This is a genomic window from Serratia sp. Ser99 (assembly GCF_024519545.1).
Taxonomy (GTDB): domain Bacteria; phylum Pseudomonadota; class Gammaproteobacteria; order Enterobacterales; family Enterobacteriaceae; genus Serratia; species Serratia liquefaciens.
On record NZ_JALJRT010000007.1, the window covers coordinates 57672 to 115342 of the forward strand.

The window sequence follows — 57671 nt, forward strand, 5'->3', positions numbered from 1 at the left end:
CGGCACGCTGCTCAACCCGCAGCACCAAATTACGCCGGCGGTAAAGCAGGCAATCACCGAGGCGCGCCGCAAAGGGGTGCATGTGGTGCTGGCCACCGGGCGGCCTTACGTCGGCGTGCAAGACTATCTGCGTCAGTTGGACATTCAGGGACCTGGTGATTTTTGTATTACCTATAACGGTGCGCTGGTTTTGAAGGCGGTAGATGGTGCCTGCATTCTGCAGGAAACGCTGGGCTTTGAGGATTATCTCTACTTCGAGCAGATGGCGCGCGAACTCGGCGTTCACTATCAGGCATTTGATTTCGATACGTTGTATACACCGAACAAAGATATCGGCAAATACACCGTGCACGAATCGGAGATGACCGGCATTCCGCTCAAGTACCGCAGTGTGGAAGAGATGGATCCGGCGATCCGTTTCCCTAAGTTGATGATGGTCGACGAGCCTGAGCTGTTGGATCGTGCCATCGCCCGCATCCCGGCTGAAACGCGGGAGCGTTATACCATCCTGAAAAGCGCGCCGTATTTCCTGGAGATCCTGCATAAGAACGTGGATAAAGGGACCGGCGTGAAAATGCTGGCCGATCATCTCGGTATTGCACAGCAAAACGTGATGACGTTGGGCGATCAAGCCAACGACACCGCAATGATCGAGTATGCCGGCGTTGGCGTGGCCATGGGCAATGCCATTGAGGAACTGAAGGCGGTGGCGCAGTTTGTGACCACCACCAATACCGAAGACGGCGTGGCACGCGCCATCGAGAAATTTGTACTGAATGCCTAACGTTGTTTTGCATCAGGGGGCGCAGTTGCGCCCCTTAATTTCGTTATAACCGCGCTAAAATTCCCTTCACAATCTGCACATCCTGAATCGCCAACCCGGTCAGATCGGCCAGGGTGATTTGCTCCGGGTCGCTGCGCACCTTCTTTCCTTGCGCCAGAACGGTACCTAATTCGACGATGGGTATCGAAGCCAACAGTCCTTGCCGATAAGCCGTGGCGATTTCGCCGTATTCTGTACATTGAGACACAGAGTCTGCCAGCAACACATCCGCCCTGGCCACCAGACCGCTCTCCAGTTCCTGCTTGCCATGGGAATCGGCGCCTACCGCAGTGATGTGGGTACCGGGCCGAATATCCGTCGCCCGCAGAATCGGCTCTCGGCTGGGCGTGGTGGTGATAATCAACCGGCAGTGTGTCGCCAGTTCTGCCGCATCCTGGGTTGTATGCACCCGAAATCCTTCGGCCTCGGCACTGTGGCGGTAGGCTTGCAGCGCCGACTCGTTGCGGCCCCATACCCAGACTTCACGGCAGGCGGTCAGAGGTTTTAGCTGTTGCAACTGCAGCAGGGCCTGCATGCCGCAGCCGACGATACCTATGGCCGGGATCTCCGTCGGTGCGCACAGTTCGGCGACGATGCGCCCGGCCAGAGCGGTGCGTAATGCGGTTAACCAGCCTTCGTCCAGCAACAACGCCTGCGGTTCACCGGTTTGTGCTGAGAAAGCCATCATCAGCCCTTGATTGCTGGCCAACCCCTGCGCTGGATTACGGTAAAAACCGGAGGAAACCTTGAGGACAAATTGCTCGTCTCCTTCCAGCCATGCCGATTTAATACAGCAGTCGCCGGCTGCCTGCTCAAACAGAAAATGTTGTACCGGCGGTTGCTGTACCTGCCGTTTTGAATAGGCAATAAACCCTTCTTTTAGCAGTAACGTGGTGGCATCTGCGTCGAAAGATTCAAGTATCTGCCTTTTGTTAAGGATTTTCATCGGCGATCGCCTTGAGGTATTTCTCCAGCACGATGTTTTTTCCGCACAGGACGACGGCCACTTTTTTCCCCTGAAATTCCGGTGCCAGTTTGATGGCGGCGGCTAAGGCTACCCCGGCCGCCCCTTCGATAATCCAGCGATCGCTGACGGCAATTTGGCGCATAGCCTGCTTGATTTCAGTTTCACTGACCAAGACTTTTCGGTCGATCAGCTGCTGACACAGAGGGAAGGTAACAGCACCGGGCTCCACGCCCCCGGCAGTGCCGTCGGACAGGGTATCTTGCTCTTCCACCGGGAAAATGTGGCCAGCTTCCAATGCGCTGTACATGCTGGTGGCGTTTTCCGGCCAACAGGCAATTAGCTGCGTTTTCGGCGATAGTTGCTGCAAAACGCTGCCAATGCCCGAAATATAGCCGCCACCCCCCACCGAGACAAACACCGCATCCAAATCCGGCTGTTGTTCGACCAGCTCCATGCCGCAGGTCCCCTGACCGGCGATAACCTGCTCGTCATTATAGGGAGAGACGTAAACCTTCCCTTGTTCCTGCGCCGCCTTTTCCCCCGCCTGCTCGGCATTTAGCGCATCGCCCGCCACCAGCTCTACCTGGGCGCCCAGAGCGCGAATGGTGTCGAGTTTTATCGCCGCTGCCGTTTCCGGCGCATAAACCTTGACCTCAACGCCCATCAACTTTCCCGCCAGCGCCATCGCCTGGCCATGATTGCCGCTGGAGGCGGCGATCACTCCGCGTTGGCGTTGCTCTTCACTCAGTAGCCGCAGTTTATTACTGGCGCCGCGAAACTTAAAAGAGCCGGTAGGCTGCAGGTGGTCGCATTTCAGGAACAGTTCGCAACCCAAGCGTTGCGACAACAGTACGCTGCGTTCCAGTGGGGTGACGCGAACCTGTGGGCGCAATTGTTGGTGGGCGGAAACAATTGCATCGAATAAGTGGCTCATGACGGCTCCAGTAAAGAAGGTGATGTAGACTTTAGAATCCAGTTTGTACTTTTTAGTCTTTTATGTAAACCCCGAAGTTACACAACCAGAAGGCGTTTATCTTGTTGTCTGTTTTGTGATCTTGATTGTAGTACGATATTAATAATTAGTACTACAATCAGGCGTCGGTAGGTGAGTGAGTTATGAAGATTGTGCTGCAACCGCAGGACGCCAGCAGGCGCTACGGGTAAAGTGAATCCGTCACCACAGCATGGCGAACGCCACGGAGTCATTATGAATAAGCAGCAGATCGGGAAAACAGACCGAATCATTATTGAGATTGGCCGGCAGATCGTCGGCGGAAAGTATATGCCGGGTTCACCACTGCCGGCCGAGGCCGAGTTGTGCGAAGAGTTTCAGACCTCGCGCAACATTATCCGCGAAGTGCTCCGCGCGTTGATGGCAAAGCGTTTGGTCGAGGTTAAACGCTATCGCGGCGCCTTTGTCACCCTGCGCAATCAGTGGAATTACCTGGATACCGACGTACTGAACTGGGTGTTGGCCCAGGATTACGACCCACGGCTGATTGCTGCGATGAGCGAGGTTCGTAACCTGGTGGAGCCTTCTATAGCCCGCTGGGCAGCGGAACGGGCGACGTCCAGCGAACTGGCGGTGATTGAGTCGGCGCTGAACGACATGATGACCCATCACCAGGATCGTGAACGCTTCAATGAAGCTGATATCCGCTACCACGAAGCGGTGCTGGCGGCGGTGCATAACCCGGTATTGCAACAACTTAGCGTAGCGATTAGTTCGCTCCAGCGCGCGGTGTTTGAGCGTACCTATATGCCGGATGAGGGCAATATGCCGCGTACCCTGCGTGAGCATCGGGAATTGTATGACGCTATCCGTCATCAGGATCCAGATGCTGCCGAACAGGCGGCACTGGCAATGATTGCCAGCTCTACCAAAAGGTTAAAGGACATTACATGAGTGACAGCTTTATCGCGATTGACTGGGGTTCCACTAACTTGCGTGTCTGGCGCTACGAACAGGGTGTCTGTGTCGACAGCCTGCAGTCGGAGGCCGGTGTTACCCGCCTTGGCGACCGTTCGCCGCAGCAGGTTTTCAGTGAGCTGATGGCTCGCTGGGCGGAACCGCTGCCGGTGGTGATGGCGGGGATGATCGGCAGCAATGCCGGTTGGTTGCAGGCACCTTATCTGCAATGTCCAACCCGTCTGAACGATGTGGCGCAGCAGTTAACCGTGGTAGAGCAGGCTTTACCTTATTCCGCATGGATCATCCCGGGAATATGCGTCGAACGTGCAGATAATTGCAATGTCATGCGCGGTGAAGAAACCCAACTGATTGGCGCTTATGCGGAACGGCCCTCGGCGGTGTATGTGATGCCCGGCACCCACAGCAAATGGGTGCGGATGGAGGGGGATACTTTGGCCGATTTCCGCACGGTCATGACCGGTGAGTTGCATCATCTGCTGCTCCAGCATTCGCTGATTGGTGCAGGGCTGGGCAGGCAGCATCCTGATCCGCAGGCATTTGTGCGTGGGTTGGAGACCGGCATGCATGAAACTCATATTGTGCGCAGCCTGTTTGAAACCCGTGCCGCTCATGTGCTTGGAAAACTGGAAAAAAGCGCGGTCAGCGACTGGCTTTCGGGGTTGCTGATTGGCAACGAGGTCGCGCAGATGCAGCGTGAGTATCCGCTGCCGCCGGGAGCGGAGCTCACGGTAATCGGTAATCCGCAACTGGGTGAACGTTACGCTCAGGCGCTGAATATGGCCGGGATATGCCACCAGATACTGGACGGCGATCGGGCTTTTCAATCGGGGATAAGGAGCATTGTGCATGAGCTGGAATACTGAGTTGCCGTTGATCGCCATCTTGCGCGGTATTACGCCGCAGGATGTAGGCGAACACGTCCAGGCACTATTACGTGAAGGGTTCGACGCGATCGAAATACCGATGAACTCGCCGGACTGGCAGCAAAGCATTGGCGATATGGTAAAAAAATACGGCGATCGTGCGTTGATTGGCGCCGGCACCGTGCTGCAATCGACACAGGTCGATGAGTTGGCCAGGTTGGGGGGCAAACTGGTAGTGACGCCCAACACCCAGCCGACGGTGATCCGCCGGGCGGTTGAGCTCGGCATGACGGTCTGTGCCGGTTGCGCCACCGCCTCGGAAGCGTTCAACGCGCTGGAAGCCGGCGCCCAGGCGCTGAAGATTTTTCCGTCGGTGTCCTTTGGCCCAGATTACATAAAGGCATTGAAGGCAGTATTGCCACCGCAGGTGCCGGTGTTTGCCGTCGGCGGTATTACGCCGGAAAACCTGCATCAATATCTGGCCGCAGGCTGTGCGGGTGCCGGGTTGGGGGGCGATCTCTATCGCGCCGGTCAATCGGTTGAGCGCACGGCACAGCAGGCTGCTGCATTTGTTCGGGCCTATAAGGAAGCGACTCAATGAAAATAACCAAACTGACCACCTATCGGCTGCCGCCGCGCTGGATGTTCCTGAAAATTGAAACCGACGAGGGCATTGTCGGCTGGGGCGAGCCGGTTATTGAAGGGCGCGCGCGTAGTGTAGAAGCGGCGGTACATGAGCTGTCGGAATATGTGGTCGGCCAGGATCCGGCGCGGATAAACGATATCTGGCAAACGCTGTATCGCGGCGGTTTCTATCGTGGCGGGCCGATACTGATGAGCGCGATAGCCGGTATCGACCAGGCGTTGTGGGATATCAAGGGTAAGACGTTGGGTGTGCCGGTCTATCAGCTGCTGGGTGGTCTGGTGCGTGACAAAATCAAGGCCTATAGCTGGGTAGGTGGCGACCGTCCCTCCGATGTGATAGCGGGAATCAACAAGCTGACGGAAATCGGCTTCGATACCTTTAAGCTGAACGGCTGTGAAGAAATGGGCATTATCGACAGCGCGCGCAAGGTGGATGCTGCGGTGGCGGTGGTTGCGCAGATCCGCGAAGCTTTTGGCAACAGGATCGAGTTTGGCTTGGACTTCCATGGGCGTGTTGATGCACCGATGGCGAAAATCCTGATCAAAGAGCTGGAGCCTTATCGCCCGCTGTTTATAGAAGAGCCGGTGTTGGCGGAGCAGGCGGAATACTATCCACGACTGGCTGCGCAGACCCATATCCCGATTGCCGCCGGTGAACGTATGTACTCGCGTTTTGATTTTAAAAGGGTGTTGGCGGACGGTGGCCTGGCAATTATTCAGCCTGACCTGTCCCACGCCGGCGGCATTACCGAATGCTTTAAGATTGCTGCCATGGCGGAATCTTATGACGTCGCGTTGGCACCGCATTGCCCACTGGGGCCGATCGCGCTGGCCTCTTGTCTGCATGTGGATTTTGTAGCGCGCAACGCGGTGTTCCAGGAACAAAGCATGGGCATTCACTATAACCAGGGTGCCGAGTTGCTGGATTATGTTGTGAATAAAGAGGATTTCAAAATGACCGATGGTCATTTTTATCCACTGACCAAGCCGGGTCTTGGCGTAGAGATCAACGAAGAACTGGTGATCGAACGCAGTAAACAGGCGCCTGACTGGCGTAATCCGGTATGGCGTCACCCGGACGGTGCCATTGCCGAGTGGTAATTCTTTATTAAATAACACATTGTAAATTAACGCTGAAAAGATACCTCGATCAGGTCTCGCCTGTCATTGCTGTCAGGCGAGATGCACACCTGCAAAATAGAATGTGAGGGTAGGCGATGAATAACGATCTGTACTCCTCAATAATTAAAAAAATGAATATAAGAATCATACCTTTCATTATGATTCTTTACCTGGTTGCTTATATAGATCGCTCAAATATTTCCGTGGCTGCATTGCAGATGAATGCCGATTTGGCCATGACGGCGGAAATGTACGGCATTGCGGCCGGTATATTTTATATTTCTTATATTATTTTCGAGTTGCCGAGCAACGTCATATTAACCCGCGTGGGCGCCAAACTGTGGATCGCGCGCATTATGATCACCTGGGGGGTTGTCGCCGCCGGCATGAGCCTGGTGCAAACCGCGAATCAGCTGTATGCGATGCGTTTCTTGCTGGGTATTGCGGAGGCCGGGTTTACCCCTGGGATTATCTATTATCTCTCCTGCTGGTATCCCCGCAGCGATCGTGCACGTGCGATGTCATTGTTTTATATAGGTGCTGCATTGGCTTCGGTGATTGGGTTGCCGATATCCGGATCCATCCTCGGCATGCATGGTTTTTTCGGAATTGAAGGCTGGCGCTGGTTATTCCTGCTGGAAGGCATTCCGGCGATGGCACTGGGTATCATGGTGTATTTCTACCTTGACGATGCGCCGGAGAAAGCGCGCTGGCTGACGCCACAACAGCGTGCATGGTTAGCCGAAACCCTGACGAATGAATCTGGGCAGGCGACTCTGGGCCACCACCATGGCTGGAAGGCGGCGCTGAAAAGCCAACGCGTGTGGGCGTTGAGTTTACTGTGGTTGTTGCAGGCATTCGGCACCATAGGCATCACGCTGTTTTTACCTCTGATAGTTAAGGGCGTGGTGGCCGAGCAGAGCAATTTTATTGTTAGTCTGCTTTCCGCGGTCCCCTTCCTTTTCGCCTGTCTCTTTATGTATTTGAACGGAAGGCATTCCGATCTTACCAAGGAGCGCTCTTGGCACCTTGGGCTTCCACTGATGGTCGCCGGGGGATTGCTGCTATTGGCGATTTACAGCCATAACCTGATCCTGGCCTACGGTCTGCTGGTGCTGACCGTGGGTCTGAATTGGGCGATCACTCCCATATTCTGGGCCGTGACGACAGAAACGGTGGCGGGGGTTGCCGGTGCGGCATCGATCGCCTTGATTAATGCGGTGGCCAATATTGCCGGACTTATTTTTCCACCGGTGATGGGGCGAATTAAGGACGTAACCGACAGTTATACGGCAGCGCTGATTATTGTCGCTATAGCATTAATTATCGGCGGCGTGATGGGCATAAAACTGGGTAGGCAAAGAAAAAGTACAGTCTCGCCTGAGAATATAAAAACCATTAATCATCATTTGTAATTTCAGCTGGTGAGTTGCCCTACAGTTTCTTCTCACCATTATTAAAATCCGAAAAATAACGGAATAACAAGAATGGACACAACCTTGACCTCAACACCACGAAGTAAACGCCGCTACCTGACGCTATTAATGATATTTGTCACCGTAGTCATTTGTTATGTCGACCGCGCCAACCTGGCGGTAGCTTCGGCGCATATTCAACAGGAATTTGGCATCAGCAAGGCGCAGATGGGCTATATTTTCTCGGCTTTTGCCTGGACCTATACTCTGTGTCAGATCCCCGGCGGTTGGTTTCTGGATCGCGTCGGGTCAAAACTAACCTATTTTATTGCCATCATGGGTTGGTCGATTGCCACGCTGCTGCAGGGATTTGCTGGCGGTCTGGCATCCCTGATCGGTCTGCGCGCAGTGACCGGCTTATTTGAAGCGCCCGCGTTTCCCACCAATAACCGGATAGTCACCAGTTGGTTCCCCGAGCAGGAGCGTGCATCGGCGGTTGGGTTTTATACATCCGGTCAGTTTGTCGGGCTGGCGTTTCTGACGCCGCTGCTGATATGGGTGCAGGAAATTTTGAGCTGGCACTGGGTATTTATTATCACTGGCGGTATCGGCATCGTTTGGGCGCTGATATGGCAGCGGGTGTACCAATCACCGCGCAACAGCAAAGGGGTGAACGCTGCCGAACTGGCATATATTCAAGCCGGTGGCGGCATGGTCGACGGCGACGTTGCATCGGAAAAGAAAAGCCGCGTGGCGCTCACCGCCGCCGATTGGAAACTGGTGTTCCACCGCAAGTTGGTGGGGGTTTATATCGGCCAGTTTGCCATTACCTCTACGCTGTGGTTTTTCCTCACCTGGTTCCCTAACTACCTGACCCAGGAAAAGCATATCGCCGCACTGACCGCAGGCTTTATGACTACGGTGCCATTTCTGGCCGCATTTTGTGGCGTCTTGCTATCCGGCTTCGTGGCCGATCGTTTGCTACGCAGCGGCCGCTCTATCGGTTTTGCGCGGAAAACGCCGATTATCTGCGGATTGCTGCTTTCCACCTGCATCATGGGGGCAAATTACACCAATGATCCGCTGTGGATTATGGTGCTGATGGCACTGGCGTTCTTTGGCAACGGTTTCGCTTCCATCACCTGGTCGCTGGTGTCATCGCTGGCGCCTACCCGCTTGATTGGCCTGACCGGCGGGGTTTTCAACTTTGTCGGCGGGCTGGGTGGCATCACCGTACCACTGGTGGTGGGATATTTGGCGCAGGATTATGGTTTTGCTCCTTCGCTGATTTATATCTCCGTCGTGGCATTGATTGGTGCGCTGTCGTACCTGCTGTTGGTGGGTGATGTGAAACGCGTCGGGTGATCCGGTAAGATGGCGGCTCAGTGCCAGCATGCGCAGGGGAGCCGCCATGAGCCATCGGGAAAAACAGCTGACTTTTGACCCACGTGGGCATCAGTTAACCAATATTAATGTCTGGACGCCGGACAGCCAGTGGCTGGCTTACGACGTACGCCCGAACGGTGCCTTCTTCACCGGTCTGAGCATCGAGCGGGTGAATGTCGATACCGGCGTAGTCGAAGTCGTGTATCGCGCGCAACAGGGCGCCCACGTTGGGGTAGTGACCGTCAGCCCGGATGAACCCGCCCGCTATGCTTTCATTCATGGGCCTGAACACCCAGACAGCGTCTGGCATTACGATTTTCACCATCGCCGCGGGGTGATCGTCAGCGAACCCGACCGCGAACTGGCCATTACCCTTGATGCGATGGATATCACTCCCCCTTATACGCCGGGTGCACTGCGTGGCGGCACTCACGTACACGTGTTCAGCCCGGACGGCAGTCGCCTGAGCTTTACCTATAACGACCACGTCATGCACGAACTGGATCGGGCGCAGGACCTGCGTAACGTTGGCGTGGCCGTACCGTTACAGGGAGTGAACCCGCCGAAGCAGCATCCTCGTGAATATGACGGCAGCCATTACTGCGTGCTGGTGAGCGAGACTACTCCACAACCCCAACCCGGCAGCGATCAGATTAACCGCGCCTATGAAGAGGGCTGGGTCGGGCAAAGGGGCTATGTACGGCCCGATGGGCGTCAGCAGCGCTGGGCGTTGGCATTTATCGGCGACACTCTTTCTCATCACGGTGAAAAGTTGCCGGAAGTATTCATTGTGGATTTGCCGCAGGATGACGCTGATTACGCCAAGGCAGGTTCCCGGCCGCTGCAGGGGACCGCAAACAGCTTGCCTGCGCCACCGCGGGGCGTGCAACAACGGCGGTTGACCTTTACCGGCGAGCGTCGTTATCCAGGTGTGGTAACCGCCCCACGTCACTGGCTGCGCAGCTCGCCCGATGGCAGCATGATTGCCTGTTTAATGAAGGATGATGCGGGTGTGGTACAGCTGTGGACGGTTTCGCCAAACGGCGGTGAACCGCGGCAGGTCACTCGTGGTGAACAGGGGATCCAATCGGCGTTCAGTTGGCACCCACAGGGGGGGCGGATTGCGCTGGTGTGTGACAACAGCCTGATGCTGTGCGAGGTGGCCAGCGGCCGCATGCAGCGCCTGACTCAGCGGACGGCGCTACCCCCATCGGGCGATGCTATCGTATTTTCACCGGATGGAAACAAAGTGGCCTTTATGCGTGAGGTCGACGGATTCAGCCAGATTTTTGTGGTTGAAGCCTGATCGAGGGTGCGGGCGAGAAGCCCGCATCAGAATATTTTACTGGGGTGTGGTCGTAGCGGCATGGGCCGGATCGCCGCTGGCGGCCAGGTTCTGCTCTTCGCCGCGCAAAATACGCGCTTTAGGTGAGTCTGCGGTGCTGTCGCTGCCGGAGCGCATGTAGTCGTAAGGCAGTAATACGGTATCCATCACCGCCGAGAATGGCAGGTCCAACGCCACCAGCGGCATCATTGCCCAGCTGGTATTGTCGTCCTTCAGCATATCCACGCTGGCACGGGTGCCAGGATAGTAACCCTGATTAGGGCCGGTATGACTCATTACGCTGGAGCAGCCGTTGGTCGCTAACAGCATGCAACTGGTTGCTATGACTCTTATCGTTTTCATTTTCCATCCTGCAGGGTGCTGTTCCCCAAAATCTGCTGATCTATAACATCCTCTGGATGTTTTAAAAGGAGCAAGGACCCGCTCTGTGGCGGTTGTCTCACTTTATTGTAAGGGATAAAAAAACTTTCGCCGAACTGATTGTCATTTTTTTGATCGTGGGCGGTTGAAATGGTGAAAGCGACCCCCATTTTCTTATCAAGGCCAAATTAAGAATTTGCCGTAAGGGAATTCTGGCTATTTAGTCTGTCCATGATGGAAGGCTTAATTATTCAACCTCGCTGAAGTGCCTTAGGAGGCTGTTTTATGCGTAACTTTGATCTTTCACCGCTTTACCGTTCCGCTATTGGGTTTGACCGTTTGTTTAACGCGTTGGAGGCAGGTCAGAGCCAAAGCAATGGCGGTTATCCACCCTATAACGTTGAGCTGGTCGATGAAAATCATTACCGCATTGCGATCGCGGTGGCCGGATTTGCCGAACAGGAGCTGGAGATCACCACTCAGGATAATCTGCTGATAGTCCGAGGCGCTCATAATAACGATCCAGCGGAAAGAACCTACTTATATCAAGGTATTGCCGAGCGAAACTTTGAACGTAAATTCCAGTTGGCCGAGCATATCCAAATTAAAGGCGCCAAACTGGAAAACGGGTTGCTGTATATCGATATGGAACGCCTGGTACCGGAAACATTAAAACCGCGTCGTATAGAAATTAAATAATTCATATTTCATCGGCGAAACGTCTCGCTGGTGAAATGTTAATGCCTGCCGACAGGGGGCATACCTTAATTTACCCTATGAATTTCAAGCTACGGGTAAAATCTCGCTTCATAGAAGGAGTTTACATCATGCGTAATTACGATCTTTCACCTTTGCTTCGTCAGTGGATTGGTTTCGACAAACTGGCCAGTTCAATGGGCGGCCAGGAGCCACAGGGGTTCCCGCCTTACAACATTGAGAAAAGCGACGACAACCACTACCGCATTTCTCTGGCGTTAGCCGGGTTTAAACAAAGTGAACTGGATATTGAAGTAGAAGGCCCACGCCTGACCGTACGTGGCAAGCCGACGCCGCCAGAAAAACAGGTGGAATATCTGCATCAGGGGCTGGTGTTCAAAGACTTCAACCTGACCTTCACGCTGGCTGAACACCTGCAGGTCTCTGAGGCCAAGTTTGAAAACGGCCTGCTGCATATCGATCTGGTGCGTCATGTCCCAGAAGCTCTGCAGCCACAGCGTATCGCCATCGGCACCACGCCGGGGTTGGAATCAAAATAACGCTTTGAAAAATTCATAGTTTTACCTATGCATTTCAGGCCGCAGAGGTTCGTACGGCGGCCTGAAAGAGGAAAGGTATCGACGGGGGAAGTCCAAACGGGCTTCCCCCGTTGCATTATGTGGCTTAACCCACAGTCGCGTTTTCCTACCTATGCCAAAATCCCTGTTAATTGTGTGACTTTGACCGCAAACCGGTTGTTAAACTTCTGGCAAGGATGTGACCTATGAGCGAAATCGCCCTGACCGTCAGTATGTTGGCGTTGGTGGCCGTTCTCGGGCTGTGGATGGGTAACTGGAAGCTGTATGGGGTTGGGTTGGGGATTGGCGGGGTGCTGTTTGGCGGCATTATCGTCGGGCATTTCGCCCAGAGTTGGCAGCTCAGTCTGAATGGCGACATGCTGCACTTCATTCAGGAATTTGGCCTGATCCTGTTCGTTTACACCATAGGTATTCAGGTCGGGCCCGGTTTCTTCTCTTCTTTGCGGGTGTCCGGGTTGCGGCTCAACGGCTTCGCCATTTTGCTGGTGCTGGTGGGCGGGGTGGTCGCGGCGGTGGTTCACAAGCTGTTTGACGTCCCGCTGCCGATCATTCTTGGCGTGTTCTCCGGTGCCGTCACCAATACCCCCGCACTCGGCGCCGGGCAGCAAATTCTTACCGATTTGGGCTCAGATCCGGCAATGGTCGATCGCATGGGGATGGGCTATGCCATGGCCTATCCGTTCGGTATCTGCGGCATTCTGCTGGTAATGTGGCTGATACGCCTGTTTTTCCGCATCAATATCGAACGGGAGGCTCAGGCTTTTGAAAGCAGCCTGGGCAACCAGCGCGAGCTGCTGCAAACCATGAATATCGCGGTGCGTAACCCGAACCTGCAAGGGATGGCGATCAAGAATGTGCCGCTGCTGAACGGTGAGGATATTATCTGTTCACGCCTGAAACGCGGTGAGTTGCTGATGGTACCGGCGCCGCTCGAGAGGCTGGAGCTGGGCGACTATCTGCATCTGGTGGGCAAACGCGAAAGTCTGGAAAATGCGCGGTTGGTGATTGGCGAAGAGGTCGACGTCTCGCTGTCAACGCGGGGGACGGAACTGCAGGTGGTGAGGGCGGTGGTGACCAATGAGAAAGTCTTGGGCAGCAAAATCCGCGATCTGAACCTGAAGCAAAAGTACGACGTGGTGATCTCGCGCCTCAACCGCGCGGGGGTTGAACTGGTGGCAGGCAGCAATGTAACGCTGCAATTCGGCGACATCCTCAATCTGGTTGGCCGCCCGGAGTCCATCGAGGCGGTGGCGGCCATTGTCGGCAATGCCCAACAGAAGTTACAGCAGGTGCAAATGCTACCGGTGTTTATCGGTATCGGTTTGGGGGTACTGTTGGGATCTGTGCCGCTGTTTATTCCGGGTTTTCCTGCTGCGTTGCGCTTGGGCCTGGCCGGTGGGCCGCTGGTTGCGGCCTTGATACTCGGGCGTATCGGTAGCATTGGCAAGCTGTATTGGTTTATGCCGCCCAGCGCTAACCTGGCGTTGCGTGAACTGGGTATCGTGCTATTTCTGGCGGTGGTGGGGCTGAAGTCGGGCGGCAACTTTGTCGATACCCTGATTAATGGCGAAGGGTTGGCGTGGATTGGTTACGGTGCACTGATCACCGCAATTCCGTTGCTCAGCGTTGGCGTATTGGCGCGGATGGTGGGCAAGATGAATTATTTGACGCTGTCCGGCATGCTGGCAGGTTCAATGACCGATCCGCCGGCGCTGGCCTTTGCTAACGGCCTGCACCCGACCAGCGGCGCTGCCGCGCTGTCTTACGCCACGGTATATCCGTTGGCGATGTTCCTGCGCATCATGTCGCCGCAGCTGCTGGCGGTGCTGTTCTGGGCAATGTAAGGCTTTGGGGCGCTGTCTGAGCGCCCCTTATTCAAATCAGCCAGCTTCCTGGTGAGCACGCTCGATCTCTTCCGCCAGTATCGCCACGCCACGTTCAATTTTCTCCGGATCCGGCACGTAGTTCATCCGCATGCACTGATGAGTATGTGGCCATTCATGCTCCAGCCCCGGGAAGAAGTAGTGGCCTGGCACCATCAGCACGCCGCGCTTTTTCAGGCGCTGATACAGCAGCTCGGTGGTGATCGGCAGATCCTTGAACCATAACCACAGGAAAATCGCCCCTTCCGGTTTATGGATCAGGCAGCGTTCCGGCGACAGATAGCGGCGGATAATGCCGATAGTCTGCTCGACGCGCTGCTTGTAGAACGGACGGATCACCTCGTTTGACAGTCGCAACAGGTCGCCACGTTCGATCATTTCCGTTGCCATGGCCGGCCCCATGCTGCCTGGCGACAAGCTGATAATGCCGTTCATGTTGGTCAGGGCGCCGATGGTTTTCTCATCGGCGATCACGATGCCGCAGCGCGAGCCGGGCAGGCCAAGCTTCGACAGGCTCATGCACAGGATAATGTTCGGGTTCCACAGCGGCGTAGCGTCGCTGAAGATAATGCCGGGGAAGGGCACGCCGTAAGCGTTATCGATCACCAGCGGGATATTGCGCTGCTGCGCCAGCCGATCGAGTTTCATCAGCTCTTCGTCGGTGATCACGTTACCGGTCGGGTTGGTTGGGCGCGACACGCAGATCATGCCGATATCGTCGCCAATATTCAGATGTTCGAAGTCAACGTGATACTTGAACTGACCTTCCGGCAGCAGCTCAATGTTGGGCTTGGCCGAAACAAACAGCCCCTCGTCCAACCCGGCATCGGCATAGCCGATATATTCCGGCGCCAACGGAAACAGCACGCGGCGACGGCTGCCGTCGGCATAGCGCCCGGCAAACAGGTTAAACAAGTAGAAAAATGCGCTCTGGCTGCCATTTGTCAGTGCAATGTTCTGTGGCGAGATCTGCCAGCCCAGCTCATCGCGCAGCAAATTAGCCAGCGCTTTCAGCAGGGCGTCTTTGCCCTGCGGGCCGTCATAGTTACACAGCGCCTCGGTCAGTTTGCCCTGATCGAGCATGTCCTGGCACAGTTGTTTGAAGTAGCTTTCCATCTCTGGAATTTGCGCCGGATTACCGCCGCCGAGCATGATGGCACCGGGGGTGCGCAGGCCTTCGTTCAGGTCATCCATTAAACGGGTAATGCCCGCGTAACGGGTAAATTTGTCGCCGAAAAGTGAAAAAGTCATAGGTGCAACTGTATTGTTTTTAGCAGGTAATACCCCACCATACCGCCAGACAATTTCCGGTGCAATGCGGTTCATAAAACAACCACCGGGAGTAAACTTCACCCGATGGTTTTTTAGCAGCATATCTCTCTGAATTATTGTGACCGATCGCCGACCCAGGCCACCATCACTTTATCGTCGCCGAGCCGACGGCTGAAAGCATAGTAGTGTGCCGTTTGCTGCGACTGCTGTGTGCCGGCACCGATCGCCGGGTGACGAGCGCGGAATTGACCCAGCCGCTGCCAGTGTGCCAACAGAGGAGCTTTGCTACCCTGCAACTCGGCCCAGTTCATATCGGAACGGGTACCCTGCAACGGATCTGAGCCGGTAGGGCCTAGATCACGGCCACTTTCATCGCCGTAGTAAATCTGCACCGCACCGGGTGCCAACAGCAACAGATCGGCAGCGCGCTGCTGCAGCGTTAGCGACCCTTTAGCATCGCTGGCAAAGAACAGCCGGGTATCGTGCGAGGAGATGTAGCTCAACACGTTGAAATCCTGCAGCTTATCAGCCATCTGTCGGTAGGTGGCATCGATGTTGGAGAAGCAAGCCAAGGCCTGGGAAGCCTGATCCTGGAAGTCAAAATTGATCATCGCGTCGAAGCCGTTCTGGTAATAGTCGCTTTTCATCACGCCATGGCCCCAGGCTTCGCCGGTCATCCAGAAAGGAGCATCATCCAGCGCCTGTTGTGGATGGGCGGTTTTCCACTCTGCCAGAGCTGCGGTGGCGCGCTGTTTCAATAGCGCCAGCGTTGGTTTTTCTACGTGCTTGGCGGTGTCGACGCGAAAACCGTCAATGCCATAGTCACGTACCCACTGGCTAAGCCAGGTGGTCAGGTAGTCGCGTGTGGTGGCGCCGGGAATCTCCCGCGCGGCGGTATCGGGTTTATGGCGGTAAAACAGGGGCAGACCACTGGCTCCGGGCGCTTCAGTTTTGATGTCCGGAAGGAAAGCCAGCGACATGGTGAGATCGTTATAGCCGGGTGGATCGTAGTCACCGATATCGGTACGGATCCAGTTTTTGCCCCACCATGAACTCCAGCCCGCTTTATCGCTGAAGTTGATGTAATCGTTGAAGCTGTGCCAGTTTTGACCTGGGCCTGGTCGCCAGTCACCCCAATGTTTACCCAACGTTTTTTCGATTTCTTCCTCCTTCAGATACAGCGAACCGAATTGGAAGGTCTGCATATCTGCCAGCGTGGCGTAGCCGACGTGATTCACTACCACGTCAAACAGAATGCGGATACCGCGTTGGTGCGCCTGATCGACCAGCGTGCGCAGGTCTTGCTCGCTGCCCATATTGGCATCGAGTCGGGTCCAGTCCAGCGCGTAATAGCCGTGGTAAGCGTAATGCGGAAAGTCTCCTTTGGTGCCGCCGCCGACCCAACCGTGGATTTGCTCCAGCGGCGAACTGATCCACAGCGCATTGACGCCAAGCTGTTGCAAATAATCCAGTTTGTTCGTCAGGCCAGCCAGATCGCCGCCGTGGAAGGTGCCGATCTCCTGCATGCCGTCGCTGCGGCGTCCGTAGCTGTGGTCGTTGGCCGGGTTGCCGTTCTCAAAGCGATCGGTAAGGGCAAAATACACCGTGGCGTTGTGCCAATTGAAGGGCGCCGGTTTTTCGCTACCGGCAGATTCCAACAACAGCAATCCACCGCTACCGGCGGCGGGTTGCAGGGTGATTTTGCCCTGGCTGACCTTTGCCGTTTGGCCTGAATAGAAATCGCGTACCAATTCGCCTTCGTCAAAGGTTGCCGCGACGTCAAGGGTGACCGGTTTACCGTCCCAGCGTTGGCAGGTGTGCGTGGCGGCGGCAGTGGCGATTTCCGCTGCGGTTTTCAGACTGAGTTGTAACGTCGGCGTGCCGCTGCGCGTGTCGATGCGCACCTGGTATTCCCCGGTGCGGAACAGCCGCCAGTTAACCGGCGGGTTATCGCCGCAGGGTTGCAGTGACAACGTCTGGTTCAGTTTGACCGGCGTAGTTGGCTGCCAGCATTGCTGGTCTTGGTAAATTTTCAGCGGCAGTTCGCCTTTGGGCAGCGTGGCGTGGCTGGTGAACAAGCCGTCGGCGGAGGTACCGTCAAAGGCTGGGAAGCTTTGCAGCGTCCAGCTTGCCATTGCCGCAGGCGACAGCAGCATCAGCAGGGGAAGGGTCAGGCGTTTCATGGCTCTCCTTACGCGTGGCAGGAAGCGTTTTTATCGTAGGGTAACGCCCAGTGTGACGAACGATGAAAAAATAGCCTCATCCCGGCGCGAGATTTTCAGGGAGGAGAAGGCAGGGGGAGGTGAAGGGCAAGAGATAGGGCGGGAAAACTCCCGCCCATGAAAGTTACTTCTTCAGCAGCTGCGGGTTAACGCAGTTTTCTGTGACCTTGCCGGTCAGCGCGGCGATCAGGTTGTCCACGGCGCAGGCGGCCATGCCATAACGGGTCTCATGGGTCGCAGAACCGATATGCGGCAGCGCTACTACGTTCGGCAACGTCAACAGCGGTGAAGATACCGGCAGCGGTTCCTTTTCGAACACGTCCAGCCCGGCGGCATGAATAGTGCCGTTTTTCAGCGCCTCAACCAGTGCCGCTTCATCCACCACCGGACCACGGCCGGCGTTGATCAGAATACCGCTCTTTTTCATCTTCGCCAGTTGGTCACGGCTGATCATATGGAAAGTTTCGTCGGTCAGCGGCAGCGTAATGCAGATGAAATCGGATTCGGCCAACAGGGTATCCAGGTCACAGCGGCGGGCATTAAAACGCTGCTCTGCTTCTTCATGAGTGCGACGGGCGTTATACAGCACCGGCATGCCGAAGCCGAAATGAGCGCGTTGCGCCAGCGCCAGACCAATACGACCCATGCCGAGGATGCCGATAGTTTTGTGGTGCACGTCAACGCCAAACCAGTCTGCCCCGATGCTGCCTTGCCATTCGCCGGCCTTCACTCGATCGGCCACTTCTACCACGCGACGAGCTGTCGCCAAAACCAGGCTCATGATGGTGTCGGCGACGGTTTCAGTCAGCACGGTTGGGGTGTGCATCAGCAGCACGTTATGGGCATTAAGCGCGTCAACGTCGAAATTATCGTAACCGACGGAAATGGTTGAAGCCGCGCGCAGTTTGGGTGCCTGCTGCAAGAAAGCCTCATCAATTTTGCCGCCGGAACCGATGATCCCTTCTGCCTGTTGCAGCGCCTGGCGTAACTCATCGCGGTTTTCCGGGTTTAGCCCGTTGAAGGCATGCACGGTGAAGTGCTGTTCCAGTCGTTCACGCAGATCGGTGGGAATGCTTTTGTATAACACGATAGAAGGCTTCATCACTTACTCCAGCAATACCCTTCGTCTTTCAGACTGCAGCGTTGTTAACTGCTCGAACTTCCCCCAGTGACTTACTTAAGTCATAGCCTGGGGGAAGTTCGTTTGTCGCCTGGCTGCAGCCTGAAATCCATTGGGTATATTCAACAGAAAATAAATTATAACGAGACTAAGCCAGTTGTGGGTGAGCCTCGTTGCGAGCAGGCTTGACGATCAGCGTCACCACCACGGCCACCAGCAGCGCAATGGCCATAAACATATACGAAGCTGCCGGGCTGCCGGTTGCGCCGTTGAGGTAACCGACGAACCAGGAACCGAAGAAGGAACCCAGCGCGCCCATGCTGTTGATCAATGCCATGGCACCGCCGGCGACGTTTTTCGGCAGCATCTCGGGAATGATGGCGAAGAACGGCCCGTAAGGGGCGTACATTGCCGCACCGGCAATCACCAGCAGGGCATAAGAGATCCAGAAATGGTTGGCGCCTACGGCATAAGAACCAAAGAACGCCAGCGCGCCAATCAGCAGCAGTGGCCAGACGAACAGCTTACGGTTTTGCATTTTGTCCGAAGCCCAGGACACCAGGATCATGGCGATGGTCGCTGCCAGGTAAGGTACCGCCGACAGCCAGCCAGCCTCCACCATGCCCATTTCCATGCCGCTGCGCAGGATAGAAGGCAACCACAGCACGAAGCCATACACGCCAATGCTCCAGGCGAAGTACTGGACGCAAAGCAGGATCACGTTGCGTGAGCGGAAGGCTTCGCTGTAGTTACGCACCGCTTTGATGCCCTTCTGCTCTTCTTCCAACTGCTGCTGCAGGGCTAGCTTTTCTTCATCGCTCAACCATTTGGCCTGCGCCGGTTTGTCTTTGACCAGCACCCACCAACAGAAGGCCCAGATCACCGCCGGAATGCCTTCAAAGATGAACATTTCACGCCAGCCGTAGGCATGGATCAGGTAGCCGGAAACCACCGACATCCACAGCACGGTGACGGGGTTACCGAGGATCAGGAAGGTATTGGCACGCGAACGTTCGGACTTGGTGAACCAGTTGCTGATGTAAATCAGCATTGCCGGCATCACCGCGGCTTCCACCACGCCGAGGATAAAACGGATGGCCGCCAGCATCGGGATATTGCTGACCATGCCGGTCAGCGAGGCGCAGGCGCCCCACAGGATCAGGCACCAGAAAATCAGTTTTTTAACGCTGCGGCGTTCGGCATAGATCGCCCCCGGGATTTGGAAAAAGAAATAGCCGAGGAAAAACAGCGCGCCCAGCAGCGATGACATGCCTTTGGTGATGCCCAGATCGTCATTGATGCCAGCCGCCGAGGCAAAGCTGAAGTTGGCTCGGTCGAGATAGGCCAGGCTGTAGGTGATAAACACGATGGGCATGATGTACCACCAGCGTTTAGCCGCGATAGTCGCTTTGGTCATGTTCAGATTCCTTCAGTGGTGTCGTGGTGCTCTCCCGGCGGATCTGGTTGTAGGGCCAGAGACATCAGCCGTTCGGAGAAGGCTATTAACTGATATTGTTTTGTTATATTTATTCAGCCAGTGCCGCGCGGGTCGGCAACCCTTCGCTGTCACCGATGGCCTGAATGGCCAGCGAGCCGATTTTATTGCCGCGTTGCACCGCCTGTTTCAGCGTTTTGCCTTCCAGCAGGGCGCTGATGGTCCCGACGGCAAAGCCGTCTCCTGCACCTACGGTATCCACCACATTGCTGACTTTGATTGCGGCTACCGCCGCCTGATCGCCCGCTGCGGTTTTAAACCAGGCGCCGTCCGGGCCGGTTTTAATGATCACCGCCTGTACGCCGCGCTCCAGATAAAAATCGGCAATCCCTTCCGGTGTCGACTGGCCGGTAAGAATTTGCCCTTCTTTCAGCCCCGGCAGCACCCAGTCGGCGGCAAACGCCAGCTTGTTCAGCTGCTCGATCATCACCTGCTGGCTGGACCACAACACCGGGCGCAGATTGGGGTCAAATGAAATGGTTTTGCCCATCGCCCGCATCTCGCGTGCCGCGTGGTTGCACAGCGCCAGCGATTGACCGGACAGCGCTGCCGCCACGCCGCTCAGGTGCAGGTGGCGTGCGGAACCAAAGTAATCGCGGTTGAAGTCGTCGACCGACAGGTGGCTGGCCGCCGAGCCTTTGCGGAAATACTCCACACTGGGATCGGTACCATCGGAGGTTTTAGATTTGATCTGAAAACCGGTCGGATAATTAGCATCCACCGTCACTTGCTGGGCGTTGATGCCTTCTTTTTTCAACTGCTGCAGGGTGAAGCGGCCGAAAGTGTCGTTGCCGACGCGGCTGACCCAGCCGACGTTCAGCCCCAGACGAGCCAGGCCGATTGCGACGTTCAGCTCGGCGCCGGCAATGCGTTTGGTGAAGTTGTCCACTTCCGCCAGATCGCCGGTTTGGGTTGCCACGAACATCGCCATGGCTTCACCCAGAGTGACGACGTCCAGTTGCGCGCGATGCGCGGTAGTCAGCGTTGTCATGATGTTTACTCCGCACGCAAAAGGTTAACGTAGTAGCGGGTCACGTCTTCCAGACTGTCACCTTGCAGTGGGAATTCAATGCCGCGTGGTGCGTCCAGCGGCAGGCGAGTCAGCAGATCGCGCCATTTGCCATCGCTGTCATCCAGCGCCACGGCACGCCAGCCTTTCAGGCTATGAGTTGCGGCTTTAACGTGAACGTAGCTGACGTGGCGGGCCAGGCGATCGGCGGCGGCGAAGGCGTCTTGCCCCACCCAGTGCCAGTTGGCCATGTCGAACGTCATGCTGACCGGCAGACGGTTATCTTCTGCGGCGTGGAAAAAGGCGTTGAGCAGCGACAAAATCCCGCAGTCAGGCGTTTGATCGTTCTCGACCACCAGGCTGACCGGATGTTGCTCCAGTGCCACTTTCAGTTCGGTAAAGTCGAAGCCCGGCTGGTAATGTCCAAGCGAGAGTTTCAACTGACGCGCGTTCAGCGTTTGGGCTTCCGCCAGCAGTGCCGGCAGGTTCGGGTTGAGCGTATGTTGTGGAGTGAACAGAGCCTCAGGCGCAGAGTAAACGGCAAACAGCTGCTGTTGTTCGATGGCCTGAGCCAGTGCCGGCAGGTTTTCCAGCTCCTGGGCAGAAAACAGTTCGCGGCGGATCTCTACACCGTCGGCGCCGGCATCGGCAATGATCGGCAATAATGCGGTCTGGCCGCCGAGCTGTTGGACGGTATCGGTGCCGTAGGCACCGGTCACCACGATAATTTCTCTTGTCATTTTTTGCTCCTGAGGTGGCGTTATCCCACCGCTGCTGTTAACCACACGTTAAATGGTACCGGTTCCAGGCGAAAGCGACAGAGTGTAAAAATATGATCGCAATCACGAACATGAGCAAAAAATAGTCTGAGGAGGATGTGGCTGGGGCGCCGTATGTCGCGCCCTGAGCAGGAAAGAAGGGGATTATCGGGTGGTGGAGCCGCGCACGATCAGTTCACCAGGGAACATCTGCTCGCTGATGGGGGTATCCAGACCCTGAATGCGTTGCACCAGTTGTTCTAGCGCGGCGTGGCCCATCTGATAGGTCGGCTGTTTCAGCGTGGTGATGCCCACGCCGGCCAGTTCGGCCCATTCCAGTTCGTCAAAGCCCAGCAGGCCGATATCGCTGCCCCATTGGATACCCAGTCGACGCATGGCGCGCGCTACCTGCAGGGTCAGGGCACCGTTGGCGGAAATCACCGCTTTGCGCATGCCGCGATGGCGAGTATTGAAGTCGCCGAGCACCCCTTCCAGCAGCTTGACGTCGTTCAGCGGAACTTCGGCCTGTTCGGCCAACAGACCGGCATGTTGCGCCATGGTTTGGTTAAACGCGTGCAGCCGCTCCAGGCGGGTATTGACCGTGCCAATGGGCTCGCTGAGAAACAAAATGGCTTCGAAACCCTGTTGCAGCAGGTGTTCCGTGGCGGTCGTCGCGGCCTCGTGGTTGTTGAGGCCCACCACATCGCAGGCGAAATCATGAATTTTTCGGTCGATCAGTACCATCGGCAGCATGGATTGTTGCAGCGTCGATAACGCCTCTTCGCGCATACCGACGGCGTTGACCACAATGCCCTCTACCCGGTAGCTGCTGAGCAGTTGCAGGTAGTGCTGTTCCTGATTGACTTCGTTGTTGGTGTTACACACCAGCAGGGTAAAGCCGTGCTGACGGCAGGCGGCTTCGATGCCGCGCATCACGTCCACCGAATAGGGGTTGGTTATATCGGCGATGATCAGGCCAATCAGCCGCGTCTGTCCCCCTTTCAGGCTCCGCGCCATCTGGCTTGGACGGTAGTCGAGCTGGAGGATAGCCTGCTCGATGCGCTGTTTGAGATCGTCAGAAAGCAGGTGCTGCTCACCATTCAAGTAGCGCGATACGCTGGTTTTACCGGTCTTGGCGGTTTTCGCCACATCGCTGATGGTGGCCCGCCCCGAGGCGCGTATTGCCTTAACACTGCTCACAACCGATCTCCCCTGAGGTTAATTGCCAAGGAGACTATCACACAGAATGTATAGCCGGGAATGTTGAATGGGATAAGGGAAGAGGATCGACAGGATAAAAATGGCGGGGCATTGTGCCCCGCTCGGGATTATTGCAGCGGGCTGAGGGTGATCTCGACGCGACGGTTTTGCGCCTTGCCTTCTGCCGTGCTGTTGGAGGCGATCGGATTATCCGGACCTGCCCCGGTGGTGCGAATGCGGTTAGCCGCCACGCCCTGGGTGATTAACGCGCTGCCAACGCCGTCGGCACGCTGCTGCGACAGGGTCATGTTCAGTGAACGGGAGCCGGTGCTGTCGGTGTAGCCGACCACGTTAACCGCCGTTTTCGGGTATTCCTTCAGTACCATGGCAACGCCGGTCAGGGTGTTGGCACCCGCCGGTTTCAGGGTGGCGCTGCTGCTGTCAAAGGTGACATTGTTCGGCATGTTCAGCACGATATTGTCGCCCTGACGGGTAACGCTGACGCCGGTGCCTTTCATTTTGTCGCGCAGCTTGGCTTCCTGCACGTCCATGTAATAGCCGGCGCCACCGCCCAATGCTGCACCTGCCGCTGCGCCGATCAGTGCGCCTTTGCCGCGGTCTTTTTTCGACGAGGACAGCACGCCAACGCCGGCACCCAGCGCGGCGCCCAGGCCTGCGCCAATACCGGATTTACCGGCTTCGGATTCCCCGGTGTACGGGTTGGTGGTACAGGCTGACAGCGTGAGCGCCACGCTCACCGCGCCGGCAATAATCGCAATGCGTTTTTTCATCTTTTTTCCTTTGTGGCATCAGAATCTGGGTGCGCCAATCCAATTTGGGGGCGCTAAAAAACCGTTGTCGGCATGCCAAGACGTGCCGAGGCGCTACTATGACGCGGATACTTTCCGGCAGTTCCGGAAAAAAACGTGACAAAATATAAGCGGATAACGGGCTTGAGCCTGTTATCCGGCAAAAAGCGAGGGAATACCATGCAGCGGATTCTGAATTGAACGCATCCCGGTGCGGGATGCGCCTTTTTTAGCCGGAAGTGACAAGATTTAAACTGCGGACGGCCAGTTCATGATTAAGGTATAGGCCTGCGTTTCTTCGTTAAACAGACGCTGCGTCACCTGAAACCCCAGCTTGTGGTAGAACGCGCAGGCGCGCAGGTTTTGCTCATACACCTCCAGGCTTAGCTGGGGATAGCGCTGTTGTACGTGCGCCATCAGCGCCTGTCCTACGCCATGGCCGTGAAAGGCCTGTTCAACGAACAGTGCGCCAATAAAGCGTTGATCCAACACGCTGATAAACCCGACGATTTCCCCTTGATGCCAATAGGCCCAGCTTTGCGCTCGCGGCAGATAGTTTTCCCGCACCAGCGTCGCGCTTTCTTGCCAGTAGCTTTCCTTGACGAACGGGTGCGCAGCAATGGTGCTGGGCAACCACAAGGCCATTAACCGCTCCATATCTGCCGGGTGGCAGGGGCGGATCACTGCGGCTTTGGGTAGCAGAGGCATCCTGTGAGATGATCGTTCACCAGCCCGCTGGCCTGCATAAAGGCGTAGCAGGTGGTGGATCCGATAAATTTGAAGCCGCGTTTTTTCAGTGCCTTGGACATCGCGTCCGAGCGTTCGGTTTTCGCCGGCACCTGGTTCAGTTGCTGCCAACTGTTGAGCTGCGGTTCGCCGTCGACAAATGACCAGATAAAAGTGACAAAATCTTCCCCGGCCGCTTCCATGGCCAGATAGGCTTTGGCATTGGCGATGATGGCTTCAATTTTGCCCCGGTGGCGGATAATGCCGCTGTCTTGCAACAGCGCGGCTATCTCTTGTTCATCGATAGCGGCCACGCGCAGCGGATCAAAATTGTGGAAGGCGCGCCGGTAATTCTCACGCTTTTTCAGCACGGTGATCCAGGACAGCCCGGCCTGCTGGCCTTCAAGGCATAGCATTTCAAACAGCTCGCGCGCATCGGTGGTTGGTGCGCCCCATTCCTTGTCGTGATACTCGAGATATAACGGATCCGCCGTCACCCAACCGCAACGTTCATTGGCCATACTGACTGTCCTTGTGCTGTGTTTATTTACAGTAATCATTACCTGAAGTGGTGAACTTGGCAAGCCCCTGATTGTTTTATCATCAGTCGGCTTGACGTGGGGGAAAAGCCAGCAATATTTACTAGATGGCCGGCAGGTAAAAAGGCCAATGATAAAAACGTATTTTCCTTCATTTGCTGGCTCTCAGGAGTCTATTCATGCCTCTTAAAATAACCTGTCTGCCCCGCCCGGCGGTGCTTGCAGTGGCGATATTATGCAGTATGACGACCCCGGTGCTGGCTTATGACCAACTCTACGTCTTCGGCGACAGTCTGAGCGATACCGGTAACAATGGCCGCTTTACCTATGACAGCAATAAACATCTGTTATACGACGAAGTACTGGCGCAACGCATCGGCGCGGCGTTAGTGGCTTCGGACGATGGCGGCAATAACTACGCCGCCGGCGGGGGCGTGGCGGTGCCGGCGCTCAACCCGGCGGACAATACGCAGGATCAGGTGCAGAGCTACCTCGGTCAGGTCAATGGACGGGCTGACGGCGATGGCCTGTATATACACTGGATTGGCGGCAACGACCTGGCGGCGGCGGCATTAAACCCGACGACCGCGCCGGGCGTAGCCTACAACAGCGCAGCGGCGGCGGCCGCGCAGGTTCATTCATTGCTGAATGCCGGTGCCGGTACGGTGATCGTGCCGACGGTGCCGAATATTGGTTCCACGCCGCAGTTGATGGAGCTGATCATCCAGCAGGCGTTGACGCCGGTGCAAAACGCAGCGGTTCAGGCAGCCTACGCCACCCTGAATTCGCTGACCACGCCGGATAACGCTTCACGTGCCGAGGCTATCCATCAGGCCCTGACGGCGGCAGCGGCGCAGGGCAGCGCGATCCCCCAGGTGCAGCAGGCGATTGCCGCACAGCTGATAGCCGCTTATGACAGCCTTAGCGCGCAGGCGGCACAACTGACCGATTTCTATAACCAAAGCGAAGACCACCTGCTGGCGCAGGGGAGCGGGAACATCGTCCGGGTTGACGTGAACAAACTGTTTGGCGAGGCGATTGCCAACCCGGCGCAGTTTGGCTTCACCAATACCGCAGGCATGGCCTGTCCGCCGGGCGTCTCCTCTGCGGTGTGCCGTTCTACCATGCCGGGTTTTGATAGCAGCCAGGCCTACCTGTTCGCCGACCATTTCCACCCCAGCCCGCAGGCGCATCTGTTGATTGCCGATTACATTCAGGCGGTGCTCGACGGTCCTGCGCAGGTGGTGGCGCTGAATCAGGCGACGGCGGCCATGGCGCGTGACAGCCGTGCTACCCTCGACAGCCGTTTTCAACAGCTGCGCAGTGGCGAAAACCCGCAAGGATCGCTGGGCGTGTTCGGAGGCTATGCCGGGCAGCACTATGACTATTCTTCCAATCTGGCGGCGGGCGACGGCAATGCCACTACTCATAATCTGACGGTAGGGGTGGATTACCAGTTGACCGACGGCTGGCTGATCGGCGCGCTGATTTCCGGCTCCAATGACGATCAGCAGCCCTCCAGCCGCTACGACTACAAAGCGCGTGGCCTGCTATTTTCCGCTTTTACTGCCCTTGACCTGTTTGAAAACGGTTGGGTGAATGCCGATCTGCACTATGCGACGATGAATTACGATGATATTCGCCGCAGCATGCAGCTTGGGGCGTTAACCCGTACCGAAACCGGCAGCACCGACGGCAAGCAGTGGGGGGCGCGGATCACCGCCGGTTACGATTTCCCCGTCACCTCTTACCTGACCACCGGACCGATGGCACAGTTTGCCTGGGATTACAGCAACGTCTCCGGTTACAGCGAAGACGGCAATGACAGCACCGCCATGCGCTTTAACGATCAAACCTACCATTCGCAGATCGGTGCGTTAGGTTGGCGGTTGGACAGCAAGTTCGGCCTGTTTAATCCCTATGCCGAGGTGAGCTATCAGCATCAGTTTGGTGATGACGTTTACCGTGCCGGCGGTGGCCTGAAGTCCACGCAGACTTCGTTCACTCGCGACAGCGCCAGCCAGGATAAAAACTGGGTGGATGTGACGCTGGGGGCGAATATGCCGTTGACCGATCAGGTGGCGGCTTTCGCCACCGTTTCTCAGACCGGCGGCCTGAGCAGTGGCGAACAGTTTATGTATAACGTCGGGGTCAGCGCCCGTTTTTGAGTGCCGATGCCCGATCGCTTAGGGGGCCGTTTGCTGCATACCTGGGCGGTTGGGCAGCGTGATATCTGCCATAATCTTTTTTTCCGGCTGTAGCAGCGTCATGCACAGCATGCTGCAGAAAGACACCACGGCGGTGGCGAAGAACATGGCGCCATAGCCGTGATGCTGTGCCAGCCAACCACTCAGCATCGGCGCGGTGATCGAGGCAATATTGGCGATCGCCAGCGTCATGCCGCTGTAAGCCCCCACCGAAGCTTTCGGCGTGACGTCTATCACCACCGACCAATACACGTTATTGACCAGCGCATTCAGCGCATTGCCCAGCGTCATCAACAAAATGATTTCGGTCGGCGTGCTCATAAAGGGGATCAAGACGAAGCAGGTGGCGGTCAGCAACAAGGTGACTGCCGCAAACAGGTTGCGTGCCAGCCGCAGGTTGCCAAAGCGTTTCAACAGCGCATCGGCGATGCGGCCGCCGAGCAGCACGGTGAAGCAGGCACCGCTCCACGGGATCATCGCCACGTACCACAGCGAATGCAGATCGTAGTTAAAAGTATCCTGCAGGTATTTTGGGCCCCAGGTCACCAGTACAAAGGTGACGTAAAGGAATGAGAAGTAACCCAGCGCGTTAAATACCAGCGTGCGGTTGGTGAAAAACGCCCACCATGGCAGAGGTGCTTGTGCGTTATCGGCTTCCTGATCGGCGCTGATGATGGCCAATTCGGCGGCGTTGACTTCAGGATGCTCCTGCGGCGTGTCGGTGAAGAAACGGGCAAACAGCAAAATGGCGATCAGCGAAAACAGGCCCAGCAGCATGAACATGCTGCGCCAGTCATCGGTCAATAGCAGTAACCCCACGGCCAGCGGCGCGGTCAGCAGCGAACCCACCTGGGTGCTCAGTAACCCGATACCCAGCGAAAAGCCACGTTCTTTGCGCGGCGCCCAGTTGGCGATGGTTTTATTCATCAGCGCGTAGGCCGGACCTTCGGCAAAGCCGAACATGATCCGCAGTGCGGCAAACCCCATAATGGCGGAACCGCCGAACAGCGCCACGCCCAGTTCGCCGGCCCAGGCGGTCGCAATCTCCAGCAGCGACCACAGCGCCCCGGCGATCAGCCAGACTTTTTTGGTGCCGATACGGTCGGCCAGAAAACCGCCGCACAGCGAACCGAACAAATAGCCAAAGCCAAAATAGCCCAGCACGGCGCCCAGCTGCGCCTTGTTGAAGTTGAATTCATGGGAGATATCGTTGGCGGCGAAGGACAGTGCGCCGCGATCGACGTAGTTGATCAGTGCAATGAAGAACACCATGGCGAAAATGCGGTAACGATAGCGGCTGTCGGTTAAGGCGGTTGTCATCAGCGAATCTCCTGAAAGGGGGATATCAGGACGCTAGCAAGGTTGGTGCCAGCCTGAGTGACGCCTTCTGGCCGGGGAATTGGGGAGATTATGACGCTGAAACGGCGCTACAGAGGGGCATTTGCCCCGTTTTAGTGCGCGAAAAGACCGCGCTTCTTTGATGATTCACACTTGTTGCGGGATTCTGGCTGTATATCTTACGGTCAACGGGTATACTGGCCCATCCCATTTAAATCCACTTGTATCGCGTGCGAATTCAACATGCAAAAGTTTGATACCAAGACCTTTCAGGGCCTGATCCTGACACTGCAGGACTATTGGGCGCGCCAAGGCTGCACCATCGTTCAACCACTGGACATGGAAGTCGGCGCGGGAACCTCTCACCCGATGACGTGCCTGCGCGCGCTGGGGCCGGAGCCAATGGCTACCGCCTACGTGCAGCCGTCCCGCCGTCCGACTGACGGCCGCTACGGTGAAAACCCGAACCGTTTGCAACACTACTATCAGTTCCAGGTGGTGATTAAGCCATCGCCGGACAACATTCAGGAACTGTACCTGGGCTCGCTGAAAGAGCTGGGTCTGGATCCGACCATTCACGACATCCGCTTCGTGGAAGATAACTGGGAAAACCCGACGCTCGGCGCCTGGGGCCTGGGCTGGGAAGTTTGGCTCAACGGCATGGAAGTGACGCAGTTCACTTACTTCCAGCAGGTTGGCGGCCTGGAGTGCAAACCGGTCACCGGCGAGATCACCTACGGTCTGGAACGTCTGGCGATGTATATCCAGGGCGTGGACAGCGTATACGATCTGGTGTGGAGCAACGGCCCGCTGGGTGTGACCACCTATGGCGACGTGTTCCACCAGAACGAAGTGGAGCAGTCCACTTATAACTTCGAATACGCCGACGTGGACTTCCTGTTCTCCTGCTTTGAGCAGTACGAGAAAGAAGCCCAATCGCTGCTGGCGCTGGAGAAACCGCTGCCGCTGCCGGCTTACGAACGTATTCTGAAGGCCGGCCACACCTTCAACCTGCTGGATGCGCGCAAGGCGATCTCGGTGACCGAGCGTCAGCGTTATATTCTGCGTATCCGCACGCTGACCAAAGCCGTTGCCGAGGCCTACTATGCTTCCCGCGAAGCGCTGGGCTTCCCAATGTGCAAAAAGAACGAGAACTAAGAGGCAGCCATGACTCAACAGACTTTCCTGGTGGAAATCGGCACGGAAGAGCTGCCGCCGAAGGCTCTTCGTTCACTGGCAGAATCCTTTGCCGCGAATTTTACCGCCGAGCTCGACAGTGCCAATCTCGAACATGGCGAAGTGAGCTGGTTTGCCGCACCGCGCCGTCTGGCGCTGAAAGTGGCCGACTTGCGCGCTGCGCAGGCCGATCGCGAAGTCGAAAAGCGCGGCCCGGCCATTGCCCAGGCGTTTGACGCCGAAGGCAAGCCAAGCAAAGCGGCCGAAGGTTGGGCACGCGGTTGTGGCATCACCGTCGATCAGGCTGAACGCCTGGTGACCGATAAAGGTGAATGGCTGCTGTATCGCGCCCATGTTAAAGGCCAGCCTGCGCAAGCGCTGCTGGCGGGCATGGTCAGCAATTCGTTGGCCAAGCTGCCGATCCCGAAACTGATGCGTTGGGGTAATTCTGACGTGCAGTTCGTGCGTCCGGTACACACCGTGACCCTGTTGCTGGGTGAAGAACTGATCCCGGGCACCGTGTTGGGCATCGATTCTGGCCGCACTATTCGCGGTCACCGCTTTATGGGTGAAGCCGAACTCACCCTCGACAACGCTGACCAATATCCGCAGATCCTGCTGGAACGCGGTAAAGTGGTGGCCGATTATGAAACCCGCAAGGCGCTGATCAAGCGCGATGCGGAGCTGGCAGCGCAGCAGCTTGGCGGCAAGGCCGATCTGAGCGAAAGCCTGTTGGAAGAAGTGGCCTCGCTGGTGGAATGGCCGGTGGTACTGACGGCCAAATTCGAAGAGAAATTCCTGGCGGTGCCGGCGGAAGCGCTGGTCTACACCATGAAGGGCGATCAGAAGTATTTCCCGGTGTATGACGCCGCGGGCAACCTGATGCCGAATTTTATCTTCGTAGCCAATATCGAATCCAAAGATCCGCAGCAAATCATCTCCGGTAACGAGAAGGTGGTGCGCCCGCGTCTGGCCGATGCCGAGTTCTTCTTCAATACCGACCGTAAAAAACGCCTGGAAGACAATCTGCCGCGTCTGGAAACCGTGCTGTTCCAACAGCAATTGGGAACCTTGCGCGACAAGACCGATCGCATCCAGGCGCTGGCGGGCTGGGTTGCCGGCCAAATTGGTGCCGACGTTAACCACGCCACCCGCGCGGGCCTGCTGTCGAAGTGCGATCTGATGACCAATATGGTCTTCGAATTCACCGACACTCAGGGCGTGATGGGCATGCACTATGCGCGTCATGACGGCGAAGCGGAAGACGTTGCCGTTGCGCTGAACGAGCAGTATCAGCCGCGTTTTGCCGGCGATGCGCTGCCGGAATCGCTGGTGGCCTGTTCGCTGGCGATCGCCGACAAGATGGACACCCTGGCCGGTATCTTCGGCATTGGGCAACATCCGAAAGGTGATAAAGACCCGTTCGCACTGCGCCGTGCCGCGCTGGGCGTGCTGCGCATCATCGTTGAGAAAAACCTGCCGCTGGATCTGCAGACCCTGACCGAAGAGGCCGTGCGCCTGTACGGCAGCAAGCTGACCAACGCCAAGGTCGTCGACGAAGTTGTCGAATTCATGCTGGGCCGTTTCCGCGCCTGGTATCAGGAAGAAGGTCACGCCGTCGACACCATTCAAGCGGTGCTGGCACGTCGTCCGACCAAGCCTGCGGACTTCGACGCACGCGTTAAGGCGGTCACTCACTTCCGTACGCTGGAAGCGGCTACGACGCTGGCGGCGGCCAACAAGCGCGTCTCCAACATCCTGGCCAAATCTACCGATACGCTGAACGATCGCGTTCACGCTTCGGTGTTGAAAGAGGCGGCTGAGATCCAACTGGCGACCCACCTGGTGGTGCTGCGCGATAAGCTGGAGCCTTTCTTTGCTGAAGGCCGCTACCAGGATGCGCTGGTGGAATTGGCGGAGCTGCGTGAGCCGGTCGATGCGTTCTTCGACAACGTGATGGTGATGGCCGATGACGAAGCGGTGCGTGTAAACCGTCTGACGTTGCTGAGCAAGCTGCGTGAGCTGTTCCTGCAGGTCGCGGATATCTCCGTACTGCAATAAGCGGTTCTGTCGTGAAAAGGCGCCTTAGGGCGCCTTTTTTATTGCCGTCGGTGCAGCGAAACACCTTGAGCGGTTAGTCGGTATTTTTGCAGGCGACTGTTGGGTTTTTCGGGCAGGGTCATTTCAATTAGCCGCGCGTTTAGCGCAGGACGTAAATAACGCTCACTGAAAGATTTTCGATCCTGCAGTTGCAGCGCATGCTGAATTTCCTCGCGTGACATCTCGCCTTTAAGTATCGCCAATAGTTCGGCGACTTGGGGGGTGACTTGGGGGGTGACTTGGGGGGTAAGGCTATGTTCTAGCGCTCGCAAGATCATGCCCAGCATAAATTCGACAAAGGGAGCGCAGTCACTCTGTTGGTTACTGGTGTTCAGCGCCTGGTAATAACCGGACTGATTGTCATGTACCAGGCTTTCAACCGGCACGTTGGCAAACAAGGGCTCCCAACGTGACAGGATCAGCGTTTGCCACAGTCTGCCCATTCGTCCGTTACCATCGGCGAAAGGGTGGATAAACTCAAATTCGTAATGAAATACACAGCTTGCGATCAGCGGCGGTAGGTCGGTCTCTTTTAACCAGAGCAGCAGTTGCCGAATTAACTGGCAAACCCTTTCCGCAGGTGGCGCCATATGAATGACGGTTTTACCGTTCATCACCCCGACACCGCCATGGCGGTAATGTCCGGCATCTGGCAATAGGCCAGCCATTAGCAGCCGGTGTGCAGCGAGTAAATCCTCCTCCTGCATGGGACGCCAGTTGTTCAAATTTCCATAGCAACGAATAGCATTAAGCGCCTCCTGAATATCGCGAGGTGGCGCAATGATACGTTTACCTTCGATGATGGCGGTGATCTGCTCTTCACTTAAAGTATTGCCTTCGATAGCCAAAGAGCCCTGAATGGTACGGATGCGGTTGATGCGGCGTAGCCGTAAGGCATGTTCTTGCTCAGCCTGCATTTTTAAACGCGCAAGCCGATCGCCAACATCGGTTACCAGATGCAGCATGCGTGAGCTGATGGTCAACGGTGGCTGATAGGATGACATGCGCAGCTTGGCCCGGTGATAAATGATACAAAAGTGTATCATGCCCCTGAGTCGGTACAGTAGCCCCTTGCCAGCGCGTATAGCACCTTGCATGTTGGCCTTTCGCCCAAGAATAACCACCAAAAGGTGAATCGCGTATCGGATCGCATTCAGTTGATCTATTCTTATAGGCGCAAGGAGTGCAGCAAAAGGGACGGAGTCCGATGAAAAAGCAGGTTTATAACAGGAGTTATGTCACATGGCGGTAGGGATCAAGAGCAGAGTTTTCGCGCGTTGGTTGGCCCCGGTATTGGCATTGTTGGTGGTCATGCAATTGACTGCCTGCGGCGATAAAGAGCCGGAACAACGCAAGGCGTTTATTGATTACATCCAGAATACGGTGATGCGCAGCGGCGCGAAAATCCCGACGCTGAGCGAAGATCAGAAACAGAAGTTCGGCAACTATGCCGGTGATTACGCCATCCTGGTCGGTTTTTCTCAGCAACTGTCCAAATCACTGGATGCCAGCCTGACGCCGGCGTTGGATCAGATTAACCAGATCCGCACCGCACAGGACTACATGAGCAAGCGCGATACGCTGCAACAGTCCGTTGGGGCGCTGAACCTGCTGGGGCAGCAAATCCAGTCAGCCAAGTCGCAGGCGGATACTGCCCGGACAGCGCTGAAGCAACCTGACGATCTGAAAGCCGTATATAACCAGGCGTACGACAAGATTGTTACCGGGCCGGCCAATGCGCTGATGCCGGTGATTCCGACCACGGCCAGCTTCGTTCAGGATCTGGTTCAGGTGGGGGATTTTCTGCGTGCCCAGGGCAATCAGGTGGCCTTTAATAATAACGGCGTGCAGTTCCGTACTTCCCAGCAGGCAACGCAGTACAACACCATGATGTCGAATCTGGTAGCCAAGCAGCAGGATTTACTTAACGCACAGAAAATCGTCTCCAGCGTTACTCAGTAATCTCCAAACGCAGAAGCCGGCAGTCCGGCTTCTGCCATTCCCTTCTGACTTTCCAACGGCTTGCTCACTTCTTGCACCACGCATCTGTACTACACTTCAATTAATCATCTATTTCCGACATGTAGTTTTCTTTCATTCATCGCACCGCTATTTCCCGACGGGATGAATGCTCACAGGGAAGACCTTCTTCAAGCCAGGATTCGGTAGCCACTGAAAATAGATTGTGATCACCATCACAATTTAAAAACAAACGCGCATCAATTAAATGTGACCAGAATCACATTTAATTGGGTTTTAGGCGAATTTTGTTCTCGTTGTGGCTTTTTTACACTGAGTAACTGTGATCAATATCACTATAAGTGCCCCGATAATGGGGGTGTTGGTGTGATGCTTGTCACAAAAATTCCGTGAAGTTCGCACGGTAAAAACTGCGTGATAGAGTCCATTTCGCATACAGCAACAACACGGCTGGATCGTAACAACAATAATCACGCGCTCTTATTGTCAGCGCGTAACAATAGGGGTGTGTTTTATGTTTTCACCAGACATCAAAGTCAAAGTTCAAAACTTTGGCCGCTTCTTAAGCAACATGGTGATGCCTAACATTGGCGCCTTTATCGCCTGGGGTATCATCACCGCGTTATTCATTCCTACCGGTTGGCTGCCGAACGAAACCTTAGCCAAACTGGTTGGCCCAATGATCACTTACCTGCTGCCGCTGCTGATCGGTTTTACCGGTGGCCGTCTGGTGGGAGGCGATCGCGGTGGGGTGGTGGGCGCTATCACCACCATGGGCGTGATTGTCGGGGCAGATATGCCGATGTTCCTCGGCGCCATGATTGCCGGTCCGCTGGGCGGCTGGGCGATCAAGCATTTTGACCGCTGGGTAGACGGCAAAATCAAAAGCGGTTTTGAGATGTTGGTGAACAACTTCTCCGCCGGCATTATCGGTATGCTGCTGGCTATTCTGGCATTTTTGGCCATTGGCCCGCTGGTTGAAGGGTTGTCACATATCCTGGCGACCGGCGTGAACATCATGGTGACCAATAACCTGCTGCCGCTGGCGTCAATCTTCGTGGAGCCGGCGAAAATCCTGTTCCTGAACAACGCCATCAACCACGGTATCTTCTCGCCGTTGGGCATTCAGCAGGCGACCGAAACCGGTAAATCCATCTTCTTCCTGATTGAAGCCAACCCAGGCCCGGGTATGGGCGTACTGATGGCCTACATGTTCTTTGGCCGCGGCAGTGCCAAGCAGTCTGCCGGCGGTGCCGCGATCATCCACTTCTTCGGTGGTATCCACGAAATTTACTTCCCGTACGTGCTGATGAATCCACGCCTGCTGCTGGCGGTGATCCTGGGCGGTATGACCGGCGTGTTCACACTGACCCTGCTGAACGGCGGTCTGGTGTCTCCGGCATCTCCGGGTTCGATTCTGGCGGTATTGGCGATGACCCCTAAGGGCGCTTACTTCGCCAACCTGGCGGCGATCGCCGCAGCGTTCGTGGTGTCCTTTGTGGTTGCCGGGTTCCTGCTGAAAACTTCGAAAGCCAAAGAAGAGGATGACCTGGAAGAGGCCACTCGCCGCGTACAGGCGATGAAATCCCAGTCTAAAGGCGGTGCTGCGGCTCATGCAGCGGTGGATGGTGACCTGACCACGGTGCGTAAAATCATCGTTGCCTGCGATGCGGGCATGGGTTCCAGCGCCATGGGGGCCGGGGTACTGCGCAAAAAAGTGGCGGACGCCGGGCTGAAAAATATCTCCGTGACCAACAGTGCCATCAACAACCTGCCGGATGATGTGGATCTGGTGATCACTCACCGTGACCTGACTGAGCGCGCGATGCGTCATGCGCCGCAGGCACAGCACATCTCGCTGACCAATTTCCTCGACAGCAAGCTGTACAACGATCTGACCGAGCGCCTGGTGGCGGCCAATAAAACCACCGATAACCAGCAGAAAGTCATCAGCACGCTGGACGACAGCTTTGAGGCCACCGAGCAAAACCTGTTCAAACTGAGCGAAAGCAACGTGTTCCTTAATCTGCAGGCCAGCGACAAGGAGCAGGCGATCCGCTTCGCCGGCGAGCAGTTGGTCAAAGGCGGTTACGTTGAGCCGGAATACGTCGCGGCGATGCTGGAGCGTGAAAAACTCACCTCAACCTACCTGGGCGAGTCAATCGCCGTGCCGCACGGCACCATCGAAGCCAAAGACCGGGTGTTGCGCACCGGCGTGGTGTTCTGCCAGTACCCGCAAGGCGTGCGCTTTGGCGATGAAGAGGACGAGGTGGCACGACTGGTTATCGGTATCGCCGCACGCAACAACGAACATATCCAGGTGATCACCAGCCTGACCAATGCTCTGGACGACGACGGCGTCATCGAGCGGCTGGCGAATACCACCAGCGTACAGGAAGTGCTGGACCTGCTTAGCGGCAAGAAAGCCGGATAACAGAATCATTTTAAGGGGTGCAGCTTGCTGCACCCTTCGACATTAGAAAGGTAGGAATATGAAAGCATTACATTTCGGTGCGGGAAATATTGGGCGTGGTTTTATCGGCAAGCTGCTGGCGGACGCGCAGGCCGAACTGACTTTTGCCGATGTTAACCAAACGGTGTTGGATCTGTTGAACAGCCGTAAAAGCTACCAGGTTCACGTGGTCGGCGAACAGGAGCGGGTCGAGCCGGTCAACAACGTCAGTGCAGTGAACAGCGGCAGTGAAGAGGCGGTAGCGCTGATCGCCGAAGCGGATATCGTGACGACCGCCGTGGGCCCGCAGATCCTGGGTAAAATTGCCGGTACTATTGCCAAAGGGCTGATCAAGCGTCATCAAGAGGGCAACAACCAACCGCTGAACATCATTGCCTGCGAAAACATGGTGCGCGGCACCAGCCAGTTAAAACAACATGTGTTCGATGCGTTGCCGCAGGACGAGCAGGCGTGGGTCGAGCAGCATGTCGGCTTTGTTGACTCGGCGGTTGACCGCATTGTGCCGCCGGCGGAAGCGGGCAGCAGCGATCCGCTGGAAGTGACGGTGGAAACCTTCAGCGAGTGGATTGTCGACCAGACCCAGTTCAAGGGCCAGCCACCGGCGATCGCTGGCATGGAGCTGACCGATAACCTGATGGCGTTTGTCGAACGCAAACTGTTCACGCTCAATACCGGTCATGCCATCACCGCTTATCTTGGCCAGCAGGCCGGTCTGCAGACCATTCGCGATGCCATTCTGGACCCGGCGATCCGCCGCGTGGTGAAAGGGGCGATGGAAGAAAGCGGAGCGGTGTTGATCAAACGTTATGGCTTTGACGCCGCCAAGCATGCCGCTTATATCGACAAAATCCTCAGTCGCTTTGAGAACCCGTATCTGCACGACGACGTTGAGCGTGTGGGGCGCCAACCGCTGCGCAAGCTGAGCGCGGGCGATCGTCTGATCAAACCCCTGTTGGGCACTTTGGAATACGGCCTGCCGCACGCGAACCTGATTCAGGGCATCGCCGCCGCCATGAGCTACCGCAGCGAGCAGGATCCGCAGGCTAAAGAGCTGGTGGAACTGCTGGCTGAACTGGGGCCAAAAGCGGCGCTGGCGCAAATTTCCGGCCTGCCGGCGGAAAGCGAGGTTGTAGAACAGGCCATTGCTGTGTATAACGCCATGCAGCGCCAATAGGCTATTTTACTTGCCATTTTACGGTTGGGCAGTGCTCGAATTCCTCACGTACTACGTGTACGCTCCGGATTCTGCGCGCTGTCCGCCCGCAAACTGGCTGCGACAATAACGCCTATGGTATTAAATTAGTGGCCGATACAGCATACCCCTCCCACGCCATTCGAAAAGCGACGATGGAAGAAGCACAGGCATTTGAAAATAAGGTTCTGGAAAGGCTGAACGCAGGCAAGACGGTGCGCAGTTTCCTGATAGCGGCGGTAGAGCTGCTGGCGGAAGCGCTCAACGTACTGGTGGTGCAGGTGTTTCGCAAGGACGATTATGCGGTGAAGTATGCCGTCGAACCGCTATTGTCCGGTGCCGGTCCGCTGGGGGAGTTGTCGGTGCGCCTGAAGCTGATGTACGGGCTGGGAGTGATCTCCCGCCACGAATACGAAGATGCCGAGTTGCTGATGGCGATGCGCGAAGAGTTGAATCACGACGGGACAGAATACCGCTTTGTCGATGATGAAATCCTCGGGCCGTTCGGCGAGTTGCACTGCGTGACCGCGTTGCCGCCGGTGCCGACTTTCCTGCAGCCCGGCGAAGCGGAAGAGTCGCTGATCGCCATGCAGCGCCAGCGCTATCAACAGGTGTTGCGTTCCACTATGGTGCTTTCCGTCACCGATCTGATAGCCGGTATCGGCGCCAAACAACCGTCCCGGCTCTCTCCTCTCGGCCGCAGTTAGGCAAAGGCCGCGCGCCACTCGTCGAACAGCAGCCACAGTGCCGTGGCTGCCATCAATCCCGCCATCACGCCGTTAAACAACCGCAGTTTCCAGGTCACTCGCAGCGCATCACGCAGGCGATCGCCCAATATCGCCCAGACCAAGACGCAGGGAATGTTCAGCGCGGTAAAGGCAGCGATAATCATCAACGTATGACTGAGGCTGGCGCCTTCCCGCGGGGTGAACAGAATGGCGACGTTAATGGCCATCAGCCAGGCTTTGGGATTGACCGCCTGGAACAACGCCCCGTTGATTAAGCGCATTGGCTGCGCCTGCTGTTTGCCGTCCGGCGATGCCGCTTTGAACAGCTTCCAGGATAGCCACAGCAGATAGGTACAACCGATCACCGCCAGCGGAAAACGGATCATACCGGCCCAGCTCAAAATCAACGCCAGCAGGGTGGTGGTCAGGGCCAGCTGCACGGCGCAGCCGACGCTGATGCCAAAAACCATCGGCAGAGTGCGGCGCAGGCCAAAATTGACGCCGGATGACGCCAGCAGCAGGTTGTTGGGGCCTGGGGTGATCGACATGACGGTGACATAACTGATAAAAGCGGAGTCCAGCATAATGGGTTCCTCACAGGGCTGGGGGAGCAAGGGAACCAGCATAAAACCTGCCGATGGATGGTGACAGAACCAAAAACCAGTTATTGTTATGGATACAGTTATACCAATATTAAACTGTACCCATTGCCTGGAGACAAACTGTGACCCTGCTCGATGAAATGCCGGAAACGCGCTACCAACAGCTGGCGGATACGCTGGCGGAAGCCATTCGCCGCGGTACGCTGCTGCCCGGCAGCCGTTTACCCTCGGTGCGTCGCTGCGCGCAAACCCACAGCGTCAGCATCAATACCGTGGTCGCGGCTTACCGCACGCTGGAAGATCGCGGATTGATAGAGGCGCGGCCACAGTCGGGGTTTTATGTGTGCAACACTCTGCCGGCGTTGAAAGCCGCTTTGCCGACCAGCAGCCGAATAGAGCCACCGGCGGACGATGTGCTGGCCTTGATCGACACCGTGTTTGCCGCCCAGCAGAACCCGGCATTCACCAACCTTTCGCTGGCCTGCCCACAGACCTCGGATTTTTACCCCGGTGGGAAATTGGGGCGGATGCTTTCATCGCAGCTGCGTCGCCAGCCGAACCTGATCGGTCAGTACGCGCTGCCGCCCGGTAGCCTGCGGCTGCGTCAGCAGATCACGCGTCGTTCGATGACGCTGGGTATGCTGCTGGAACCGGGCGATATCACGCTGACGCACGGCTGCATGGAAGCATTGCAACTGGCGCTGCGGGTAACCACCAAACCGGGCGACTGTATCGGGCTGGAGTCGCCGACCTATTTTTACCTGCTGCCGCTGCTGGCCAGTCTGGGGCTGAAAGCGCTGGAAATCCCCACCGATCCGCAACACGGGCTGTCATTGGACGCGCTGGAACTGTTGCTGAACGAGAAACGACTGAACGCGGTGATCGCCATGCCGACGGTGCAAAATCCGTTGGGTTGCACCATGCCGCTGGCGGCGAAAAAACGCCTGGCGCGGCTGATGAACGATCATCAGGTGCCGCTAATTGAGGACGGGTTGTACGCGGAGATCCAGTTCGGTGGCGCACTCTCCCCGGCGGTGAAATCATTCGACCGCGACGGTTGGGTGCTGTTTTGTTCCAGCTTTACCAAGACGTTGGCGCCGGATTTTCGCATCGGTTGGATCAGCGGCGGACGTTTCAACGATGCGTTGCGCAAGCTGAAGGCGGTGTCGTCAATGTCCGAGTCACAGTTGCTGTCGGAAACTCTGGCGATGTTCCTGGAAACCGGTGGCTACGATCACCATCTGCGTAACCTGCGCAAGCGCTATGCCGCCCAGGTGGATGAGGCGCGAGGGTTGATTGCACGTCACTTTCCACGCGGCACGCGAGCCACGCAACCGGCGGGGGGATTTGTGTTCTGGGTGGAGTTTCCGGACGGGGTCGACAGCGTAGCGCTGTTCCACCAGCTGTTGGAGGAGCAGATCTGCCTGACGCCTGGCACGCTGTATTCTCCCAGCGGCCGCTATCGTAATGCGTTGCGGCTCTCCTGTTGTTATCCGTTTAATGCGCGCTACAGCCAGGCGCTGGCACGCGTGGGGGCTAAAGCCTGCGAGATGAGTGGCTTGCCGCCGGGCATTGCGCAAGACGGGTAACGACGCGCGCATTTTGCTACAATGTGGGCATCATTGATTAGCGTGCCGACAGGCACAACAGGCCAGAAACCATGAAAGAGATAGAAAAGGCAGAGATTAAGCGCCTTAGCGACCTGCTGGACGCACTGAACCACAAAGACACCCTGGTGATCCAACAGGGCAATCCCGATCTGATTGCCCAGCACACCAAAGAAAAAGAGAAGCTGGCGGCAGAAATCGAGCGCCTGAAAGGCGTACGTGTTGAAAAGCTGAGCGCAGAAGCGCAAAAGCTGAGCCAACTGCCGTTCAGCCGTGAAATCACCAAGAAAGAACAGGCGGATATGGGCTCGTTGAAGAAAAACGTGCGCGGCCTGATCGTGGTGCACCCAATGACCGCTCTGGGCCGTGAAATGGGCCTGAAAGTGGTCACCGGCTACGCCAGAAAAGCTTTCTGATCGCCAGGGGCGCCGTTGATGGCGCCCCGTTTTCATAGCTTGGTGGTGAAATACGCCTTGGTCTGATAGGGCACGGTCAGGTTTTCTTTGCCCTGCAATTCCTCTTCTTCTGCCACCAGTTGGCGGATCTCATCGATCACTTCTTCCTGCTGCTGGGGCGGCAAGGCAGCGATAAAGCTGGTGGAACGCACCCGGTTATAAATCACATCTTCTGCCGCACCCTGGTGGGCGAGCATAAATACCTGCTCCTGCAGCGCATCCAGCCCTTTGAACGGGAAAAGTTTACGCCATTCTCCGGTGTAAAAACGCGGGGCGTCGCCTTCGTGACGGTCGACAATCTGGTTCAGCTTACGCACCCAACTTACGCGCGCATCGCGCATGTTCCACACCAGGCCAAGCTTGCCGCCGGGTTTGAGAATACGCTTTATCTCGGCCAACGCCTGCGGCGTGGCGAACCAGTGGAAGGACTGTGCGCAGACCACGGCGTCCACTGATTCATCCGGCAGCGGGATCGACTCCGCGGTGCCCGCCAATGTTTTCACCTGCGGCAGCGCAATCGACAGCTTTTCCAACATCTGCGCCACCGGTTCAACGGCGATCACCTGAGCGCCGGTTTCCAGCAGGCGGGGCGTGAATTTGCCGGTGCCGGCCCCGAGATCGATCACCGTCATACCGGCATGCAGGCCGAGGGTGTCGCGCAGCCAAGCGGCAACTTCCGGTGGGTAATCCGGTCGCCCTTTAACGTAGCGATCGGAATTGGCCTGATAGCCAGCGGCTGCGGCATGGTGGATCGAATGAGATGGGGAGGTCATAACTTTGCTCCTGCCTGAAAGAGGTTGCCGGTTGGGTTGCATCACAGTATAGGTCGGTAAAAAGGCTTAACGCAGTATTCTGCGCCACGTTTTACCTTCGCGGCCGCTGTTTCTCAGCGGCCCAGCAAGCGGCGATTAAAGTCTTCAATACGGTGTTCACTGATACGCGTCAGCATGGTTTTACTCCAGCTGGCGGACAGCCCGGCCACCGCCAGCAGGCGGCGATATTGCTCTTCATCAAACGGCATATGCCAGGCGATGCCAATCGCCTCGGCGACCGAGATATCGCTGCTGCGTGTTACCAGTTCCAACGGGCGCTCGCCGCTGACTTTACCGGCGGAGATCACGCGGTACAGCCAGCCGCAGCGGCCGCTTTGTTGCATCAGCACCGAGATGTCGTCGATATCAAAATGGTAGTTGAGCTTGAAGCAGGGAGAGCGCGGTTGGGTGACCTGGATCAGCGCGTCGCCCCAACGGAAGATGTCGCCCATAAACACGTTGTGTTCGGTCAGCCCCAGGGTGGAAATATTTTCGCCAAAGGCCGGCGCGCTGAACTGTTCCGCCTGCGTCGGGAACTGTTCGCGCCAGTGTTGGTAATGTTCTCGGGGATAGTGACACAGCGCGCGGTCCGGCCCGCCGTGATAGCTTTTCTCCGCCTGCTCATCGCCTTCCAGGCCGAGGGGCGTCAGCTTGATGATTCCGTCCACCAGGCGCTTGGCGATGCCGCTTGGCCGCCCGCCCTCGTAGGGTTGAACGGTACCGATATAGACCTCAGGGTGATGCATATGCGCCTCCATGTCTCGCTTCGAAGGTTCAGCATAGCCTGAGTTAGCCGGGGGGAACAATAACCGCCCGAAAGGTTCGGGCGGGTAAACGTTAAAAGGTGGTCCAGTTATCTTCCGCTTCGGCGCTGGCTGCGGGCTTTTTCATCGCTGGTGCCTTGACCACCGTCCCTTTCACGGCGGCCGGTGCAGAAAGTTCCGCCAAACGGAATACCGAGACGCTTTGCAGTAGCATTTCCGCCTGTTCTTCCAGCGAGTCGGCTGCTGCGGCAGACTCCTCCACCAACGCGGCGTTCTGCTGAGTGGTGTGATCCATTTCCACAATCGCCTGGCCAATTTGGGCAATACCGCGGGTCTGCTCGTCGGAGGCGGCGGCGATCTCCGCCATGATGTCGCGCACATGGGTGACCGACAGGACGATCTGCTCCATGGTGTTGCCGGTGTTTTCCACCAAAGTGGTGCCGGTCTGTACCCGGCTGACCGACTCGGTAATCAACCCTTCGATCTCCTTTGCCGCCTGGGCGCTGCGCTGCGCCAGGTTGCGTACTTCGCTGGCCACCACCGAGAAGCCTCGGCCCTGTTCACCGGCACGCGCTGCTTCCACTGCCGCGTTGAGCGCCAAGATATTAGTCTGGAAGGCAATACCGTTGATCAGGGTGGTAATTTCGGCGATTCGCTGCGAACTGCTGGAAATGTCGCGCATGGTGCTGACGACGCTTTCCACCAGTTTGCCCCCTTGCTGGGCGGTTTGTGAGGCGTCCGTGGCCAGCTGATTGGCGTGATGGGCGTTTTCGGCGTTCTGTTTCACCGTGGCGGTGAGCTGTTCCATGCTGGCGGCGGTTTCTTCCACCGCGGCGGCCTGTTGCTCGGTACGGGAGGACAAATCGGTATTGCCTGCGGCAATCTCCGCAGCGGCGGTGGACACCTGGCTGACGCCCATCTGGATTTTCTCAATCATGTCGCGCAGGTTCTGGCTCATCGCCGCCACGGCATTCAGCAATTGCCCCAGTTCATCGCGACGGGTGCTGGTCTGCGCCTGCCGCAGATCGCCACTGGCAATGCGTTCCGCCAGCGCCAGCGTACTTTGCAGCGGTCGGGTGATTTGCAGCGTGATGCGCCAGGCGATCAGCAGCCCGGCAATGATGGCAACCAGCGTGGTGATGCCCATTTGCAGCTGCGCGGCGTTGATATCGTTATGGGTTTGCGTCAGTTCATCCTGCATAAAGGCGTTGACCAGCGTACCGACTTCCTGCGCGCTGTTGCCCAACTGCTGGCTGATGTTTTGCTCCTGCTGATAAGCCGGCAGGTAGGCCTGGATACGGTTCTTGTAATCATCAAGCGCGGTCAGCAGCGGTTGGAGCAGAGGACGCTGAGCGTCGTTGAGCCGCCGGCTGAGCGCGTTGGCCGCGCTACGGGCATCATCTATCGCCGCGACCAGCGGGGCTTCGGACTCGCTGCTCAGGCTCAACAGCAGGCCGCGCGCGCCGTAGCGCACCAGGGTCAGTTTTTGGTTCAACTGAATGAAGGCCAGCTGCAGGTCGCCATTGGTAAGCTGACGCTCTACCTGATTCAGGCTGTCTTGCACTTCCGACATGTTCCAGCTTTGGCGCACGGCATCCTTTGCCGCTACCGCCTTCTCGAAAGCGTTTTGCTGCTGCTGGTAGTGACCGATCAGCTCCATCAAACGCTGCAGGTCTTTGCGGCTTTGGGGATCCCAGTCCAGGTCCTGACCCTGGTTAATCATCTTCACCGCGTTCTCGATGCTGGTGCGGTTATTTTTCAGGTATTCAGGCTTATAGGTTTGGCCGAACAGCGCGCGGTTGTATTTGGCTTGATTGATCTCGTCATTCAGCTTGTTACTGAAGTCGATGCGATCGGCGCGGGACTCGATGGTATGCAGATACTGTGCGCCGGTTCCGGCGATAATGGCCGTCAGTAACAGCATCAGGCCAAAACCGAGACCGAGCTTTTTACCCACGGTGAGATGAACGAACTTTCCTGCCAGTGTTTGCAATGCCGCCATAATGATTTTCCTTTCCGGGCGAACGTCAATTGAACAAATCATCGGCAAAGGGCGGTTAAACTTTAGCGGATTTTAGGCAAAAAAATGCCCGCATTACGCGGGCATCTTCAGTACCGGGAGCGAATTACTTCTTCGCAGCGAAGCGTGCTGCCGCTTCATCCCAGTTAACCACGTTCCAGAATGCCTTGATGTAATCTGGACGTTTGTTTTGATATTTCAGGTAGTAAGCGTGTTCCCACACGTCCAGGCCCACGATTGGGAAACCTGAAGCGCCGGCAACGGCTTCGCCCATCAGTGGGCTGTCTTGGTTAGCGGTAGATACCACGGCCAGTTTGTCGCCTTTCAGCACCAGCCAGGCCCAACCAGAACCGAAGCGGGTCGCTGCGGCTTTCTCGAACTCTTCCTGGAATTTCTCTACGCTGCCGAAATCACGCTCGATAGCGGCTTTCAGATCCCCACCCAGCGTGGTGCCGGTTTTCAGGCCTTTCCAGAACAGGCTGTGGTTAGCGTGACCGCCGGCGTTGTTACGCATGAAGGTGCGCTTGTCAGCAGGCATTTTATCCAGATCCTGGATCAGTTCTTCAACGCTGTATTGCGCCAGCTCTGGGTAGGCTTCCAGTACGGTGTTGGCGTTGTTAACGTAGGTCTGGTGATGTTTGGTGTGATGGATTTCCATCGTCTGCTTGTCGAAATGCGGTTCCAGTGCGTCGTAGGCGTACGGCAGGGATGGCAGTGAATAACTCATAATCATCATCTCCAGTGGTGTATGGGCGGCGCAATGTTGTGAGCACCGCGTAAGCAGTCGGATCATTATAGTTATTTAAATGATATTGAAAATGATTATCAATGCCCTACTTACAGTGTGGGTTTAATCTGTTCAACCAGGCGCTGCGGGTGGGTAAACACCGTGGCGCGGCCGGGTTTGCTGAAGCCGACCAGCGTCAGATTACTGCGCTCGGCGATTTCAACGGCCAGCGAGGTTGCCGCAGACACCACGAACAAAATCTCCACGCCACACATCGCGGCCTTCTGCACCATTTCATAACTGGCACGGCTGGAAGTTAATACTGCTCCCTGAGACCAGCCCTGTTTGGCGCGTACGCCAAGCAGCTTGTCCAGGGCGACATGACGGCCCACGTCTTCGCATCCGCCAAGTACTTCACCCTGTGGAGATAACCAGGCGGCGGCATGGGTACAACCGGTCAGTTGCCCAACTTCCTGTACTTCTCGCAGCTGTTTCAATGCGGAGTCGAGATTATCCAGGGAAAAAGTCTGGGTGAACGGCAGTGCAGGCAGCGGACGGAAAATGTCTGCCAGCTGTTCAATACCGCATACGCCGCAGCCGGTGCGGCCTGCCATGGCGCGACGGCGCTCCTTCAAACCGGCAAACCGACGGCTGGAGAGCTCTATTTGCACCTCCAGTCCGTTACAGGTTTGGTTAATCTCTATACTGTAGATATCGCGTGGCGATTCGATGATGCCTTCCGACAGGGAAAAGCCCAGGGCGAACGCCTCAAGATCTTTGGGCGTGCACATCATCACCACGTGAGAGATGCCGTTATAGACCAGCGCGACCGGAACCTCTTCCGCCAGCCAATCCGGCTGTGCGGTGGCGAGTTGCCCGCGTTGATAAACCTGAGCCTGGGTCACCCCTGTGAGCGAGGTCTCATTTATGTGTTGGTCTGAGTTTATATTGTTCACTTAACTGGCACCTGTTTGTAACAACCACATACACGCTGTGGTAATATTGCCACCGCAAAAACAACAGTAATTTTAGCGCTTCCCGCTTCGAGGGGGAAAGCGCCATTTGAAACAATGTGACAATCGAGAGTGAAAGGAGACCCCCATGCAGGTCAGCAGAAGGCAGTTCTTTAAGATCTGCGCTGGCGGTATGGCAGGAACGACGGTAGCTGCGCTGGGCTTTGCCCCGGAAGTGGCGTTGGCGGAAACCCGGCAGTACAAACTGCTGCGCGCGCGCGAAACCCGTAATACCTGTACGTATTGTTCCGTCGGCTGTGGGCTGTTGATGTACAGCCTTGGTGATGGCGCCAAAAACGCCAAAGAAAGCATTTTCCACATTGAAGGGGATCCGGATCACCCGGTCAACCGCGGTGCGCTTTGCCCGAAAGGCGCCGGCCTGGTCGACTTCATCCACAGCGAAAGCCGCCTCAAGTTCCCGGAATACCGGGCGCCAGGTTCGGACAAATGGCAACGCATCAGCTGGGACGACGCCTTCACCCGCATCGCCAAGCTGATGAAAGAAGATCGTGACGCCAATTTCATTAAAACCAACGAACAGGGCGTTACCGTCAACCGTTGGCTGAGCACCGGCATGCTGTGCGCCTCTGCCGCCAGCAACGAAACCGGTTATTTGTCGCAAAAATTTAGTCGCGCTCTCGGCATGCTTGCCGTAGACAACCAGGCGCGTGTCTGACACGGACCAACGGTAGCAAGTCTTGCTCCAACATTTGGTCGCGGTGCGATGACCAACCACTGGGTTGATATCAAGAACGCGAATCTGATTATCGTCATGGGCGGTAATGCGGCGGAAGCGCATCCGGTGGGGTTCCGCTGGGCGATGGAAGCCAAAATTCACAATAAAGCCAAGCTGATCGTTATCGATCCGCGCTTTACCCGTACTGCATCGGTAGCGGATTTCTATACGCCAATCCGTTCCGGGACCGACATTGCTTTCCTGTCGGGCGTGTTGCTGTACCTGATGACCAACAACAAAATTAACCGCGAATACGTTGAGGCCTACACCAACGCCAGCCTGCTGGTGCGGGAAGACTTTGCCTTCGACGACGGCCTGTTCAGCGGCTATGACGCGGAAAACCGCAAATACGACAAAACCACCTGGAACTACCAGTTCGACGAGAACGGCTTCGCCAAGCGCGACGTCACGCTGCAAGATCCACGCTGCGTATGGAACCTGCTCAAGGAACACGTCAGCCGTTATACGCCAGAGGTGGTGACCAACATCTGCGGCACGCCGAAGGAAGACTTCCTCCAGGTGTGTGAATACATCGCCGAAACCTGCGTGGCGGATAAAACCGCATCGTTCCTGTACGCCCTGGGCTGGACTCAGCACTCGGTTGGCGCACAGAACATTCGTACCATGGCGATGATCCAGCTGCTGCTCGGCAACATGGGCATGGCGGGCGGCGGCGTTAACGCGCTGCGCGGCCACTCCAATATTCAGGGCCTGACCGATCTGGGTCTGCTGTCGCAGAGCCTGCCGGGCTACATGACGTTGCCGTCGGATAAGCAACCGGATCTCGAGACTTACCTGAAAGCCAACACGCCGAAGGCGCTGCTGCCGGGCCAGGTGAACTACTGGGGCAACTACCCGAAATTCTTCGTCAGCCTGATGAAGAGCTTCTACGGTGACAAGGCGCAGAAGGACAACAGCTGGGGCTTTGACTGGTTGCCGAAGTGGGACAAAGGCTACGACGTGCTGCAGTACTTCGAAATGATGTCGCAAGGCAAGGTCAACGGCTACTTCTGCCAGGGCTTCAACCCGGTGGCGTCGTTCCCGAACAAGAACAAGGTCGTGGCTTCCCTGTCCAAACTGAAGTTCCTGGTGACCATAGATCCGCTTAACACCGAGACCTCGAACTTCTGGCAGAATCACGGCGAGTTCAACGACGTCGATTCGTCGAAGATTCAGACCGAAGTGTTCCGCCTGCCGTCCACCTGCTTTGCCGAAGAAAACGGCTCGATCGTCAACTCCGGCCGCTGGCTGCAGTGGCACTGGAAGGGCGCCGATGCCCCTGGCGAAGCGCTGAACGACGGCGAAATCCTGGCGGGCATCTTCACCCGTCTGCGTGAGATGTACGCGCGTGACGGCGGTGCGGTGCCGGAACAGGTGTTGAACATGACCTGGGACTACCTGACGCCGGATAATCCTGCGGCCGAAGAAGTGGCGATGGAGAGCAACGGTAAGGCACTGGCGGACATTCTCGACGCCGACGGCAAAGTGTTGGCGAAAAAGGGTGAGCAGCTCAGCACCTTTGCTCACCTGCGCGACGACGGCACCACCGCCAGCGGTTGCTGGATCTTCGCCGGTAGCTGGACGCCGGCCGGCAACCAGATGGCGCGGCGGGATAACGCCGATCCGTCCGGCCTTGGCAATACGTTGGGTTGGGCCTGGGCATGGCCGCTTAACCGCCGCATCCTGTACAACCGTGCTTCGGCGGATCCGCAGGGCAAGCCTTGGGATCCAAAACGTCAGTTGCTGGAGTGGGACGGTGCCAAGTGGGGCGGGGTGGATATCCCGGACTACAGCGCCGCCGCACCTGGCAGTGACGTCGGGCCGTTCATCATGCAGCCGGAAGGCATGGGGCGCCTGTTCGCCACCGATAAAATGGCCGAAGGGCCGTTCCCGGAACACTACGAGCCGTTCGAAACGCCGCTCGGCACCAACCCGTTGCACCCGAACGTGGTGTCCAACCCGGCGGCGCGCGTGTTCAAGGACGACCTGGCAGCGATGGGCAAATCCGACAAGTTCCCTTACGTCGGCACCACCTATCGTTTGACCGAGCACTTCCACTACTGGACCAAGCACGCGTTGCTCAATGCGATCGCGCAGCCGGAGCAGTTCGTGGAAATCGGCGAAAAACTGGCGGAGAAAAAGGGCATCCAGCATGGCGATACCGTCAAGGTCAGCTCCAACCGTGGCTACATCAAGGCCAAGGCGGTGGTGACCAAGCGTATCCGTACCCTGCAGGTGCACGGCCAAGAGGTCGACACTATCGGCATCCCGATCCACTGGGGTTACGAAGGGGTGGCCAAGAAAGGCTTTATCGCCAACACGCTGACGCCGTTTGTCGGCGACGCCAACACGCAAACGCCAGAGTTCAAGGCGTTCCTGGTTAACGTGGAAAAGGTGTAACGGAGACGAATTATGGCAATGCAATCTCAGGACATCATTCGTAAATCCGCCACCAATGGTTTCACGCCGGCGCCGCGCGCCCGTGACCACCAGGAAGAAGTGGCCAAGCTGATCGATGTCACCACCTGTATCGGCTGCAAAGCCTGTCAGGTGGCCTGTTCCGAATGGAACGACATTCGCGACGAAGTCGGGCACAACGTCGGGGTGTACGATAACCCCGCCGATCTGACCGCCAAGTCGTGGACGGTGATGCGCTTCTCCGAAGTGGAGGAAAACGGCAAGCTGGAGTGGCTGATCCGCAAGGACGGCTGCATGCACTGCGCCGACCCGGGCTGCCTGAAGGCCTGCCCATCGGAAGGTGCGATCATCCAGTACGCCAACGGTATCGTCGACTTCCAGTCTGAGCACTGTATCGGCTGCGGTTACTGCATCGCCGGGTGCCCGTTCGACGTGCCGCGCATGAACAAGGACGACAACCGGGTGTACAAATGTACCCTGTGCGTCGACCGCGTTGATGTTGGCCAGGAACCGGCCTGCGTGAAAACCTGCCCGACCGGCGCCATTCACTTCGGTACCAAGGAAGCGATGAAGCAGGTCGCCGCCGATCGCGTCAGCGAGCTGAACACCCGTGGCTATCAGAACGCCGGTTTGTACGATCCGGCGGGCGTGGGCGGCACGCACGTTATGTACGTGTTGCACCATGCGGACAAACCGCAGCTGTATCACGGTCTGCCGGATAACCCGAGCATCAGCCCGGCGGTCACGTTCTGGAAAGGCGTGTGGAAACCCCTGGCGGCCATCGGCTTTGCCGCCACCTTTGCAGCGAGCGTGTTCCACTACGTCGGCGTCGGACCAAACCGCGTCGAAGAGGAAGATAACGACGAGCTGCATGATGAGGAGACGCGCAAATGAAAAAGGAAAAGCGTATTCAGCGCTACAGCGCGCCGGAGCGGATTAACCACTGGATTGTGGCGTTCTGCTTTGTGTTCGCCGCCATCAGCGGGCTGGGGTTCTTTTTCCCCTCCTTCAACTGGTTGATGAACATTTTCGGTACGCCGCAACTGGCGCGCATTCTGCACCCCTTTGTCGGCGTGATTATGTTTGCGGCTTTCTTGCTGATGTTCCTGCGTTATTGGAAGCATAATCTGATCAATCGCGAGGACATCGTCTGGGCCAAAAACATCCATAAAATCGCCATGAACGAGGAAGTGGGTGACACCGGGCGTTATAATTTCGGTCAGAAGTGCGTATTCTGGGCGGCAATCATTAGCCTGGTGTTGCTGTTGGCCAGCGGTGTGGTGATCTGGCGGCCTTACTTTGCGCCGTCGTTCCCGATACCGCTGATCCGCATTGCGCTGCTGGTGCATTCGCTGGCTGCGGTCGGTCTGATTATCGTGATTATGGTGCACATTTACGCCGCGCTGTGGGTAAAAGGTACCATTACCGCGATGGTGGAAGGCTGGGTGCCGGCGGCCTGGGCTAAAAAACATCACCCGCGCTGGTACCGAGAGGTCCGCGAGAAACAACAGGAAGACAAACCCTGATGAGCATCCGCATCGTTCCTAAAGAGCAGTTAGGGGCACAGCGCGAGAAGTCCACAACGGCGGAGACCATCCCGCCGTTACTTTTCGCTAATCTGAAAAGCCTGTACAGCCGCCGCGCTGAACGCCTGCGTAAGCTGGCGACCGACAACCCGCTGGGCGACTACCTGAATTTTGCTGCCCAACTGGCCGAAGCGCAGCACCATGCGTTGCACGACAACCCGCTGACGCTTGATCTTACCGAAGTCCTGCAACAGGGTGCCGACAGTGGCAAGCCGCCGCTGGATCTGAGCGTTTTCCCGCGTAGCCAACACTGGCACCGGTTGCTGACATCGCTGATTGCCGAGCTACGCCCGCAGGCGCCGGAGCACATTCTGGCGGTGCTGGATAACCTGGAAAAAGCCTCGGCGCACGAGCTGGAATTGTTGGCTGATGCGTTGCTTAACCAGGATTTCGCCAAGATCGGCAGCGAAAAAGCGCCGTTCATCTGGGCCGCGCTGTCGCTCTATTGGGCGCAGATGGCCAGCCTTATCCCCGGCAAGGCGCGCGCCGAATATGGCGAACACCGTCAATTCTGCCCGGTGTGCGGCAGCATCCCGGTTTCCAGCGTGGTGCATATCGGCACCGTCAGCGGCCTGCGCTATTTGCACTGCAACCTGTGCGAAAGCGAGTGGCACGTGGTGCGGATCAAATGCAGCAACTGTGAGCAGACCCGCGATCTCAACTATTGGTCGCTGGACACCGAGCTGGCATCGGTTAAAGCGGAGAGCTGCGGTGACTGCGGTACCTACCTGAAGATTTTGTATCAGGAGAAAGACCCGCAGGTCGAGGCCGTCGCTGATGATTTGGCCACGCTGGTGCTCGACGCCAAAATGGAAGACGAAGGCTTTGCCCGCAGCAGCATCAATCCATTCCTGTTCCCGGGGGAATGATGATCGGCTACCGGGCTGCGACATTTTAACCTTGGGCAGTGCTCGGCCTCCTCACGTACTGCGTGTACGCTCCGGGGCCTGCGCGCTGTCCGCACTCAAACTGACCTTGCCCGCTACGCCTTTAAGGCCGTAAATACCATTAATTTCGGACGGGGATTCTGGCATTCGCCCGGGCGAGTTGCTACGTTTACGCAATGACGCGCGAAGCGAAAGGAAAAGGGACAGACGATGTTGAAGACCATTGCGAAATTCACTGCGGTTGCTGTTTTAGCGGCAGGGCTGGCAGCCTGTGACAACAAGGACGATACCAAGCCGGAGATACCGAAGCCGGATCCCAAACCGACCGTCACGCAGCCTGCACCGCCACCGCCGGCGGTCGAAACTCCGCCAGCGACGCCCCCGGGGCTGAAAGTCTCGATGCAAAAGGGCAAGATCACCTTTGAATTGCCGCCGGGCTTTAGCGATCAGACTGAGAACAGCGGCATCGTCAACGACAGCCAGTCCACCATTCAGCGCTTCCTCGACGGGAAATCACGCCAGAGCACCGTCTCTTCCGAAGTGATCCCGCCTGACGGCATGAAGCTCAACGGCAGCGATAAAATGCTCAAGGACCTGACGCAGAGCATGCTCACCGAACTGGCCGATCGCTATCAAAATATTCGGACCACCAAAGAAGAGAATTTCACCGTCGGCAAGCAGAAGTTCCATCGGCTGGATACCGAGCAGAGCGTCAGCGGGCAGAAGGTAGTGTCTACCATCATGTTGACGGTGTTCAACAAGCGGGTGGTGACGTTGCAGATGCTGTCGCCGGCCAAAACGCCGGAAGCGCACCAGGCGCTGGTCCAGAAGATTATCGACACGCTGGCGGTGCAATAACAACGTTGTGGTTTGCAAGCGAGGGGAAGACTGATGAAGCTTATTGGCAGTTACACCAGCCCTTTTGTCCGCAAGATTTCCGTGATGCTGCTGGAAAAGGGGATGGCGTTCGAATTCGTTAACGATCCGCCGTATGAACCGGGCAGCCGGGTGGTTGAGCTGAACCCCTTGGCCAAAGTGCCGGTGCTGGTGGCCGATGATGGCGCCGTATTTTACGACTCGCGGGTGATTGCCGAATACCTCGAAATGTTGTCCGTGGCCCCGGCGTTTTTGCCTGTCGAACGCGCCGCCGCGTTGCGCATATGCCAGGTGGAAGCCTTGGCCGATGGCGTGACGGAAGCTGCCGCCACGCTGTTTCGCGAGAGCAAACGGGCGTCGGAAAAACAGGATGAAAACTGGATCTTGCGCCAGCGAGGCAAGCTGACGCACGGACTGGATGCGCTGGAAAAACTGGCGCAGGAAAAAACGTTGCTCAATGCCGAAGCGCTGACGCTGGCGGATATTGCTACCGGTTGTGCGCTGGGCTACCTGAATTTCCGCCGCATCATGCCCAACTGGTGCGTCGAGCGACCGGCGCTGATCAAGCTGGCCGAGCGGCTGTTTGCCCGTGAAAGCTTTGCCCGCACCTTGCCCCCCTGATTTCCCTCACCCCGCTGCGGCGGGGTTTTACTTGATGCGAGACCTCCACACTGAAACCGAGCGACCATGAGCACTGAATCCCAGCTTCTTTACAGCCAGTTACCCGCCATCGATCGCCTGTTGCGCGATCCCGCTATCGAACCGCTGGTTACGCAGCACGGACAAACGCTGATTGGCGAGTTACTGCGTCAATTGCAACTGCAGGCGCGTGAAACCATTAAACACCACCAAAGGTTACCAGACTGGTGCGGTGACTGGGCACAGGCGCTCAGCGCGGAGCTGGAGCAATGGCAGCGTCCGGCATTGGCTCCGGTATTCAACCTCAGCGGCACCGTGCTGCACACCAACCTTGGCCGGGCCCTGCTGGCGCAGCCGGTGATAGAAGCGGTGACGAGTTCCATGGGCGCGGCGGTAACGCTGGAATACGATCTGGACGGTGCCGGTCGTGGTCACCGCGATCGCGCGGTAGCGGATTTATTATGCCAATTGACCGGCGCGGAAGACGCCTGCATCGTCAACAACAATGCGGCTGCGGTGCTGCTGATGCTGGCGGCGATTGCCCCCGGCAAGCAGGTGGTGGTATCGCGTGGCGAACTGGTGGAAATTGGCGGTGCGTTCCGCATCCCTGACGTGATGCGCCAGGCCGGTTGCCAACTGGTTGAGGTCGGCACGACCAACCGCACCCACCTGAAAGATTACCGCAGCGCGATTAACGAACAGACCGGGCTGCTGATGAAGGTGCATACCAGCAATTACAGCATCCAGGGTTTTACCGCCGCGGTGGAAGAAGCCGAACTGGCGCAGCTCGGCGCAGAGCATGGCCTGCCTACCGCCACCGATCTGGGCAGCGGCTCATTGATTGATATGGCGCAATACGGTCTGCCGGCGGAACCCATGCCGCAGCGGTTGCTCGCCGCCGGAGTAGATTTGGTGACGTTCTCCGGCGACAAGCTGCTCGGCGGCCCGCAGGCCGGCATCATCGTCGGCAAAAAGGCGCTGATCGCCAAGCTGCAGCAACACCCTCTGAAGCGTGCGCTACGCGTTGGCAAACTGACGCTGGCGGCGCTGGAAGCGACTTTACGACTCTATCAACAGCCCGAACTGTTGGCACAACAGCTGCCGACGCTACGGCTATTGACCCGCCCGCAGCAGGCGATGCAGGGTTCTGCCGAACGTCTGTTGCAGGTGCTGGCGCCACAGTTTGCCGGGCATTTCCAACTGCGTGCCGAACCCTGCTGGTCGCAGATTGGCAGCGGTTCGTTGCCGGTCGATCGGCTGCCCAGCTATGCGCTGACCTTTGCGCCGCTCGATGGCCGTGGCGCAACGTTGGAAGCGTTGGCAGAACGCTGGCGTCGGCTGCCGCAGCCGGTGATCGGCCGAATTAACGACGGCAGGCTGTGGCTCGATCTGCGCTGTCTGGAGCAGGAAGACGCGCTGATTGAGGCCCTGAGAGAATGATTATTGCTACCGCCGGCCATGTCGATCATGGCAAAACTACCCTGCTGCAAGCGATCTCCGGGATCAATGCGGATCGCCTGCCGGAAGAAAAACGCCGTGGCATGACCATAGATCTGGGTTATGCCTACTGGCCGCAGCCCGATGGCCGGGTGTTGGGCTTTATCGACGTGCCGGGACACGAGAAATTCCTCGCCAATATGCTGGCGGGCGTTGGTGGCATCGACCATGCCTTGCTGGTGGTGGCCTGCGACGATGGCGTGATGGCGCAAACGCGCGAGCACCTGGCGATACTGCGATTGAGCGGGCGTCCGGCGCTGACGGTGGCCTTGACCAAAGCCGATCGGGTGGATGAAACGCGTGTCGAAGAGGTTCGACAGCAGCTTGACGAGGAGCTGACGCGCCAGGGTTGGCAACAGGCACCGGTGTTTGTCACCGCCGCGCCGCAGTCGCAGGGAATCGACGCACTGCGCGCGCATTTGCTGGCGCTGCGGCCTGACGAACATGCGGTAACGCGCCGCTTCCGCCTGGCGGTGGATCGCGCGTTCAGCGTGAAAGGCGCTGGTTTGGTAGTGACCGGTACCGCACTGGGTGGCCAGGTGGCGGTAGGCGACACGCTGTGGCTGACCGGCGCCGACGCGCCGGTGCGGGTTCGCGGTTTGCACGCGCAAAACCAACCGGTTGAGCAAGCGCAGGCTGGACAGCGTATTGCGTTGAATATTAGCGGTGACGTCAGCAAAGATCAGGTCGCACGCGGCGATTGGTTGCTGGCGCAAAAGCCCCCGATCGCCGCCGAGCGAATTCTGGTGGCGTTGGATAAGGATTTGCCGATAAAGCACTGGCAGCCGCTGCATTTACATCATGCCGCCAGCCATATTACCGGGCGAGTTTCGTTGCTCAGTGATGGGCTGGCGGAACTGATCCTTGACCGTCCGCTATGGCTGGCCGAAAACGATCGGCTGGTGCTGCGCGATATTGGCGCACGCCAAACCCTGGGCGGCGCAAGGGTGCTGAGCTTGACGACGCCCAAACGGGGTAAGCGCCAACCCGAGTATTTGGCCTGGCTGGCGGCGCTGGCACAGGCCGACGATGACTGTCAGGTGCTGGCGCTGCATTTGCCCAAGGGCGCGCTGGATCTGGCGGCCTTTGCCTGGGCACGACAACTGACCGAGAAACCGTTGGCGAAGTTGTTGGCGAGTCATGAATTGCTGATTGCCGGTGATAGGGCGTTGGCGCAGGAGAATGCACAGCTGGATCAACAGCGTCTGCTACAGGTGTTGGCCGAGTATCATCAGCAGCATGCCGATCAGCTCGGCCTGGGGCGTGCGCGCCTGCGGCGCATGGCTGTGCCGCAACTGTCTGAGGCGCTGGCATTTATGATGATCGATCGGCTGCTGGCTGCCGGTTTGCTTAGCAATACGCGCGGGTGGCTGCACCTGCCGGAGCACGGTTTGGCGTTCAGCGCTGAAGAGCAAATCCTGTGGGCCCGTATTGAACCGCTGTTCGGCGACGAAGCCTGGTGGGTGCGCGATCTGGCTGCCGAATTGGGCGAGGACGAGGCATGGGTGCGGACCACGCTGCGTAAAGCCGCTCAGTTGGGCCATGTCACGGCAGTGGTGGTGGATCGTTACTATCTAAGCCAACGGATAGAACAATTCGCCGCGTTGATCCGTGAACTGGATGAAACGCAGGGCAGCGCCAACGCCGCCGATTTTCGTGACCGGCTCGGCGTGGGGCGTAAACTGGCCATTCAGGTGCTGGAGTTTTTCGACCGCAGCGGATTTACCCGCCGCAAGGGCAACCAACACCTGTTGCGCGACAGCGGACTCTATACCCGTCATACCTGAAGCTGCCTCTGCGTTGGCTGCCAGCACTCACCCCAGTCACTTACTTGAGTAAGCTCCTGGGGACTCATGCTCTTGCCGCGTTACTCGGCAAAGCCTCGCCCCGTTGGGGCCAGCGCAAGCGCTGTTCAACAAAGCCGTGGCTTTGTTGTGATGCAACTCCAATTATTTTGGGTATAGCCGTGTATTTTGATTAAGTCGCGAGGTCATCAGGATGAATACTGAAGGTTTATCACCACTGCCCATAAGAAAAGATGATGAAAAGTATGCCGGGTTTGTGCGAGAGAAAGAACAGAGGTGCTTGACGCTAGAGGCACTTAGTGACGTTGAACAGATGAATTTTATCAGCCATGAGGCGGTACTGGCATGGGCTATAAGTTTGAGAACTGATTCATCTGACTGATAGGGTTAAATCCAGTGTAAATCTTGAAACACGGAAAGAGATATCGTCTCTTCCCGTGTCGTTAGCTCGGCGCTTGTTATAACGCAGCGTTAGGCGTCGGCGTTGCATCGCCGCTGCGGCGTTTGCTGAGGAACAGCGCCACCAGTGTCAGCCAGCACAGGCCACTGAGCAGGTTGAACAGATTGAACAGCCCGCTGCCGCCCCACACGTAAGCCACTTTAGCCAGCTCGATACCGACGGTGAACACCATCATGCTCAACATGCCCATGGTGGCGGAGACCGTGCCTTTGCTGACGTTGCTTGAGAACAGCGTCAAACGATACAGCCCGGCGTTGGCCAGCCCGATGCCGAAAGCGTACAGGCTGAGACCCGCTGTCATCCACAGATAGGCATGGCTGGAGAATATCGTCGCCAGCGCCGCGATCAGCAAACCCACCATCATCGGCCCGGCACCCAATTTGATC

The 57671-nt window shown here is 57.1% G+C and carries 50 protein-coding genes (2 of these 50 cut by a window edge); 28 read left to right on the plus strand and 22 right to left on the minus strand.

The annotated features are described in order from the left end of the window. Positions 1-784: the 3' portion of a sugar-phosphatase gene (gene yidA, locus NR114_RS15095; protein WP_115057903.1), read on the plus strand. Its footprint begins 32 nt before the window's first position; only the last 784 of its 816 coding nucleotides appear in the window; the start codon falls outside the window, past its left edge; it ends in the stop codon at positions 782-784. Between the two features lie 43 nt (positions 785-827). Here the strand turns inward: yidA and NR114_RS15100 are convergent, their stop codons facing one another. Together NR114_RS15100 and NR114_RS15105 are read right to left on the minus strand one after the other, a co-directional pair. Further along, the gene (locus NR114_RS15100; RefSeq protein WP_234530659.1) at positions 828-1769 is read right to left on the minus strand and encodes an ornithine cyclodeaminase family protein; all 942 of its coding nucleotides are present in this window, start codon (positions 1767-1769) and stop codon (positions 828-830) included. After that, a complete protein-coding gene (locus NR114_RS15105; protein ID WP_234530657.1) occupies positions 1756-2724 on the minus strand; it encodes a threonine/serine dehydratase in 969 nt (322 codons plus the stop codon). The genes NR114_RS15100 and NR114_RS15105 overlap by 14 nt, the downstream gene beginning before the upstream one ends. Before the next feature lie 273 nt (positions 2725-2997). Here NR114_RS15105 and dgoR point away from each other — a divergent pair, with 273 nt between their 5' ends. The 7 genes from dgoR (at position 2998) to NR114_RS15140 (ending at position 10460) form a co-directional block, all read left to right on the plus strand. Beyond that, positions 2998-3696, plus strand: coding sequence for a D-galactonate utilization transcriptional regulator DgoR (dgoR, locus tag NR114_RS15110; RefSeq protein WP_020824637.1), 699 nt, complete (start codon positions 2998-3000; stop codon positions 3694-3696). Further along, a complete protein-coding gene (locus tag NR114_RS15115) occupies positions 3693-4586 on the plus strand; it encodes a 2-dehydro-3-deoxygalactonokinase (protein WP_046374830.1) in 894 nt (297 codons plus the stop codon). The genes dgoR and NR114_RS15115 overlap by 4 nt, the downstream gene beginning before the upstream one ends. Continuing rightward, positions 4570-5187, plus strand: a complete 618-nt coding sequence (locus NR114_RS15120; RefSeq protein WP_020824639.1) for a 2-dehydro-3-deoxy-6-phosphogalactonate aldolase — start codon at positions 4570-4572, stop codon at positions 5185-5187. Before NR114_RS15115 ends, NR114_RS15120 begins: the two co-directional genes overlap by 17 nt. Then, on the plus strand, positions 5184-6332 hold the full coding sequence (dgoD, locus tag NR114_RS15125; RefSeq protein WP_046374829.1) for a galactonate dehydratase: 1149 nt from the start codon (positions 5184-5186) through the stop codon (positions 6330-6332). The genes NR114_RS15120 and dgoD overlap by 4 nt, the downstream gene beginning before the upstream one ends. Before the next feature lie 116 nt (positions 6333-6448). Continuing rightward, positions 6449-7768 (plus strand): MFS transporter, encoded by a 1320-nt coding sequence (locus tag NR114_RS15130; RefSeq protein ID WP_234530655.1) that lies wholly within the window; start codon positions 6449-6451, stop codon positions 7766-7768. 72 nt (positions 7769-7840) lie between these two features. After that, a complete protein-coding gene (locus tag NR114_RS15135) occupies positions 7841-9133 on the plus strand; it encodes an MFS transporter (protein ID WP_041414073.1) in 1293 nt (430 codons plus the stop codon). Positions 9134-9179: 46 nt separating this feature from the next. Further along, positions 9180-10460, plus strand: coding sequence for a DUF3748 domain-containing protein (locus tag NR114_RS15140; RefSeq protein WP_234530901.1), 1281 nt, complete (start codon positions 9180-9182; stop codon positions 10458-10460). Positions 10461-10496: 36 nt separating this feature from the next. On the opposite strand, the gene NR114_RS15145 is transcribed toward NR114_RS15140, so the two are convergent. Beyond that, the gene (locus NR114_RS15145; protein ID WP_041414075.1) at positions 10497-10841 is read right to left on the minus strand and encodes a YceK/YidQ family lipoprotein; all 345 of its coding nucleotides are present in this window, start codon (positions 10839-10841) and stop codon (positions 10497-10499) included. A gap of 303 nt (positions 10842-11144) precedes the next feature. Here NR114_RS15145 and ibpA point away from each other — a divergent pair, with 303 nt between their 5' ends. The 3 genes from ibpA (at position 11145) to NR114_RS15160 (ending at position 13998) form a co-directional block, all read left to right on the plus strand. After that, positions 11145-11558 carry a small heat shock chaperone IbpA gene (ibpA, locus tag NR114_RS15150; protein WP_046374826.1) on the plus strand — a complete coding sequence of 138 codons (414 nt, stop codon included), beginning with the start codon at positions 11145-11147 and terminating at the stop codon, positions 11556-11558. Between the two features lie 128 nt (positions 11559-11686). Next, positions 11687-12115 (plus strand): small heat shock chaperone IbpB, encoded by a 429-nt coding sequence (gene ibpB, locus NR114_RS15155; RefSeq protein ID WP_020824647.1) that lies wholly within the window; start codon positions 11687-11689, stop codon positions 12113-12115. A gap of 224 nt (positions 12116-12339) precedes the next feature. Continuing rightward, positions 12340-13998 (plus strand): putative transporter, encoded by a 1659-nt coding sequence (locus NR114_RS15160; RefSeq protein ID WP_020824648.1) that lies wholly within the window; start codon positions 12340-12342, stop codon positions 13996-13998. Between the two features lie 36 nt (positions 13999-14034). Here the strand turns inward: NR114_RS15160 and NR114_RS15165 are convergent, their stop codons facing one another. From NR114_RS15165 to NR114_RS15210, 10 genes are all read right to left on the minus strand, one after another. Beyond that, entirely contained in the window at positions 14035-15288 is a 1254-nt protein-coding gene (locus tag NR114_RS15165; protein WP_041415136.1) for a valine--pyruvate transaminase, read from the minus strand. Between the two features lie 134 nt (positions 15289-15422). Continuing rightward, complete coding sequence (locus NR114_RS15170) at positions 15423-17492, minus strand: alpha-amylase (RefSeq protein WP_234529120.1); 2070 nt, start codon at positions 17490-17492, stop codon at positions 15423-15425. A gap of 163 nt (positions 17493-17655) precedes the next feature. Beyond that, positions 17656-18633, minus strand: a complete 978-nt coding sequence (gene ghrB / locus NR114_RS15175) for a glyoxylate/hydroxypyruvate reductase GhrB (RefSeq protein WP_129941238.1) — start codon at positions 18631-18633, stop codon at positions 17656-17658. Between the two features lie 166 nt (positions 18634-18799). After that, positions 18800-20068 (minus strand): MFS transporter, encoded by a 1269-nt coding sequence (locus NR114_RS15180; RefSeq protein WP_116691505.1) that lies wholly within the window; start codon positions 20066-20068, stop codon positions 18800-18802. 109 nt (positions 20069-20177) lie between these two features. Beyond that, positions 20178-21137, minus strand: coding sequence for a sugar kinase (locus NR114_RS15185; protein ID WP_046374822.1), 960 nt, complete (start codon positions 21135-21137; stop codon positions 20178-20180). A gap of 5 nt (positions 21138-21142) precedes the next feature. Next, positions 21143-21895, minus strand: a complete 753-nt coding sequence (locus NR114_RS15190) for a sugar phosphate isomerase/epimerase (protein WP_115057910.1) — start codon at positions 21893-21895, stop codon at positions 21143-21145. A gap of 183 nt (positions 21896-22078) precedes the next feature. Next, the gene (locus NR114_RS15195; RefSeq protein ID WP_020824657.1) at positions 22079-23113 is read right to left on the minus strand and encodes a LacI family DNA-binding transcriptional regulator; all 1035 of its coding nucleotides are present in this window, start codon (positions 23111-23113) and stop codon (positions 22079-22081) included. A 128-nt stretch (positions 23114-23241) separates the two neighbouring features. Then, positions 23242-23904 carry an OmpA family lipoprotein gene (locus NR114_RS15200; protein ID WP_020824658.1) on the minus strand — a complete coding sequence of 221 codons (663 nt, stop codon included), beginning with the start codon at positions 23902-23904 and terminating at the stop codon, positions 23242-23244. Between the two features lie 267 nt (positions 23905-24171). After that, complete coding sequence (locus tag NR114_RS15205; RefSeq protein WP_170868541.1) at positions 24172-24606, minus strand: N-acetyltransferase; 435 nt, start codon at positions 24604-24606, stop codon at positions 24172-24174. After that, entirely contained in the window at positions 24603-25169 is a 567-nt protein-coding gene (locus NR114_RS15210; RefSeq protein ID WP_020824660.1) for a DNA-3-methyladenine glycosylase I, read from the minus strand. Before NR114_RS15210 ends, NR114_RS15205 begins: the two co-directional genes overlap by 4 nt. A 197-nt stretch (positions 25170-25366) precedes the next feature. On the opposite strand from NR114_RS15210, the gene NR114_RS15215 reads away from it, so the two are divergent. After that, complete coding sequence (locus NR114_RS15215) at positions 25367-27355, plus strand: autotransporter outer membrane beta-barrel domain-containing protein (protein WP_129941236.1); 1989 nt, start codon at positions 25367-25369, stop codon at positions 27353-27355. An 18-nt stretch (positions 27356-27373) separates the two neighbouring features. On the opposite strand, the gene NR114_RS15220 is transcribed toward NR114_RS15215, so the two are convergent. Next, on the minus strand, positions 27374-28714 hold the full coding sequence (locus tag NR114_RS15220) for an MFS transporter (RefSeq protein ID WP_116928090.1): 1341 nt from the start codon (positions 28712-28714) through the stop codon (positions 27374-27376). A gap of 261 nt (positions 28715-28975) precedes the next feature. On the opposite strand from NR114_RS15220, the gene glyQ reads away from it, so the two are divergent. Together glyQ and glyS are read left to right on the plus strand one after the other, a co-directional pair. Then, the gene (gene glyQ, locus NR114_RS15225; protein WP_020824663.1) at positions 28976-29890 is read left to right on the plus strand and encodes a glycine--tRNA ligase subunit alpha; all 915 of its coding nucleotides are present in this window, start codon (positions 28976-28978) and stop codon (positions 29888-29890) included. A 9-nt stretch (positions 29891-29899) separates the two neighbouring features. After that, complete coding sequence (glyS, locus tag NR114_RS15230) at positions 29900-31969, plus strand: glycine--tRNA ligase subunit beta (protein ID WP_020824664.1); 2070 nt, start codon at positions 29900-29902, stop codon at positions 31967-31969. Between the two features lie 38 nt (positions 31970-32007). Here the strand turns inward: glyS and NR114_RS15235 are convergent, their stop codons facing one another. Continuing rightward, positions 32008-32973: a Fic family protein gene (locus NR114_RS15235; RefSeq protein ID WP_234529116.1), complete on the minus strand. Its 966-nt coding sequence runs from the start codon at positions 32971-32973 to the stop codon at positions 32008-32010. A gap of 277 nt (positions 32974-33250) precedes the next feature. Between NR114_RS15235 and NR114_RS15240 the strand changes: the two genes are divergently transcribed. From NR114_RS15240 to NR114_RS15255, 4 genes are all read left to right on the plus strand, one after another. Further along, positions 33251-33970, plus strand: a complete 720-nt coding sequence (locus tag NR114_RS15240; RefSeq protein WP_020824666.1) for a DUF3053 domain-containing protein — start codon at positions 33251-33253, stop codon at positions 33968-33970. 532 nt (positions 33971-34502) lie between these two features. Continuing rightward, entirely contained in the window at positions 34503-36422 is a 1920-nt protein-coding gene (locus tag NR114_RS15245; protein ID WP_046374816.1) for a PTS mannitol transporter subunit IICBA, read from the plus strand. Between the two features lie 58 nt (positions 36423-36480). Next, positions 36481-37635 carry a mannitol-1-phosphate 5-dehydrogenase gene (locus tag NR114_RS15250; protein ID WP_129941235.1) on the plus strand — a complete coding sequence of 385 codons (1155 nt, stop codon included), beginning with the start codon at positions 36481-36483 and terminating at the stop codon, positions 37633-37635. Positions 37636-37808: 173 nt separating this feature from the next. Then, entirely contained in the window at positions 37809-38360 is a 552-nt protein-coding gene (locus NR114_RS15255; RefSeq protein WP_020824669.1) for an MltR family transcriptional regulator, read from the plus strand. Here the strand turns inward: NR114_RS15255 and NR114_RS15260 are convergent. Continuing rightward, entirely contained in the window at positions 38357-38965 is a 609-nt protein-coding gene (locus tag NR114_RS15260; RefSeq protein ID WP_129982601.1) for a LysE family translocator, read from the minus strand. The genes NR114_RS15255 and NR114_RS15260 overlap by 4 nt on opposite strands. A gap of 140 nt (positions 38966-39105) precedes the next feature. Here NR114_RS15260 and NR114_RS15265 point away from each other — a divergent pair, with 140 nt between their 5' ends. Next, positions 39106-40572, plus strand: coding sequence for a PLP-dependent aminotransferase family protein (locus NR114_RS15265; RefSeq protein ID WP_020824671.1), 1467 nt, complete (start codon positions 39106-39108; stop codon positions 40570-40572). A gap of 71 nt (positions 40573-40643) precedes the next feature. Beyond that, the gene (locus tag NR114_RS15270; protein ID WP_020824672.1) at positions 40644-41006 is read left to right on the plus strand and encodes a YibL family ribosome-associated protein; all 363 of its coding nucleotides are present in this window, start codon (positions 40644-40646) and stop codon (positions 41004-41006) included. 32 nt (positions 41007-41038) lie between these two features. Here NR114_RS15270 and NR114_RS15275 read toward each other — a convergent pair whose 3' ends face one another. The 5 genes from NR114_RS15275 to fdhD form a co-directional block, all read right to left on the minus strand. After that, positions 41039-41818 carry a methyltransferase domain-containing protein gene (locus NR114_RS15275; protein ID WP_020824673.1) on the minus strand — a complete coding sequence of 260 codons (780 nt, stop codon included), beginning with the start codon at positions 41816-41818 and terminating at the stop codon, positions 41039-41041. Between the two features lie 113 nt (positions 41819-41931). Beyond that, complete coding sequence (gene yiiM / locus NR114_RS15280) at positions 41932-42603, minus strand: 6-hydroxyaminopurine reductase (RefSeq protein WP_020824674.1); 672 nt, start codon at positions 42601-42603, stop codon at positions 41932-41934. 91 nt (positions 42604-42694) lie between these two features. Further along, complete coding sequence (locus tag NR114_RS15285) at positions 42695-44623, minus strand: methyl-accepting chemotaxis protein (protein WP_122080513.1); 1929 nt, start codon at positions 44621-44623, stop codon at positions 42695-42697. A gap of 124 nt (positions 44624-44747) precedes the next feature. After that, on the minus strand, positions 44748-45368 hold the full coding sequence (gene sodA / locus NR114_RS15290) for a superoxide dismutase [Mn] (RefSeq protein ID WP_256814269.1): 621 nt from the start codon (positions 45366-45368) through the stop codon (positions 44748-44750). Between the two features lie 110 nt (positions 45369-45478). Then, positions 45479-46324, minus strand: a complete 846-nt coding sequence (gene fdhD / locus NR114_RS15295) for a formate dehydrogenase accessory sulfurtransferase FdhD (protein ID WP_176984488.1) — start codon at positions 46322-46324, stop codon at positions 45479-45481. Positions 46325-46469: 145 nt separating this feature from the next. On the opposite strand from fdhD, the gene fdnG reads away from it, so the two are divergent. From fdnG to selB, 8 genes are all read left to right on the plus strand, one after another. Next, positions 46470-49517, plus strand: a complete 3048-nt coding sequence (gene fdnG, locus NR114_RS15300; protein ID WP_129941232.1) for a formate dehydrogenase-N subunit alpha — start codon at positions 46470-46472, stop codon at positions 49515-49517. A gap of 12 nt (positions 49518-49529) precedes the next feature. Continuing rightward, positions 49530-50429 carry a formate dehydrogenase subunit beta gene (fdxH, locus tag NR114_RS15305; protein WP_020824680.1) on the plus strand — a complete coding sequence of 300 codons (900 nt, stop codon included), beginning with the start codon at positions 49530-49532 and terminating at the stop codon, positions 50427-50429. After that, positions 50426-51061: a formate dehydrogenase cytochrome b556 subunit gene (gene fdoI / locus NR114_RS15310; RefSeq protein ID WP_013810963.1), complete on the plus strand. Its 636-nt coding sequence runs from the start codon at positions 50426-50428 to the stop codon at positions 51059-51061. The genes fdxH and fdoI overlap by 4 nt, the downstream gene beginning before the upstream one ends. After that, positions 51061-51990, plus strand: a complete 930-nt coding sequence (fdhE, locus tag NR114_RS15315) for a formate dehydrogenase accessory protein FdhE (RefSeq protein ID WP_020824681.1) — start codon at positions 51061-51063, stop codon at positions 51988-51990. Before fdoI ends, fdhE begins: the two co-directional genes overlap by 1 nt. A gap of 228 nt (positions 51991-52218) precedes the next feature. After that, the gene (locus tag NR114_RS15320; RefSeq protein ID WP_020824682.1) at positions 52219-52866 is read left to right on the plus strand and encodes a DcrB-related protein; all 648 of its coding nucleotides are present in this window, start codon (positions 52219-52221) and stop codon (positions 52864-52866) included. Positions 52867-52899: 33 nt separating this feature from the next. Beyond that, positions 52900-53505, plus strand: coding sequence for a glutathione S-transferase (locus NR114_RS15325; protein WP_234529115.1), 606 nt, complete (start codon positions 52900-52902; stop codon positions 53503-53505). 66 nt (positions 53506-53571) lie between these two features. Continuing rightward, the gene (gene selA, locus NR114_RS15330) at positions 53572-54963 is read left to right on the plus strand and encodes an L-seryl-tRNA(Sec) selenium transferase (protein ID WP_048759391.1); all 1392 of its coding nucleotides are present in this window, start codon (positions 53572-53574) and stop codon (positions 54961-54963) included. Then, positions 54960-56807 carry a selenocysteine-specific translation elongation factor gene (gene selB, locus NR114_RS15335; RefSeq protein ID WP_234529114.1) on the plus strand — a complete coding sequence of 616 codons (1848 nt, stop codon included), beginning with the start codon at positions 54960-54962 and terminating at the stop codon, positions 56805-56807. The genes selA and selB overlap by 4 nt, the downstream gene beginning before the upstream one ends. Before the next feature lie 476 nt (positions 56808-57283). Here the strand turns inward: selB and NR114_RS15340 are convergent, their stop codons facing one another. Continuing rightward, positions 57284-57671, minus strand: the 3' end of a protein-coding gene (locus tag NR114_RS15340; protein ID WP_174573582.1) for an MFS transporter. Its footprint extends 860 nt past the window's final position; the window shows 388 of its 1248 coding nt (coding positions 861-1248); the start codon falls outside the window, past its right edge — the gene reads right to left on this strand; its stop codon occupies positions 57284-57286.

Bases quoted from the DNA above. Each gene is read 5' to 3' on its own strand.
- NR114_RS15180 (WP_116691505.1), bottom strand. From the start codon at position 20,068: ATGACCAAAGCGACTATCGCGGCTAAACGCTGGTGGTACATCATGCCC.
- selB (WP_234529114.1), top strand. From the start codon at position 54,960: ATGATTATTGCTACCGCCGGCCATGTCGATCATGGCAAAACTACCCTG.
- selA (WP_048759391.1), top strand. From the start codon at position 53,572: ATGAGCACTGAATCCCAGCTTCTTTACAGCCAGTTACCCGCCATCGAT.
- NR114_RS15260 (WP_129982601.1), bottom strand. From the start codon at position 38,965: ATGCTGGACTCCGCTTTTATCAGTTATGTCACCGTCATGTCGATCACC.
- NR114_RS15135 (WP_041414073.1), top strand. From the start codon at position 7,841: ATGGACACAACCTTGACCTCAACACCACGAAGTAAACGCCGCTACCTG.
- NR114_RS15130 (WP_234530655.1), top strand. From the start codon at position 6,449: ATGAATAACGATCTGTACTCCTCAATAATTAAAAAAATGAATATAAGA.
- NR114_RS15190 (WP_115057910.1), bottom strand. From the start codon at position 21,895: ATGACAAGAGAAATTATCGTGGTGACCGGTGCCTACGGCACCGATACC.
- NR114_RS15250 (WP_129941235.1), top strand. From the start codon at position 36,481: ATGAAAGCATTACATTTCGGTGCGGGAAATATTGGGCGTGGTTTTATC.
- NR114_RS15100 (WP_234530659.1), bottom strand. From the start codon at position 1,769: ATGAAAATCCTTAACAAAAGGCAGATACTTGAATCTTTCGACGCAGAT.
- ibpB (WP_020824647.1), top strand. From the start codon at position 11,687: ATGCGTAATTACGATCTTTCACCTTTGCTTCGTCAGTGGATTGGTTTC.
- NR114_RS15210 (WP_020824660.1), bottom strand. From the start codon at position 25,169: ATGGCCAATGAACGTTGCGGTTGGGTGACGGCGGATCCGTTATATCTC.
- NR114_RS15165 (WP_041415136.1), bottom strand. From the start codon at position 15,288: ATGACTTTTTCACTTTTCGGCGACAAATTTACCCGTTACGCGGGCATT.
- ghrB (WP_129941238.1), bottom strand. From the start codon at position 18,633: ATGAAGCCTTCTATCGTGTTATACAAAAGCATTCCCACCGATCTGCGT.
- NR114_RS15105 (WP_234530657.1), bottom strand. From the start codon at position 2,724: ATGAGCCACTTATTCGATGCAATTGTTTCCGCCCACCAACAATTGCGC.
- glyS (WP_020824664.1), top strand. From the start codon at position 29,900: ATGACTCAACAGACTTTCCTGGTGGAAATCGGCACGGAAGAGCTGCCG.
- NR114_RS15245 (WP_046374816.1), top strand. From the start codon at position 34,503: ATGTTTTCACCAGACATCAAAGTCAAAGTTCAAAACTTTGGCCGCTTC.
- NR114_RS15115 (WP_046374830.1), top strand. From the start codon at position 3,693: ATGAGTGACAGCTTTATCGCGATTGACTGGGGTTCCACTAACTTGCGT.
- dgoR (WP_020824637.1), top strand. From the start codon at position 2,998: ATGAATAAGCAGCAGATCGGGAAAACAGACCGAATCATTATTGAGATT.
- NR114_RS15255 (WP_020824669.1), top strand. From the start codon at position 37,809: ATGGAAGAAGCACAGGCATTTGAAAATAAGGTTCTGGAAAGGCTGAAC.
- NR114_RS15235 (WP_234529116.1), bottom strand. From the start codon at position 32,973: ATGCTGCATCTGGTAACCGATGTTGGCGATCGGCTTGCGCGTTTAAAA.
- dgoD (WP_046374829.1), top strand. From the start codon at position 5,184: ATGAAAATAACCAAACTGACCACCTATCGGCTGCCGCCGCGCTGGATG.
- NR114_RS15275 (WP_020824673.1), bottom strand. From the start codon at position 41,818: ATGACCTCCCCATCTCATTCGATCCACCATGCCGCAGCCGCTGGCTAT.
- sodA (WP_256814269.1), bottom strand. From the start codon at position 45,368: ATGAGTTATTCACTGCCATCCCTGCCGTACGCCTACGACGCACTGGAA.
- NR114_RS15270 (WP_020824672.1), top strand. From the start codon at position 40,644: ATGAAAGAGATAGAAAAGGCAGAGATTAAGCGCCTTAGCGACCTGCTG.
- NR114_RS15140 (WP_234530901.1), top strand. From the start codon at position 9,180: ATGAGCCATCGGGAAAAACAGCTGACTTTTGACCCACGTGGGCATCAG.
- NR114_RS15185 (WP_046374822.1), bottom strand. From the start codon at position 21,137: ATGACAACGCTGACTACCGCGCATCGCGCGCAACTGGACGTCGTCACT.
- NR114_RS15120 (WP_020824639.1), top strand. From the start codon at position 4,570: ATGAGCTGGAATACTGAGTTGCCGTTGATCGCCATCTTGCGCGGTATT.
- fdoI (WP_013810963.1), top strand. From the start codon at position 50,426: ATGAAAAAGGAAAAGCGTATTCAGCGCTACAGCGCGCCGGAGCGGATT.
- NR114_RS15320 (WP_020824682.1), top strand. From the start codon at position 52,219: ATGTTGAAGACCATTGCGAAATTCACTGCGGTTGCTGTTTTAGCGGCA.
- fdxH (WP_020824680.1), top strand. From the start codon at position 49,530: ATGGCAATGCAATCTCAGGACATCATTCGTAAATCCGCCACCAATGGT.
- NR114_RS15220 (WP_116928090.1), bottom strand. From the start codon at position 28,714: ATGACAACCGCCTTAACCGACAGCCGCTATCGTTACCGCATTTTCGCC.
- yiiM (WP_020824674.1), bottom strand. From the start codon at position 42,603: ATGCATCACCCTGAGGTCTATATCGGTACCGTTCAACCCTACGAGGGC.
- NR114_RS15325 (WP_234529115.1), top strand. From the start codon at position 52,900: ATGAAGCTTATTGGCAGTTACACCAGCCCTTTTGTCCGCAAGATTTCC.
- glyQ (WP_020824663.1), top strand. From the start codon at position 28,976: ATGCAAAAGTTTGATACCAAGACCTTTCAGGGCCTGATCCTGACACTG.
- NR114_RS15285 (WP_122080513.1), bottom strand. From the start codon at position 44,623: ATGGCGGCATTGCAAACACTGGCAGGAAAGTTCGTTCATCTCACCGTG.
- NR114_RS15215 (WP_129941236.1), top strand. From the start codon at position 25,367: ATGCCTCTTAAAATAACCTGTCTGCCCCGCCCGGCGGTGCTTGCAGTG.
- NR114_RS15200 (WP_020824658.1), bottom strand. From the start codon at position 23,904: ATGAAAAAACGCATTGCGATTATTGCCGGCGCGGTGAGCGTGGCGCTC.
- ibpA (WP_046374826.1), top strand. From the start codon at position 11,145: ATGCGTAACTTTGATCTTTCACCGCTTTACCGTTCCGCTATTGGGTTT.
- fdhE (WP_020824681.1), top strand. From the start codon at position 51,061: ATGAGCATCCGCATCGTTCCTAAAGAGCAGTTAGGGGCACAGCGCGAG.
- NR114_RS15145 (WP_041414075.1), bottom strand. From the start codon at position 10,841: ATGAAAACGATAAGAGTCATAGCAACCAGTTGCATGCTGTTAGCGACC.
- NR114_RS15170 (WP_234529120.1), bottom strand. From the start codon at position 17,492: ATGAAACGCCTGACCCTTCCCCTGCTGATGCTGCTGTCGCCTGCGGCA.
- NR114_RS15240 (WP_020824666.1), top strand. From the start codon at position 33,251: ATGGCGGTAGGGATCAAGAGCAGAGTTTTCGCGCGTTGGTTGGCCCCG.
- NR114_RS15160 (WP_020824648.1), top strand. From the start codon at position 12,340: ATGAGCGAAATCGCCCTGACCGTCAGTATGTTGGCGTTGGTGGCCGTT.